The 57,671-nt window shown below is 73.2% G+C and carries 47 protein-coding genes and 1 tRNA gene (2 of these 48 cut by a window edge); 16 read left to right on the top strand and 32 right to left on the bottom strand.

Features of this window, described 5'->3' with window-relative positions:
• From ACX9I7_RS07185 to ACX9I7_RS07175, 3 genes are all read right to left on the bottom strand, one after another.
• A protein-coding gene (locus tag ACX9I7_RS07185; RefSeq protein WP_459386821.1) for an NADP-dependent isocitrate dehydrogenase crosses the window boundary here: on the bottom strand, positions 1-1,060 show its 5' portion. It extends 167 nt beyond the left edge of the window; the window shows 1,060 of its 1,227 coding nt (coding positions 1-1,060); it begins with the start codon at positions 1,058-1,060; its stop codon lies beyond the left edge, outside the window.
• A 103-nt stretch (positions 1,061-1,163) separates the two neighbouring features.
• Entirely contained in the window at positions 1,164-1,661 is a 498-nt protein-coding gene (locus tag ACX9I7_RS07180) for a DUF3017 domain-containing protein (RefSeq protein WP_459386820.1), read from the bottom strand.
• Positions 1,662-1,767: 106 nt separating this feature from the next.
• A complete protein-coding gene (locus ACX9I7_RS07175; protein WP_189453076.1) occupies positions 1,768-2,649 on the bottom strand; it encodes a bifunctional methylenetetrahydrofolate dehydrogenase/methenyltetrahydrofolate cyclohydrolase in 882 nt (293 codons plus the stop codon).
• A 159-nt stretch (positions 2,650-2,808) separates the two neighbouring features.
• Between ACX9I7_RS07175 and ACX9I7_RS07170 the strand changes: the two genes are divergently transcribed.
• The gene (locus ACX9I7_RS07170) at positions 2,809-3,468 is read left to right on the top strand and encodes an RDD family protein (protein ID WP_189453077.1); all 660 of its coding nucleotides are present in this window, start codon (positions 2,809-2,811) and stop codon (positions 3,466-3,468) included.
• A gap of 53 nt (positions 3,469-3,521) precedes the next feature.
• Here the strand turns inward: ACX9I7_RS07170 and purH are convergent, their stop codons facing one another.
• Positions 3,522-5,075, bottom strand: coding sequence for a bifunctional phosphoribosylaminoimidazolecarboxamide formyltransferase/IMP cyclohydrolase (gene purH / locus ACX9I7_RS07165; protein WP_189453566.1), 1,554 nt, complete (start codon positions 5,073-5,075; stop codon positions 3,522-3,524).
• 11 nt (positions 5,076-5,086) lie between these two features.
• Positions 5,087-5,713 (bottom strand): phosphoribosylglycinamide formyltransferase, encoded by a 627-nt coding sequence (gene purN / locus ACX9I7_RS07160; RefSeq protein WP_358627506.1) that lies wholly within the window; start codon positions 5,711-5,713, stop codon positions 5,087-5,089.
• Between the two features lie 280 nt (positions 5,714-5,993).
• On the opposite strand from purN, the gene ACX9I7_RS07155 reads away from it, so the two are divergent.
• Complete coding sequence (locus ACX9I7_RS07155; protein WP_459386819.1) at positions 5,994-6,779, top strand: hypothetical protein; 786 nt, start codon at positions 5,994-5,996, stop codon at positions 6,777-6,779.
• A 35-nt stretch (positions 6,780-6,814) separates the two neighbouring features.
• Here the strand turns inward: ACX9I7_RS07155 and ACX9I7_RS07150 are convergent, their stop codons facing one another.
• The 6 genes from ACX9I7_RS07150 to ACX9I7_RS07125 all read right to left on the bottom strand — a co-directional run bounded on the left by ACX9I7_RS07150 (position 6,815) and on the right by ACX9I7_RS07125 (position 16,258).
• On the bottom strand, positions 6,815-8,653 hold the full coding sequence (locus tag ACX9I7_RS07150; RefSeq protein ID WP_459386818.1) for a cell division protein PerM: 1,839 nt from the start codon (positions 8,651-8,653) through the stop codon (positions 6,815-6,817).
• Between the two features lie 198 nt (positions 8,654-8,851).
• Positions 8,852-9,736 carry a succinate--CoA ligase subunit alpha gene (gene sucD / locus ACX9I7_RS07145; protein ID WP_126915613.1) on the bottom strand — a complete coding sequence of 295 codons (885 nt, stop codon included), beginning with the start codon at positions 9,734-9,736 and terminating at the stop codon, positions 8,852-8,854.
• A gap of 22 nt (positions 9,737-9,758) precedes the next feature.
• Complete coding sequence (gene sucC / locus ACX9I7_RS07140) at positions 9,759-10,934, bottom strand: ADP-forming succinate--CoA ligase subunit beta (protein WP_387575246.1); 1,176 nt, start codon at positions 10,932-10,934, stop codon at positions 9,759-9,761.
• Positions 10,935-11,253: 319 nt separating this feature from the next.
• Positions 11,254-12,417, bottom strand: coding sequence for a VWA domain-containing protein (locus ACX9I7_RS07135; protein ID WP_459386817.1), 1,164 nt, complete (start codon positions 12,415-12,417; stop codon positions 11,254-11,256).
• A complete protein-coding gene (locus ACX9I7_RS07130) occupies positions 12,414-15,131 on the bottom strand; it encodes a DUF5682 family protein (RefSeq protein ID WP_459386874.1) in 2,718 nt (905 codons plus the stop codon). Before ACX9I7_RS07130 ends, ACX9I7_RS07135 begins: the two co-directional genes overlap by 4 nt.
• Before the next feature lie 26 nt (positions 15,132-15,157).
• The gene (locus ACX9I7_RS07125; RefSeq protein ID WP_459386816.1) at positions 15,158-16,258 is read right to left on the bottom strand and encodes an ATP-binding protein; all 1,101 of its coding nucleotides are present in this window, start codon (positions 16,256-16,258) and stop codon (positions 15,158-15,160) included.
• A gap of 128 nt (positions 16,259-16,386) precedes the next feature.
• On the opposite strand from ACX9I7_RS07125, the gene ACX9I7_RS07120 reads away from it, so the two are divergent.
• Entirely contained in the window at positions 16,387-17,742 is a 1,356-nt protein-coding gene (locus tag ACX9I7_RS07120; protein WP_459386815.1) for an SWIM zinc finger family protein, read from the top strand.
• Between the two features lie 86 nt (positions 17,743-17,828).
• A complete protein-coding gene (locus tag ACX9I7_RS07115; RefSeq protein ID WP_459386814.1) occupies positions 17,829-19,454 on the top strand; it encodes a DUF5691 domain-containing protein in 1,626 nt (541 codons plus the stop codon).
• Here ACX9I7_RS07115 and ACX9I7_RS07110 read toward each other — a convergent pair.
• Entirely contained in the window at positions 19,442-19,852 is a 411-nt protein-coding gene (locus ACX9I7_RS07110) for a cobalamin B12-binding domain-containing protein (protein ID WP_126915607.1), read from the bottom strand. The two genes, ACX9I7_RS07115 and ACX9I7_RS07110, sit on opposite strands and share 13 nt — an antisense overlap.
• Positions 19,853-20,257: 405 nt before the next feature.
• Between ACX9I7_RS07110 and ACX9I7_RS07105 the strand changes: the two genes are divergently transcribed.
• Together ACX9I7_RS07105 and ACX9I7_RS07100 are read left to right on the top strand one after the other, a co-directional pair.
• Complete coding sequence (locus ACX9I7_RS07105; protein WP_459386813.1) at positions 20,258-21,151, top strand: esterase/lipase family protein; 894 nt, start codon at positions 20,258-20,260, stop codon at positions 21,149-21,151.
• 183 nt (positions 21,152-21,334) lie between these two features.
• Positions 21,335-22,954, top strand: a complete 1,620-nt coding sequence (locus ACX9I7_RS07100; RefSeq protein WP_459386812.1) for a M23 family metallopeptidase — start codon at positions 21,335-21,337, stop codon at positions 22,952-22,954.
• Between the two features lie 70 nt (positions 22,955-23,024).
• Here the strand turns inward: ACX9I7_RS07100 and pcrA are convergent, their stop codons facing one another.
• Positions 23,025-25,496 (bottom strand): DNA helicase PcrA, encoded by a 2,472-nt coding sequence (pcrA, locus tag ACX9I7_RS07095; protein ID WP_459386811.1) that lies wholly within the window; start codon positions 25,494-25,496, stop codon positions 23,025-23,027.
• 130 nt (positions 25,497-25,626) lie between these two features.
• The gene (locus ACX9I7_RS07090; protein ID WP_126915603.1) at positions 25,627-25,980 is read right to left on the bottom strand and encodes a hypothetical protein; all 354 of its coding nucleotides are present in this window, start codon (positions 25,978-25,980) and stop codon (positions 25,627-25,629) included.
• Between the two features lie 275 nt (positions 25,981-26,255).
• Between ACX9I7_RS07090 and ACX9I7_RS07085 the strand changes: the two genes are divergently transcribed.
• Positions 26,256-27,332: a C40 family peptidase gene (locus ACX9I7_RS07085; RefSeq protein ID WP_387575267.1), complete on the top strand. Its 1,077-nt coding sequence runs from the start codon at positions 26,256-26,258 to the stop codon at positions 27,330-27,332.
• A 59-nt stretch (positions 27,333-27,391) separates the two neighbouring features.
• Here the strand turns inward: ACX9I7_RS07085 and ACX9I7_RS07080 are convergent, their stop codons facing one another.
• From ACX9I7_RS07080 to ACX9I7_RS07065, 4 genes are all read right to left on the bottom strand, one after another.
• Positions 27,392-28,507, bottom strand: coding sequence for an alpha/beta hydrolase (locus ACX9I7_RS07080; protein WP_459386810.1), 1,116 nt, complete (start codon positions 28,505-28,507; stop codon positions 27,392-27,394).
• A 102-nt stretch (positions 28,508-28,609) separates the two neighbouring features.
• Positions 28,610-29,305: a LuxR C-terminal-related transcriptional regulator gene (locus tag ACX9I7_RS07075; RefSeq protein WP_387575270.1), complete on the bottom strand. Its 696-nt coding sequence runs from the start codon at positions 29,303-29,305 to the stop codon at positions 28,610-28,612.
• Positions 29,302-30,576: a PspC domain-containing protein gene (locus tag ACX9I7_RS07070; protein WP_387575272.1), complete on the bottom strand. Its 1,275-nt coding sequence runs from the start codon at positions 30,574-30,576 to the stop codon at positions 29,302-29,304. The genes ACX9I7_RS07075 and ACX9I7_RS07070 overlap by 4 nt, the downstream gene beginning before the upstream one ends.
• Before the next feature lie 106 nt (positions 30,577-30,682).
• On the bottom strand, positions 30,683-32,380 hold the full coding sequence (locus ACX9I7_RS07065) for a serine/threonine-protein kinase (protein WP_387575274.1): 1,698 nt from the start codon (positions 32,378-32,380) through the stop codon (positions 30,683-30,685).
• 132 nt (positions 32,381-32,512) lie between these two features.
• Here ACX9I7_RS07065 and ACX9I7_RS07060 point away from each other — a divergent pair, with 132 nt between their 5' ends.
• Together ACX9I7_RS07060 and ACX9I7_RS07055 are read left to right on the top strand one after the other, a co-directional pair.
• The gene (locus ACX9I7_RS07060; RefSeq protein ID WP_459386809.1) at positions 32,513-33,997 is read left to right on the top strand and encodes a PspC domain-containing protein; all 1,485 of its coding nucleotides are present in this window, start codon (positions 32,513-32,515) and stop codon (positions 33,995-33,997) included.
• Entirely contained in the window at positions 33,984-34,220 is a 237-nt protein-coding gene (locus ACX9I7_RS07055; protein ID WP_387575280.1) for a hypothetical protein, read from the top strand. Before ACX9I7_RS07060 ends, ACX9I7_RS07055 begins: the two co-directional genes overlap by 14 nt.
• On the opposite strand, the gene ACX9I7_RS07050 is transcribed toward ACX9I7_RS07055, so the two are convergent.
• From ACX9I7_RS07050 to guaA, 6 genes are all read right to left on the bottom strand, one after another.
• Positions 34,183-34,707, bottom strand: coding sequence for a DoxX family membrane protein (locus ACX9I7_RS07050; protein WP_387575283.1), 525 nt, complete (start codon positions 34,705-34,707; stop codon positions 34,183-34,185). The genes ACX9I7_RS07055 and ACX9I7_RS07050 overlap by 38 nt on opposite strands.
• A gap of 181 nt (positions 34,708-34,888) precedes the next feature.
• Positions 34,889-35,917 carry a L,D-transpeptidase gene (locus ACX9I7_RS07045; RefSeq protein ID WP_459386808.1) on the bottom strand — a complete coding sequence of 343 codons (1,029 nt, stop codon included), beginning with the start codon at positions 35,915-35,917 and terminating at the stop codon, positions 34,889-34,891.
• Positions 35,918-36,130: 213 nt separating this feature from the next.
• A complete protein-coding gene (locus ACX9I7_RS07040; protein ID WP_459386807.1) occupies positions 36,131-36,937 on the bottom strand; it encodes a class II aldolase/adducin family protein in 807 nt (268 codons plus the stop codon).
• Between the two features lie 88 nt (positions 36,938-37,025).
• Positions 37,026-37,604, bottom strand: coding sequence for a Uma2 family endonuclease (locus ACX9I7_RS07035; RefSeq protein WP_459386806.1), 579 nt, complete (start codon positions 37,602-37,604; stop codon positions 37,026-37,028).
• Between the two features lie 217 nt (positions 37,605-37,821).
• Entirely contained in the window at positions 37,822-38,265 is a 444-nt protein-coding gene (locus ACX9I7_RS07030) for a carboxymuconolactone decarboxylase family protein (RefSeq protein ID WP_459386805.1), read from the bottom strand.
• A 153-nt stretch (positions 38,266-38,418) separates the two neighbouring features.
• Positions 38,419-40,023 (bottom strand): glutamine-hydrolyzing GMP synthase, encoded by a 1,605-nt coding sequence (gene guaA, locus ACX9I7_RS07025; protein WP_387575297.1) that lies wholly within the window; start codon positions 40,021-40,023, stop codon positions 38,419-38,421.
• 325 nt (positions 40,024-40,348) lie between these two features.
• Here guaA and ACX9I7_RS07020 point away from each other — a divergent pair, with 325 nt between their 5' ends.
• Positions 40,349-40,708: a chorismate mutase gene (locus ACX9I7_RS07020; RefSeq protein ID WP_459386804.1), complete on the top strand. Its 360-nt coding sequence runs from the start codon at positions 40,349-40,351 to the stop codon at positions 40,706-40,708.
• Between the two features lie 563 nt (positions 40,709-41,271).
• On the opposite strand, the gene ACX9I7_RS07015 is transcribed toward ACX9I7_RS07020, so the two are convergent.
• From ACX9I7_RS07015 to ACX9I7_RS07005, 3 genes are read right to left on the bottom strand one after another with little or no spacing between them, the layout of a single operon-like run.
• Positions 41,272-43,056, bottom strand: a complete 1,785-nt coding sequence (locus ACX9I7_RS07015; RefSeq protein ID WP_459386803.1) for a GMC oxidoreductase — start codon at positions 43,054-43,056, stop codon at positions 41,272-41,274.
• Between the two features lie 9 nt (positions 43,057-43,065).
• The gene (locus ACX9I7_RS07010; RefSeq protein WP_459386802.1) at positions 43,066-44,700 is read right to left on the bottom strand and encodes a succinic semialdehyde dehydrogenase; all 1,635 of its coding nucleotides are present in this window, start codon (positions 44,698-44,700) and stop codon (positions 43,066-43,068) included.
• A 59-nt stretch (positions 44,701-44,759) separates the two neighbouring features.
• A complete protein-coding gene (locus tag ACX9I7_RS07005; RefSeq protein ID WP_387575306.1) occupies positions 44,760-46,352 on the bottom strand; it encodes a serine/threonine-protein kinase in 1,593 nt (530 codons plus the stop codon).
• Positions 46,353-46,665: 313 nt separating this feature from the next.
• Between ACX9I7_RS07005 and ACX9I7_RS07000 the strand changes: the two genes are divergently transcribed.
• Positions 46,666-47,814, top strand: a complete 1,149-nt coding sequence (locus tag ACX9I7_RS07000; RefSeq protein ID WP_459386801.1) for a hypothetical protein — start codon at positions 46,666-46,668, stop codon at positions 47,812-47,814.
• Between the two features lie 106 nt (positions 47,815-47,920).
• A tRNA-Arg gene (locus tag ACX9I7_RS06995) sits at positions 47,921-47,993 on the top strand.
• On the opposite strand, the gene ACX9I7_RS06990 is transcribed toward ACX9I7_RS06995, so the two are convergent.
• The gene (locus tag ACX9I7_RS06990; RefSeq protein WP_386726745.1) at positions 47,959-48,462 is read right to left on the bottom strand and encodes a GNAT family N-acetyltransferase; all 504 of its coding nucleotides are present in this window, start codon (positions 48,460-48,462) and stop codon (positions 47,959-47,961) included. The two genes, ACX9I7_RS06995 and ACX9I7_RS06990, sit on opposite strands and share 35 nt — an antisense overlap.
• Positions 48,463-48,557: 95 nt before the next feature.
• Here ACX9I7_RS06990 and ACX9I7_RS06985 point away from each other — a divergent pair, with 95 nt between their 5' ends.
• Positions 48,558-49,724, top strand: coding sequence for a winged helix DNA-binding domain-containing protein (locus tag ACX9I7_RS06985; protein ID WP_459386800.1), 1,167 nt, complete (start codon positions 48,558-48,560; stop codon positions 49,722-49,724).
• Between the two features lie 58 nt (positions 49,725-49,782).
• Here the strand turns inward: ACX9I7_RS06985 and ACX9I7_RS06980 are convergent, their stop codons facing one another.
• Together ACX9I7_RS06980 and ACX9I7_RS06975 are read right to left on the bottom strand one after the other, a co-directional pair.
• Positions 49,783-50,214, bottom strand: a complete 432-nt coding sequence (locus tag ACX9I7_RS06980; protein ID WP_189453143.1) for a VOC family protein — start codon at positions 50,212-50,214, stop codon at positions 49,783-49,785.
• 28 nt (positions 50,215-50,242) lie between these two features.
• Positions 50,243-51,703 (bottom strand): MFS transporter, encoded by a 1,461-nt coding sequence (locus tag ACX9I7_RS06975; RefSeq protein WP_459386799.1) that lies wholly within the window; start codon positions 51,701-51,703, stop codon positions 50,243-50,245.
• A gap of 146 nt (positions 51,704-51,849) precedes the next feature.
• On the opposite strand from ACX9I7_RS06975, the gene ACX9I7_RS06970 reads away from it, so the two are divergent.
• Positions 51,850-52,530, top strand: coding sequence for a TetR/AcrR family transcriptional regulator (locus tag ACX9I7_RS06970; protein WP_387575318.1), 681 nt, complete (start codon positions 51,850-51,852; stop codon positions 52,528-52,530).
• Between the two features lie 10 nt (positions 52,531-52,540).
• Here the strand turns inward: ACX9I7_RS06970 and ACX9I7_RS06965 are convergent, their stop codons facing one another.
• Positions 52,541-53,860, bottom strand: coding sequence for a M64 family metallopeptidase (locus ACX9I7_RS06965; RefSeq protein ID WP_459386798.1), 1,320 nt, complete (start codon positions 53,858-53,860; stop codon positions 52,541-52,543).
• A 156-nt stretch (positions 53,861-54,016) separates the two neighbouring features.
• Positions 54,017-55,279 (bottom strand): alpha/beta fold hydrolase, encoded by a 1,263-nt coding sequence (locus ACX9I7_RS06960; RefSeq protein WP_459386873.1) that lies wholly within the window; start codon positions 55,277-55,279, stop codon positions 54,017-54,019.
• 186 nt (positions 55,280-55,465) lie between these two features.
• Between ACX9I7_RS06960 and ACX9I7_RS06955 the strand changes: the two genes are divergently transcribed.
• Positions 55,466-56,854, top strand: coding sequence for a helix-turn-helix domain-containing protein (locus ACX9I7_RS06955; protein WP_387575324.1), 1,389 nt, complete (start codon positions 55,466-55,468; stop codon positions 56,852-56,854).
• Between the two features lie 272 nt (positions 56,855-57,126).
• Positions 57,127-57,671, top strand: the 5' portion of a protein-coding gene (locus ACX9I7_RS06950) for a response regulator transcription factor (RefSeq protein ID WP_358627408.1). Its footprint extends 166 nt past the window's final position; 545 of the gene's 711 nt are visible here — the first part of the coding sequence; it begins with the start codon at positions 57,127-57,129; the stop codon falls past the right edge of the window.

The raw sequence follows: 57,671 nt of genomic DNA, 5'->3' as shown, positions 1-57,671 counted from the left end.
ACCGGACGACCTCGGGCGTGCCGTCCAGGCGGCCGCGGTGGGCCAGGGCCCGGGTCCAGGCGAAGATCGAGGCGATGGGGTTGGTGGAGGTGGCCTTGCCCGCCTGGTGCTGCCGGTAGTGACGGGTGACCGTGCCGTGGGCGGCCTCCGCCTCGACCGTTCGGCCGTCGGGGGACATCAGCACCGAGGTCATCAGGCCCAGCGAGCCGAAGCCCTGCGCGACGACGTCCGACTGGACGTCACCGTCGTAGTTCTTGCACGCCCACACGTAGCCGCCGTCCCACTTGAGGGCGGCGGCGACCATGTCGTCGATCAGCCGGTGCTCGTAGGTCAGGCCCGCCGCCTCGAAGCCCTCCCGGAACTCGGCGTCGAAGACGGCCTGGAAGAGGTCCTTGAAGCGGCCGTCGTACTTCTTGAGGATCGTGTTCTTGGTGGACATGTACACCGGGTAGCCGCGGTCGAGGCCGTAGCGGAACGAGGCGCGGGCGAAGTCGCGGATCGACTCGTCCAGGTTGTACATGGACAGCGCGACGCCGGCGCCCGGGAACTCGTAGACCTCCAGCTCGATCGGCTCGGAGCCGTCCTTCGGGGTGAAGGTCATGGTGAGCGTGCCCTCGCCGGGAACCTTGAGGTCCGTGGCGCGGTACTGGTCGCCGAAGGCGTGGCGGCCGACGACGATGGGCTTGGTCCAGCCGGGCACCAGCCGCGGCACATTGCTCATGATGATCGGCTCGCGGAAGATCACTCCGCCGAGGATGTTGCGGATGGTGCCGTTGGGCGAGCGGTACATCGCCTTGAGGTTGAACTCCTCGACGCGGGCCTCGTCCGGGGTGATGGTCGCGCACTTCACCCCGACGCCGTGTTCCTTGATGGCGTGGGCGGCGTCGACCGTCACCTGGTCACCCGTGGCGTCGCGGTTCTCGATGCCCAGGTCGTAGTACTTCAGCTCGATGTCGAGGTAGGGCAGGATCAGTTTTTCCTTGATGAACCGCCAGATGATGCGGGTCATCTCGTCGCCGTCGAGCTCGACGACGGGGTTGGCGACCTTGATCTTGGCCATGAGCCGGAACACCCCTTCTCACGCAACGTTCGTGGGGCCGACGCACCGGGCGGCCCCACGTCCACGCACCTTGCCGTACGCACTGCGCACTACGTCCTGCGCACTACTGCACGGTGAAGTGCAGCACGTCCTCCAGGAACGGGATCTTCAGCCACGCGTGCGGCTGGGCCATCAGGGCGAGCAGCACGATCGCCAGGCCCAGGCCGCCGTACAGGAAGAGGTCGGTGAACCGCGAACGGACGGCCAGCATGCCCACGGACGGCAGCGTCCAGCGCAGCACCGCGCCGCCGATCAGCGCGAGCCCGATGATCAGCGCGCCGATCCGGAAGGCGTCGAAGGCCACGATCAGCAGGCCCAGGCCCGTGGCCCCCAGGACCGCCAGCAGCGGCCACTGCCGCGCGGGCGCCGGCGCCCGCCCGGGCGCGGCGCGCCCACCGCCCTCGGGCCGCGCGGTGTCCCGGGTGACCTGCGGGGGGCGCCGGGACGGGCCGGATGCGGGTGCGGATGCCTTGCCGGCGGGCTCAGTGGACGGCTTGCCCGGCCCGGCCGAGTCGCCGGCTCCGTTGGGCGAACCGGGCGCCGCGTTGGCCGAACCGTTCACGCCGGAACCGTTCACGCCCGAGCTGTTCGAGGCCGAGCCGTTCGAAGCCGAACGGCTCTCGCCCGAACGGTTCGGGTCCGAGCCGTTCGCGCCCGGCCCGGTGGGCTCAGCCCTCATCGCCGGTTCCGTCGCGCCGCGAGGCGTCCCGCTCGGCGGCCTCCACCACGTTGGCCAGCAGCAGGGCGCGGGTCATCGGGCCGACGCCGCCGGGGTTCGGGGAGATCCAGGCCGCGACCTCGCGCACGCCCGGGTGGACATCGCCGACGATCTTGCCGTTCTCGTCGCGGCTGACGCCGACGTCGAGGACGGCCGCGCCCGGCTTGACGTCCTCGGGCTTGATCAGGTGCGGCACGCCCGCCGCGGCCACGATGATGTCGGCCCGCTTCAGGTGGGCCGCCAGGTCCCGGGTGCCGGTGTGGCACTGCGTGACCGTGGCGTTCTCGGAGCGGCGGGTCAGCAGCAGCGGCATCGGACGGCCGATGGTCACACCGCGCCCGACGACGACCACCTCGGCGCCGTTGATCTCCACGCCGTGCCGGCGCAGCAGGGTGATGATGCCGTTGGGGGTGCAGGGCAGCGGGGCGGGCTCGTTGAGGACGAGGTGGCCGAGGTTGGTCGGGTGGAGCCCGTCGGCGTCCTTGGCCGGGTCCATCAGGCCGAGGACGCGGTTCTCGTCGATGCCCTTGGGCAGCGGCAGCTGGACGATGTAGCCGGTGCAGGCCGGGTCCTCGTTGAGCTCCCGGACGACCGCCTCGATCTCCTCCTGGGTGGCGGTCGCGGGCAGCTCGCGCTGGATGGAGGCGATGCCGACCTCGGCGCAGTCCCGGTGCTTGCCGGCCACGTACTTCTGGCTGCCCGGGTCCTCCCCGACCAGGATCGTGCCCAGGCCGGGGGTGATGCCCCGGGCCTTCAGCGCCTGCACGCGGGTGGAGAGTTCTGACTTGATCGCGGCCGCGGTGGCCTTGCCATCGAGAATCTGGGCGGTCATGGTGCACATCCTCGCGGATCGGGTGGGGTTGGTTCCACTCAGGTCGGAGTCGCCCGCGCGACGTTGCGCGGTACGACCGTATGTCTACGATTGCGCGGCCGTGGCCCGGGCCACGGCCGTCCCGTACGAACCCAGCCACCGCTCGAAGGACACGTCCAGGTGACCCACCCGAACCCGCCCTACCCGCCGCCCCCGCCGGGCTACGGTCCGCCGCAGCAGCCGGGGCAGCCGTATCCGCAGCCGGGCCAGCCGTATCCGCAGTACCCGCCGTTCCCCCAGCAGCCCGGGGCGTACGGGGCCTACGGCCACGGCGGCTACCCGCAGGACCCGTACGCGATGCAGCAGCGCCCGCCGCTGGCGGGCTGGTGGGCCCGGGTGGGCGCGACGCTGCTGGACGGCCTGATCCTGGGGATTCCCACGCTGCTGCTGATCGCGGCCGGCGCCGGCATGTGGATCACCGGATACGAGGACTGCTCCACGTACGCGGCGAGCCAGGGCTACTGCGAGCAGTCGACCGGCCTGGTGACCGGCGGCCTGGTCGTGATGGGGCTCGCCTTCCTCCTCAGCGTCTTCCTCGGCTTCTGGGCCCTCTACCGCCAGGGCAGGACCGGTCAGACGCCGGGCAAGAAGGCCGTGGGCATCAGCGTGCTGCGCGAGCGCGACGGCATGCCCACCGGCTTCGGCATGGCGTTCGTCCGGAACCTGTGCCACATCGTCGACGGTTTCTTCTACCTCGGCTATCTCTGGCCGCTGTGGGACGAGAAGAAGCAGACCTTCGCCGACAAGATCGTCGGCACGGTCGTCGTCCGGACGCGCTGAGCGTCCCCGGAAGGCCGCGCTCCACGGAGCGCGGCCTTCCGCGTTCTCGGGGATCAGTGGAAGAAGTGGCGCGTACCCGTGAAGTACATCGTCACGCCCGCCGCCTTCGCGGCCTCCACCACCTGCTCGTCCCGGACCGAACCGCCCGGCTGGGCCACCGCCTTGATGCCGGCGGCGGTCAGCACCTCCAGCCCGTCCGGGAACGGGAAGAACGCGTCGGACGCGGCGTACGAGCCCTGGGCGCGCTCCTCGCCCGCCCGCTGGACGGCCAGCTTCGCGGAGTCCACCCGGTTGACCTGGCCCATGCCGACGCCGACGGTCGCGCCGTCCTTGGCCAGCAGGATGGCGTTGGACTTCACCGCGCGGCAGGCCTTCCACGCGAAGGCGAGCTCGGCCAGCTCCTCGGGGGACAGCGCCTCGCCCGTGGCGAGCGTCCAGTTGGCCGGGTCGTCGCCCTCGGCCTGGAGGCGGTCCTTCTCCTGCAGCAGGATGCCGCCCTCGATGGGCCGGGCCTCCAGGGCCTGCGCGGGCGCGTCGGGGCAGCGCAGCACGCGGATGTTCTTCTTCCGGGACAGCACCTCGACCGCGCCGGCCTCGTAGTACGGCGCCACGATGACCTCGGTGAAGATCTCCGCCACCTGCTCGGCCATCTCCAGCGTCACCGGCCGGTTGACGGCGATGACCCCGCCGAAGGCCGACAGCGGGTCACAGGCGTGCGCCTTGCGGTGGGCCTCGCCGACGTCCGCGCCGACCGCGATGCCGCAGGGGTTGGCGTGCTTGATGATCGCGACACAGGGCTCGTCGTGGTCGTACGCCGCCCGGCGCGCGGCCTCGGTGTCGACGTAGTTGTTGTACGACATCTCCTTGCCGTGCAGCTGCTCCGCGTTCGCGAGCCCCGCGCCCGTGGGGTCGAGGTAGAGCGCGGCGGGCTGGTGCGGGTTCTCGCCGTAGCGCAGGACGTTCTTGCGCTCGTAGGTGGCGCCCGCGAAGGCCGGGAAGCCGGCGCCCTCCTCGTCGGCGGCGTAGCCCTCCGCGAACCAGTTCGCCACGGCCACGTCGTACGCGGCCGTGTGCTGGAACGCCTCGGCGGCCAGCCGCTTGCGGGCGGCGAGGTCGAACCCGCCGTCGGCGACGGCCTTGAGCACGTCGTCGTAGCGCCCGGGGTTGACGATCACGGCGACGGAGGGGTGGTTCTTGGCCGCCGCGCGGACCATCGACGGACCGCCGATGTCGATCTGCTCGACGCACTCGTCGGGCGAGGCGCCCGAGGCGACGGTCTCCCGGAACGGGTAGAGGTTGACGATCACCAGCTCGAAGGGGCTGACGCCCAGCTCGTCGAGCTGCGCGCGGTGCGCCTCCAGGCGCTGGTCGGCGAGGATGCCCGCGTGGACGCGGGGGTGGAGGGTCTTCACCCGGCCGTCCAGGCACTCGGGGAAGCCGGTGAGCTCCTCGACCTTGGTGACGGGGACACCGGCGGCGGCGATCCGGCCGGCCGTGGAACCGGTGGAGACCAGCTCGACGCCCGCGTCGTGCAGCCCCCGGGCCAGCTCCTCCAGCCCCGTCTTGTCGTAGACGCTGACCAGTGCCCGGCGGATGGGCCGCTTCATGCTCTCGGCGGTCACGGGATCCTTACCTTTCGTCCCTCTATGCGGTAGCCGTCGCGGGCCAGACGCCCCACGACATCGACGAGCAGCGAACGCTCGACTTCCTTGATCCGCTCGTGCAGCGCGGACTCGTCGTCCTCGTCCCTGATCTCCACCACGCCCTGGGCGATGATCGGGCCGGTGTCGACGCCTTCGTCGACGAGGTGGACGGTGCACCCGGTGACCTTCACGCCGTACGCGAGCGCGTCGCGCACCCCGTGGGCACCGGGAAAGCTGGGGAGGAGGGCGGGGTGGGTATTGACGATCCGCCCGCCGAACCGGGCGAGGAACGCCCGCCCCACGATCTTCATAAAGCCGGCGGAGACGACGAGGTCCGGCTCGTACGCGGCCGTCGCCTCCGTCAGCGCCTCGTCCCACGCATCACGGGTTGCGTGGTCCTTCACCCGGCACACATACGTCGGCAGCCCGGCGCGCTCGGCGCGCTCCAGGCCCGCGATGCCGTCCCGGTCGGCGCCCACGGCCACGACGCGGACGCCGTAGCCGCCGGGATCGGCGGCGATGGCGTCCAGCAGGGCCTGAAGGTTCGTACCGGAGCCGGAGACGAGCACGACGACACGGGCGGGGCGGGCGGGGGCGGCCACGGTGGGGCCCTTTCTCGCGGGTGATGCGTGGGTGATGCGTTGACGCGGTTTGTATGGTCGTACGAGTCGGAAGGGTCGCCGATTACGGGGGACTCTACGAACCCGCCGACCGCCAGCAACGATACCGGCACACCGAACCGCCCCCACGGGACGGGGGCGGGCACGGGAGGTAGCGTCGGGACCGGACCGGACGGCGGCGCGGCAACGGCACGGGAAAAAGAGCGTGTCACCGTAGGCTCGAAGGTGCAGGACGACCACACCAGGGGAAGACACACTCCACATGCCGGACCGACGCCGCCACGCGGTTCACCGCCTCCCGCGCCTCGCGCTGCGCGAGAGCCAGCCGCAGCCTGCCTCCGCCGGGGAGGAGCGGGACAACCCCTTCGCCGCGCCGCCCGAGGGCAGCCCGGACCGCCCTTGGCAGCCGCGCACGCCGGCGTCGGGCAACCCGGGCGGTTCCGGCCACTCCGGCCACTCCGGTGACTCCGGTGACGGCGACGACGAGAACGGCCAGGGGTCGGGCTCGGGCTCGGGCCCCGGTGAGGAGCGTCCAGCGTGGGGCAGCCAGTGGAGCAGCCGGCAGCCGGGACGGCAGGGCGGCGGCTTCGGCGGCGGCCAGGGCCCGGGGGGCGGCCCCGGCGGCCCGGGCGGCCTCCGCTGGGACCCCACGGACCCGGCCCAGCGGCGCGCCCGCTACGCGCTGCTCGCGGGCATGTGGGGCTTCTTCTTCGCCCTCTTCAGCATTCCGCAGGTGGCCCTGCTGCTCGGTGCCCTCTCCGTCTACTGGGGCATCAGCTCCCTGCGCGCCAAGCCCAAGCCGCGCGACCCGGACACCCCGGCCCCGCCGCCCACCCCCGGCGGCTTCCGCCCCCAGACGACGGCGGCGGTCAGCGGCCTGGTCACGGGCGGGCTGGCGCTGGCCATCGTGGCGGCGACGTTCGCCTTCCACATCGTCTACCGCGACTACTACACGTGCGTCGACGACGCGCTCACGCAGACGTCGCGGGCGGCGTGCGAGAACCATCTCCCGAAGCAGTTCCGGCCGCTGCTGGGGACACAGGACTGACGTCGGGGGCTGATTTCAGCCCCTCCGGCGGGGGCCTATTCCCCCTCCCGCGGCTCGAAGTCCGGCATCAGCCCGCCCCCCGAATCCTTGAGCGCCTCCCACCGGTGCCGCCGGGCCGACGGCTCGTGCCAGTCGGACGCGGCGGCGGCCCCCCGCCGCCGCCCCCGCTTCTTCGGCGGCCGGTGCCGCCCCCGCTCGCGCGGCTCCGCCGCCTCGGCGGCGTCGTCCCGCAGATGCCGAGTCGGCGTCAGCGGCAACGTCTCCGGCTCGTACACGACCGCCTCCGGCTCGGGCGCGGGCCGCGCGCTCCCGGGCACCCGGAAGCCGAACCACCCCACCATCGCCGCCCACAACGACCGCGAGCCTTCCGACGCGGGCTCGGGGTCGACTTCGGGACCAGGGTCCGGCCCGGGGCCGGGTCCCGGTTCTGGTCCCGGTTCCGGTTCGACCACCTGAGCGGCGGGCTCCGGCCCCACCGCCACCGCCAGCCCCAACGCATACCCGACCCGCCGCCACCCCGTCAGCACTGCCTCCCCGCCCTCCGCCCGCCCGTCCCGCGCCCCCGGCGCGGCCCGTACAACCCCCCGCCGCCACCGCACCACCAGCGCCCCCGGCAAGCCAATGGCCGCCGTCCAGGCCGCCGCCGCGCCCCCGGTGCGCCAGCACGGCGGGCCGAAGCCGGCGAGCGCCTCGTTGCCGATCGCGCCCGACGACGCGTAAGCCAGCACCGTCATCAACACCCCGCACAGCAGCGCGCCCAGTACCGCTGTCACGGCGACCTCCCCATAGCCCACCCGCGGGGGGCGCCTCGGCACGGCGGTGTGCGCGATCGCGATGCCCGCGCCGGCCGCGAGCGCCGCCGCGCCCGCCAGGACGAGCGGGCTCGCCGCGCCGGGCTCGGGCAGCGCCGCGAGCAACGGGAAGCGCGGGAGTACGGGGCGGTCCGGCGCGGCGCTCAGCGGGGCGACCAGGCTGCCCGCGCCCACCGTGAAGCCGGGCCCGAGCCCGTACGCCACCGCCCAGACCATCGCGTTGGGCAGCAGCGCCACGCTCAGCAGCGCCAGCGCCACCCGGCCGGACCAGCGCGGGGCGAGCTGGATGGCGGCGTCCTGGGCCGTCCCGGCGTGGACGGCCAGCGAGACGCCCACCAGCAGCAGGCCGCCGCCGAGGAGGACGGCCGCCGCCGTCGCCCCGGTGCGGGCGATCGCGGTCAGCCGGGCCCGGGTGAACCACCTCCGCAGCCGCGTGGGCAGCACCCGCCGGACGAAGGGCGGCGCCGGGAAGCCCGGCCGCCCGTCGGCCGTCCACACCCCGGCGGCGATGAACGCCGCGGCGACGAGCGGCAGCTGGAGCAGCGTGCTCAGCGGCGCGGGCCGTACCGGGCTGGACCAGGCGTAGATGACGGCCGCCAGGGCCACCAGGAGGTAGCCGCCGAGCATGGCGGTGAACGCGGGGCGGGGCGCGGGGCCGGGGGTGTCCGGGGGCGCGTCCTCGGGGGGCTCGAGGGCGTGGCAGGCGGCGCGGTAGAGCAGGGTGCAGGGCACGAGCGCGCACAGCAGCGGGGTCAGCGCGATGGGCGCGGGCGGCCCGGCCAGCGTCTCGGTCCGTACGAGGCCGGCGCCGTGCGCGAGCAGCCACAGGTCGGCGGCGACGCGCAGCGCGCCGGCGGGGCCGCTGTCGGGGTACGGGGAGGTGATCCACATCGCCAGGACGACCATGGCGAAGGTGCCGAGACCCAGCCCGGCGGCGAGCACCCCGCCGATGAACGCCGTGCTCGCCGATCCGGGGAGCGCCGGTGCCCAGAGCACGGGGCCCGCCTCGGCGGGCCGGTGCTCCGTCGTCGGCGACGGGCCGTGACCGGCGTATTCACTCACAGGGCCATGCTGCCAAGAACGCGCCTTTCGGGCGGGTAGCTGGCATTTAACCGTCGTGTCGCTTGTATGGCAACGAATACGGTTATGAACCTTTTAGTCCAACCAGGTGCGGCAACCGTGGCGCGAGGCTCCGCGTACGGGTGTGGGCCCGCACCCCCTGCCGGGGTGCGGGCCCACGCCGCGGAACCTGTGGCGGCGTCAGCCGGCCAGCGCGGCGCGCGCGAGGCGAGCCGTCTCGGACGGGGTCTTGCCGACCTTCACGCCCGCGGCCTCGAGGGCCTCCTTCTTCGCCTGGGCGGTGCCGGACGAACCGGACACGATGGCGCCGGCGTGGCCCATCGTCTTGCCCTCGGGCGCGGTGAAGCCGGCCACGTAGCCGACGACCGGCTTGGTGACGTGCTCCTTGATGAAGTCGGCCGCCCGCTCCTCCGCGTCGCCGCCGATCTCGCCGATCATGACGATCAGGTCGGTCTCGGGGTCGTCCTGGAAGGCCTTCAGGGCGTCGATGTGGGTGGTGCCGATGATCGGGTCGCCACCGATGCCGACGCAGGAGCTGAAGCCGAGGTCGCGCAGCTCGTACATCATCTGGTAGGTCAGCGTGCCGGACTTGGACACGAGACCGATGCGGCCGGGCTTGGTGATGTCGGCCGGGATGATGCCCGCGTTGGACTGTCCGGGGCTGATCAGACCCGGGCAGTTGGGGCCGATGATGCGGGTCTTGTTGCCCTTGGCCTGGGCCAGCGCCCAGAACGAGGCGGTGTCGTGGACCGCGACGCCCTCGGTGATCACGACGGCGAGCTCGATCTCGGCCTCGATGGCCTCGACGACGGCGTCCTTGGTGAACTTCTCCGGGACGAAGATGACCGTGACGTCGGCGCCGGTCTTCTCCATGGCGTCCTTGACGGAGCCGAAGACGGGGACCTCGGTGCCGTCGAAGTCGACGGTCGTGCCGGCCTTGCGCGGGTTCACGCCACCGACGATGTTGGTACCGGAAGCCAGCATGCGCTTGGTGTGCTTCTGGCCCTCGGAGCCGGTCATGCCCTGGACGATGACCTTGCTGTCCTTGGTGAGGAAGATAGCCATGGTGTTCTAGTGACCTCGTTCCTTACTTCGCAGCCAGCTCGGCGGCGCGCTCGGCGGCGCCGTCCATGGTGTCCACCTGCTGCACCAGCGGGTGGTTGGCGTCGGTGAGGATCTTGCGACCCAGCTCCGCGTTGTTGCCGTCGAGACGCACGACCAGCGGCTTCTCGACCTTCTCGCCCTTGGACTCGAGCAGCGCCAGAGCCTGGACGATGCCGTTGGCGACCGCGTCACACGCGGTGATGCCACCGAAGACGTTGACGAAGACGGACTTGACGTCCGGGTCGCCCAGGATGATCTCAAGACCATTGGCCATGACCTCGGCGGAGGCGCCGCCACCGATGTCGAGGAAGTTGGCGGGCTTGACGCCACCGTGGTTCTCACCGGCGTAGGCGACGACGTCGAGGGTGCTCATGACGAGACCCGCGCCGTTGCCGATGATGCCGACCTGGCCCTCGAGCTTGACGTAGTTCAGGCCCTTGGCCTTCGCGGCCGCCTCGAGCGGGTCGGCGGCGGCCTTGTCCTCGAGCTCCTCGTGCGAGGGCTGACGGAACTCGGCGTTGGCGTCCAGGGAGACCTTGCCGTCGAGCGCGATGACGCGGCCGTCGGCGACCTTGGCGAGCGGGTTGACCTCGACGAGGAGCGCGTCCTCGGCGACGAAGGTCTTCCACAGGGTCACCATGACCTCGGCGACCTGCTCGGCGACCTCGGCCGGGAACTTCGCCTGGGCGACGATCTCGCGGGCCTTCTCGATGGTGACGCCGTCATTGGCGTCGACCGGCACCTTGGCGAGCTTCTCGGGGGTCGTCGCGGCGACCTCCTCGATGTCCATGCCACCGGCGACGGACGCCATGGCGAGGAAGGTGCGGTTGGTGCGGTCGAGGAGGTACGAGACGTAGTACTCCTCGGCGATCTCCGGAGCGGTCTCGGCGATCATGACCTTGTGGACCGTGTGGCCCTTGATGTCCATGCCGAGGATGTCCGTCGCGCGGGCGACGGCCTCGTCCGGGGTGGCGGCCAGCTTCACACCGCCGGCCTTGCCGCGGCCACCGACCTTCACCTGAGCCTTGACGACCGAACGGCCGCCCAGACGCTCAGTGGCCTCGCGCGCCGCCTCAGGCGTGTCGATGACTTCACCGGCCAGCACCGGTACACCGTGCTTGGCGAAGAGGTCCCTCGCCTGGTACTCGAACAGGTCCACGCGCGTCCGTCCCTTTTCCATGGATATCGCGGTTCGTTGTCTGCGCGGGCGTGCCGCGGGGCGGCGTGAGGGCGCGATCTCCGCAAAGGTCCGGGGGTTTGCGCCCCGGGATAGCACGGGCGAGGGCGGCACACGTTCACCGTTGACGCGGCATGTCCGTCTCGCAGGTTATCCCCGAGGGAGGGAGGTCCCTAAATCGCAGATCACACTCCGGCCGTGATTACGCTCACAGATCGCGACGACGCCCGCACGCGTTCGGCCGCGTTCGGCGTAGCCGGGCCCCTTCGGGCGGCTCGGACGGCCGGGTCGGACGGACGGCTCAGACGGCCGGGTCGGGTATCGGCAGCGGGCGCTTCTCCAGGGCGGCGGCCATCACCTCCGGGAAGAGGTCCGGCGTACAGGCGAAGGCGGGCGCGCCGAGCGCGGCCAGGGCCGCCGCGTGGTCGCGGTCGTAGGCGGGGGCGCCCTCGTCGGACAGGGCCAGCAGGGTGACGAACCGGACGCCGGACGCCCGCATCGCGGCGACCCTCTTGAGCATCTCGTCGCGGATGCCGCCCTCGTAGAGATCACTGATGAGGACGACGACCGTCTCGGCCGGGCGGGTGATCCGTGACTGACAGTAGGCGAGCGCGCGGTTGATGTCCGTGCCGCCGCCGAGCTGGGTGCCGAAGAGGACGTCCACCGGGTCGGCCAGCTGGTCGGTGAGGTCGACGACGGCCGTGTCGAAGACGACGAGGCGGGTGTCGAGGGCGCGCATGGAGGCGAGGACCGCGCCGAAGACGGACGCGTAGACGACGGAGGCGGCCATCGACCCCGACTGGTCGATGCAGAGGATCACCTCCTTCCGCACCGCCTGCGCGGCCCGGCCGTGGCCGATCAGGCGCTCGGGGACGACCGTGCGGTGGGCGGGCAGATAGTTCTTGAGGTTGGCCCGGATGGTGCGGTCCCAGTCGATGTCGCGGTGGCGGGGGCGGGCGGTCCGCGCGGAGCGGTCGAGGGCGCCGGTGAGCGTGGCGCGGGTCCTGCCGGAGAGGCGGGACTCCAGGTCCGCGACGACCTTGCGGACGACGGCCCGCGCGGTCTCCTTGGTGGCCTCGGGCATCGCCTTGTTGAGGGAGAGCAGGGTGCCGACGAGATGGACGTCGGCCTCGACGGCCTCCAGCATCTCCGGCTCGAGCAGCAGGGCGGACAGCCCGAGGCGGTCGACGGCGTCCCGCTGCATCACCTGAACGACGGACGCCGGAAAGTACGTCCGGATGTCCCCCAGCCAGCGGGCGACCCGTGGCGCGGACCCGCCGAGCCCGCCCCGGCGCGGGCCGCCGGCCTCGCCGCCGGCGCCGCCCCCGCCTCCGCCTCCGTAGAGCGCTTCCAGGGTCCGGTCCATGGCGGCGTCGGTGGCGGCGAGGGCCCCGCCGGTGTCCGCGCCGAGCACGAGCCGCCAGCGGCGCAGCCGCTCCGCGTCCGCGGTGGTTTCGATGGTCATACGGGTTCTCCTCCTGTCGTTACCGTCTCCGGGCCCGTTCCCAGCAGCAGCCGCATCGTCGGCAGGACGGCCGCGGCGCGTCGCGGGTCCAGGGCCGGGCCGAAGCCGGCGGGTGCGCCGTGGGGCGACGGGTCCGGGCCGGGGCCTGCGGTGCCGTGCCGTCGTATGCGGTCGCCGAGCGTCCGCCGTACGCCTGGTTCGAACGCCGAGAAGGTGCGGCGCAACAGCGGCAGTACGCCGGTGAAGGCGTCCGGCGGGACGGCGGTGAGCCAGCCGTCGACGAGGGCGAGGAGGCGCTCGTCGTGGACGAGCAGCATGCCGCCGGAGCCGCCGGTGCCGAGGAAGCCCTCGATCCAGGCGGCGGCCTCGGCGGGCGGCGTGCCGGCAGAGAGGACGAGGCCCATCAGCCGGGCCGCCCGCTCGTGCGGCAGGCGTCCGTCGTCGAGCAGCAGCCGCGTGGCCCGGCCGCGTATCCCGCCCGGAAGGGCGTCCCGCTCGGCGAGCACCTTCAGGACGGCGGCCCAGCGGTCCCGGAGGCCGGGGGTGGTCGCCGGGCTGGTGACGGCCTCCGGCTCGTCGGCGGTCCCGGCCAGCAGGGCGACGGCCTGGTGCACGGCGTCCACATGACCGCGCATCTCCGCCGCCGCGTCCGTGTCGAGGCCCGCGCAGGCGGCGGGCAGGCCGACGAAGACGCGCTCGGCGAGCCCTGCGGCCACTTCGGCGAGGGCGGCCGTGTCCGTGCGGCGTACGTCGCCGTAGCGCACGGAGCGGACGAGGGCGGGCAGGGCCTGGGCGAGGTGGCCGGCGTCCGGGTCGAGGGCGGCTCGGCCGGCGAGGGCGCGCATGACGACGGGGAGGGCGTCGGGCAGGCCCGCGAGCAGACACCGTTCGGCCAGGCCGGTGATCCCGGCGAGGGTGGTGGCCTCGCGCGCCAGGGACTCCGCCTTGGCGGTCGCCGCGCTCTCCACCGTCGTGCCCCACACGCCGGCTTCGGCGATCCGTACGGACAGTTCGGGCTCCCAGCACAGCCGCCAGCTCTCCCGGAAGGTGCCGAGACCGCCGCGCGAGGGCAGGGGCTCGCCCCAGTCGACGCCGAGCAGCCGCAGCCGGTGCAGGAGGCGGCTGCGTGCCGCGTCCGTGTCCTTGCGCAGGTCGAACTCGCAGTCGCGCGCGGCCGCTTCGGGTTTGAGCCGCAGCGTGCGCCGCTGCCGGTCGAGGTCGCGCTGGAGGGGCGAGGCGGGCGCGGCGTCGGGGACCTCGCCCAGCACGTCGCCGACGACCAGCCGGTCCCGGACGAGGGCGAGCGGCACGTCGGAGCCGTCGCACATCACGGCGCGGATCGCGTCGACGGTCTCGGCGAGCCCGGCGAGCGGGCGTCCGCGCATCGCGGCGAGGGTCTCGGCGAGCCGCACGGCCTCGATCACGTGCGCGGAGGAGACGGGGTGGCCTTCGGCGCGCAGCAGGCGGGCGACGTCGGTCATCCAGCGCTCGACCGGCCGGTCGGGGGACCGGAAGAGATGCCCGTACCAGCCGGGTGAGGCGATGCCGGCGCCGTAGCCGCTGTGGCGGGAGAGGCGCCGGTGGGTCCAGGGCACCCAGCCGATCTCGACCTTGGCCTTGGGGAGGCCCTTGAGCGCCTGCCGGTCGACGGCCACGGTCCGCCGCTCGGCGAGGGCGGGCACGTGCCAGGCGCCGCACACGACCGCGACGACACCCCCGAACTCCCGCCGCGCCTCGCGAAGCTTGAGCCGCATGTGGGCTTCCCGGATGGCGTCGGTGTCCCCCTCCTGGCCGAGGGCGGCCCGGAGTTCCCCCATGGCCTCGGCGACGACCTCGAACGGCGCGAGCGCGTCACCCTCCCCGCGCCGGTGCTCGACGACGTCCTCCCACCACACCTCGGGATCGTCATACCCGGCGGCCCCGGCGAGCACGGCGAGCGGATCGGTACGCGGATGCGCCATCCCGGCGGGGCCGAGGGCCCCCTCGGGCTCGGCGCCGGGGCCGGTTTCGGCCCCCGGGCCAGGGGCGATCCTCTCGCCGGAGTCGACTTCCGCCCCGGGATCGCTCCCCGAGCCGCGCCCGGATCCCGTTTTCGCACCAGGCTCGGCCCCCACGCCGAGGCCGGTCCTCCGGCCGGGGACGACTCCCGCGCCCGTACGGCCCTCCGGACCACACCCGGGTTCGGCGCCCCCGTCAGGGGTGCCCCCCACACCGGGGCCGGTCCCCAGACCGGCCACGACTCCCCCACCGGGGACCCTCTCCGTGCCCCTACCGCCCTCCGGGCCGCGCCCGGGTTCGGCGCCCACGCCGGGCTCGGTCTCCGCGCCGGGCCTGACCCCCGCACCGGGAGCCACCCCCGCACGGCGGCCGCCCTCCGGGCCGGGCCCGGAATCACCACCCGCGCCCAGCGCGAGCGTATGCGCCGCCGGCAAGTCGATGAACCGCACCGGCACCCCGTGCGCGAGCGCCCAGCGCAGGGCGACCCACTCCGGGGAGAATTCGGCGAAAGGCCAGAACGCGGCGCGGCCCGGCTCCCCGGCGACGTGGGCGAGGAGGGCCACGGGTGGGCGCATGTCCTGGTCGGCGGCGAGGGGGATGAGGGCGTCCGCCTCGGGTGGGCCCTCGATCAGGACGGCGGTGGGGCGGCAGCGGTCGAGGGCTGCGCGTACGGCACGGGCGGAGCCCGGGCCGTGGTGGCGCACGCCGAGCAGCACCGGCGCCGGGGCGGCGGCGGTCCCGTTCACGCGGCCACCTCGCGGCAGGCGCGGTAGAAGTCCTTCCAGCCGTCCCGTTCGCGGACGACGGTCTCCAGGTACTCCTGCCAGATCACCCGGTCGGCGGCGGGATCGCGGACGACCGCGCCGAGGATGCCGGCGGCCACGTCCCCGGCGCGCAGCACGCCGTCGCCGAAGTGGGCGGCGAGCGCGAGGCCGCCCGTGACGACGGAGATCGCCTCGGCCGTCGAGAGCGTCCCCGAGGGCGACTTGAGTCTGGTGCGGCCGTCGGCGGTGACGCCGTCGCGCAGCTCGCGGAAGACGGTGACGACGCGGCGGATCTCGTCGATGCCGTCGGGCGTGGCGGGCAGGTCCAGGGAGCGGCCGATCTGGTCGACGCGGCGGGCGACGATGCCGACCTCGTCCTCGGCGGTGGCGGGCAGCGGCAGGACGACCGTGTTGAACCGGCGGCGCAGCGCGCTGGAGAGCTCGTTGACCCCGCGATCGCGGTCGTTGGCCGTGGCGATGAGGTTGAACCCGCGCACGGCCTGGACCTCCTGGCCCAGTTCGGGGACGGGCAGGGTCTTCTCGGACAGGACGGTGATGAGGGTGTCCTGGACGTCGGCGGGGATGCGGGTGAGCTCCTCGACGCGCGCGGTCATGCCCTCGGCCATGGCCCGCATGACGGGGCTGGGCACGAGCGCGTCGCGGCTGGGGCCTTCGGCGAGCAGCCGGGCGTAGTTCCACCCGTAGCGGATGGCTTCCTCCGGGGTGCCGGCGGTGCCCTGGACGAGCAGGGTGGAGTCGCCGCTGACGGCGGCGACGAGGTGCTCCGACACCCAGGTCTTGGCGGTGCCGGGCACGCCGAGCAGCAGCAGGGCCCGGTCGGTGGCGAGCGTGGTGACGGCGACCTCGACGATCCTGCGCGGGCCCACGTACTTGGGTGTGATCACGGTGCCGTCGGGCAGCGTGCCGCCGAGCAGGTACATGGCGACGGCCCACGGCGAGAGCCGCCAACGCTCGGGCCTGGGGCGGTCGTCGGCCGCCGCGAGGGCCTTCAGCTCGTGGGCGAAAGCGTCCTCGGCGTGCGGGCGCAGGGCGTCGGTCTGGATTCCGGGCACGGTCACAAGTCCCCCTCGTCGTGCGGTTCCGGGTGGCGTGAACCACCCTGCACCACCCCACTGACAATCGCCCTGACCTGCGGTTTCGTTGGCGCCGAGGGCGATTGTCAGTGGGGTCCCCTACCGTCGGCGACATGAATCCGCAGGGGGAACGCTGGACGGCGGAACGCGTGCTGGAACTGGCACCTGACGCCGCGTCACGCACGGCGGGCGCGAAGCTCGCGACGCCCGGCCCGTGGTCGGGCGCGGGGGCGCGCACGGGCGCGGTATGGGGGGAGTGCGCGGGCAGCGGCGGCAAGCCGTACCGGACGGTCGTGGATCTGGCGGGGCCGGGTTTCCACTGCTCCTGCCCGAGCCGCAAGTTCCCGTGCAAGCACGCGCTGGGGCTGCTGTTGTCGTGGTCGGAGGGCCCGGGGGTCGTCCCGGAGGGGGCGCCGCCGGACTGGGCGGCCCAGTGGCTGGGCAAGCGGCGGGAGCGGGAGGCCACCGGATCCGGGGCGGCCGCTTCCGGCCCGGCCCGGGGCCCGGCCGACCCGGAGGCCGCGCGCCGCCGGGCGGAGCGCCGCGCGCGGCGGATCGCGGCGGGCGCCTCGGAGCTGGAGCGGCGCCTCACTGATCTGCTGCGGAGCGGTCTGGCGTCGGCCGACGCCGCCTCGTACGGGCGGTGGGAGGAGACGGCGGCCCGCATGGTCGACGCCCAGGCGCCGGGGCTGGCCGCGCGGGTGCGGGAGTTGGCGTCCGTGGCGGCCTCCGGCTCGCCGGCCCGGCGGACCGCCCGGCTCCTGGAGGAGTGCGCGCTCCTCCACACCCTCAACCAGGGGTTCCTCCGGCTGGCGGAGCTGCCGGAGCCCCTGGCGGCGACGGTACGGGCACGTGTGGGCGTCACACCGGACGCGGCGTCACTGCTGGCCTCCGGCCCGCTCGTGCGCGACCGCTGGCTCGTCCTGGCCCAGCGCGACGCCGACGACGGCCGGCTGGTCACACGCCGCGTCTGGCTGCGCGGCCGGGAGACGGGCCGGATGGCCCTGCTCCTCTCCTACGGCGCGGCGGGCCGCGCGCCCGAGCTGTCGCTCCCCGTCGGGCTCGCCCTGGACGCGGAGCTCGCCTTCCACCCCTCCGCCCGGCCGCTGCGCGCGGCGCTGGGCGCCCGGCACGCGGCCCCGGCGCCGGTCCCCGGCCCGCCGCCGGGCGGTGACGCGGAGGAGACGCTCCGGGCGTACGGAGAGGCGCTGCGCGACGACCCGTGGCTGGAAGGCTGGCCGGTGGTCCTCTCGGGGGTGGTCCCGGTCCCCGGCCAGGACGGCGGCGATTGGCAACTGGCGGACGCGGACGGCCGGTCGGCCCTCCCGGTGGCGCCCGGCGGGGACGAATCGGCCCTGTGGCGGCTGACGGCGATATCGGGCGGGCGCCCGGTGCGGGTGTTCGGCGAATGCGGGCACCGGGGCTTCACACCACTGCTCGCCTGGGCACCGGAGCCGGTGGCCCTGTGACAGAAGACAGCGCGGAGACGGAAGACAGCGCTGTGACGGAAGACAGCCCCGCGAAGGAAGACAGCGCTGTGACGAAAGGACCTGCCATGAACACCACCTGGGACGATCTCGTCACCACCGCCCTCCTCGGCACGGACCGCCGCCCCGCCTCCCCCGGCGCGCTGCTCGACGAGGCCGCGCTGCGGACCGTGCAGCGCCGGGCCGCACTCCTGCCGGCCGCGCCGCGACCGTTGCCCGAGGCAGCGCCCGAGGACGTCCGGCCGCCCCTGCCGGAGGCCGCCCGGCGGCGGCTGGCGCTGCTGCTCGCCGAGCGGGCGGCGGGCCCCAGCGGCTCGGGGCGCCGCGGCGGCGGCCCGGACCTCACCGAGCTGCTGCCCCAGTGGCTGGCGGCCGCCAACGACCACGGCTACCGCGCCCCGGCGGACCTGCTGCCCGGGCTGCTCGACGCCGCGCGCGCCCGCAGCGACCTGCGGCCCGGGGCGCTGGCCCTGGGCGGCCCCGGAGCCCTGTGGCTGGCGCGGCTCAACCCCCAGTGGAGATACGCGCTGCGCGACGCCCCCGCGTCGAGCGCGGCACCGGCCGCGACGGATACCGGGGAAGGCGCCGAGCAAGTCTGGCAGGAGGGCCTGTTCGCCGAGCGCGTGGCCCTGCTGACGTCGCTGCGGCGCCGCGATCCCGCCGCCGCCCGGGAGCTGCTGGCCACGACCTGGGACCGGGAGCGGGCCGAGGACCGGCTGATGTTCCTGGACTCGCTGCGCGACGGGCTCTCCCCCGCCGACGAGCCGTTCCTGGAGGGGGCCCTGACGGACCGGGGCCGCACCGTCCGGGCCGCGGCCGCCGAGCTGCTGTCGGCGCTCCCCGCGTCCGCGCTCGCGGGCCGGATGGCGGAACGGGCGAGGGCCTGCGTCGCCCTGGACCGCACCGGTGGGCGGCCCACCGTGGTCGTGGAGGCGCCGCACGAGTGCGACGCCGGGATGCGCCGCGACGGCGTCGTGGCCAAACCCCCGGCGGGCCGGGGCGAACGCTCGTGGTGGCTGGGCCAGCTCGTGGAGGCCGCCCCGCTGGGGATCTGGTGCGAGCGCCTCGGCGTGGCGGGCGCCGCCGAGGCCGTCGCCCTGCCGGTGGCGGACGGCTGGCGGCCCGACCTCCACGCGGCCTGGTGCCGGGCCGCCGTCCGGCAGGAGGACGCCGAGTGGTCACGGGCGCTGCTGGGCCCGGCGGCGTCCCCGCCCGAGCCCACGGGCGCCTCGTGGCTGGACCCGGCGAAGCTGCTGTCCGCGCTGCCGCCCGCCGAGCGGGCCGGGTGGGTGGCGGAGTTCATCGCCGCGCACGGCCTGTCGGAGGCGTTCCGGCTGCTCGGCGTGTGCGCGGTGCCCTGGGCGGAGCCCCTGGGCCGGGCGGTGGTGGACGCGCTGGACACCGCGCGGGAGGCGGGCGGCTACCCCTGGAGCTTCAGCGGGGTGATGGGCATGGCCGAACGCTGTCTGGACCCGGACCAGGCCGACCTGCTGGAGGCGCTCACCGTCCTCCCGGCCGGGCCGGGGGACGACGGCGCCGGCCATGGCGCGGCGGGCTACTGGGCGGAGGCGTACCAGCGCCTCATCGGCACGCTGCGCCTCCGCGCCACCATGCGGAGGGAGCTCGCGGACGGAAGCGGACCAAACGCGAAAGAGGGCCTCGGACAGCGCGAAAGGGGGCCTCAGACGGCCTGACGCCGGACGTTGGCGTTGACCCACTCCACGATCGAGGTCGTCGTCGCCCCCGGGGTGAAGATCTCCGCGACGCCCAGCTCCTTCAGCGGGGCGATGTCGGCCTCGGGGATGATGCCGCCGCCGAAGACCTGGATGTCCTCCGCGTCCCGCTCCTTCAGCAGCTCCATCACCTTGGCGAAGAGGGTGTTGTGCGCGCCGGAGAGGATGGAGAGGCCGATCGCGTCCGCGTCCTCCTGGATCGCCGTGTCGACGATCTGCTCGGGCGTCTGATGGAGCCCCGTGTAGATGACCTCCATGCCGGCGTCGCGCAGCGCCCGCGCGATGACCTTGGCGCCGCGGTCGTGGCCGTCGAGCCCCGGCTTGGCCACCACCACGCGGATCGGACCGGTCACTCCCATCACTGCCTCCCTGTACGTGCGTGTACGTGCCGTCGGCCGGCCGCGAGGTCTCTCCGCGCCCGAGGGCCCGGAGACGTGAACGAACGTCACGTCCAGCATCCCGCACCCGGCCGTTTCACGGTGGAGGCCGAGGGGGAAATCACACGTGGGACACCACGTTCGCTACGCACCGTTCCCGTAACCCCCGTCTCACGGGCCACACCGCCCGCTTCGACCACGAGACGCGCCGGGCCACGAGACGCCGGACCACGGGACGGCCGCGAGGGGAGCCGCGACGAGGCGGCCGCCCCTCTGTGCCGACAGCCGCACGGCACAGAAGGGTGGCCCGCCACGCGCACAGCTGCCCATGAGGGCACACGGGGGAGAGGGTCGCTCGCTGTGTGCTGTTCGGGAGGTCGGTCGGCCATGGGGGCCTTGCCCTTTCTCTGTACCCTCTTACGCTCCTTCGCCGCGGTGCGCCCGCGCCCGTCGGCCGCGCTCGTCCGGTCCACGCTGCTGGAACTGGCGATCCTCACCGCGCACGTGCTGCTCTACCCCACCGGATTCGTCCAGGAGCGCCGCCCGCCGCCCCTCCTCCCCCCGGCCGCAGGCCCCTCCCCCGCCGCTCCGGCGGAGCGGCCCGAACCACCCGACGCGCCCGGCGCGCCCACCGGCCCGGTGGCGGCGCGCCCGCCCGTCCTGCTCCTCCACGGCTTCATCGACAACCGCTCGGTGTTCGTGCTGCTGCGCCGCTCGCTGCGCCGGCACGGCTGGGACGAGGTGCTGTCCCTCAACTACTCGCTGCTGACGTGCGACATCCGCAAGGCGGCGGCGATGCTCGGCCGGCACGTGGAAGAGGTCTGCCTCAGCACGGGCCGGGACCACGTCGACATGGTGGGGCACAGCCTGGGCGGGCTGATCGCGCGCTACTACATCCAGCGGCTGGGCGGCGACGCCCGCGTCCGTACGCTCGTCACTCTCGGCACCCCGCACGGCGGCACCCGGGTGGCCCCCCTCATGACGGCCCATCCTTTGGTGCGGCAGATGCGGCCGGATTCGGACGTCATCACCGAACTGGCCGGGCCCGTTCCCCATTGCACAACGCAATTCATCGGTTTCTGGAGCGACCTGGATCAGATCATGGTTCCCGTCGAAACCGCCCGTATCGATCACCCCGACCTCCACGCGCGCAACGTGCGGGTGTGCGGCGTGGGGCATCTCGCCCTCCCCGTGCACGGGGAGGTGGCCGCGGGGATCAGGCAGGCGCTGACCACGGAAGAGCCGTCGGCGGGCGCGGCGGGGGCCGCCTCGGTCGCCTGAGTTCCACAAAAACTTCGAACGCATATCGAACGTCAAGTCGACTCATCATGGCTCAGTCCACCAAAAGGCGGCTAAATGCCCAGCGCTTCGGTGACCGAAACGTGGGGAAGATTGTCGTCGTCGCATACCGCCGGGTACAGTCGCCGCTAATTCTCCTGCTGCCAAGGCGAAATGGATGTGGTGGTGAACGACCGTCACCCGTCGGCGGGCCCGGCTCAGTCCGTTCCCGCTCCCGATGCCCTCTACGGGCACGGGTCGTACGCGGCGTACGAGCAGCCTTACGCCCAGCAGGGTTACGCCGAATACGGCGACCACGCCTCCGGCCACTGGGACACGAGCACCACCAACCAGTGGGGCACCAGCGGCCACACGCAGACCTGGGACTTCAGCGGCTACGACCTCGGCCACGACGGCACGGGCCAGACGGGCCAGTACGCCGCGCAGCAGTGGGACACCTCCGGTGGATCCGGCCAGTGGGACCTCACCGGCACGGCCGCCGCGGCCGCCCACCCCTCGCCGCATCCGACCGGGCAGTGGGACACGGGCGCCTGGAGCGCCGCCGGTTCCGCGGCGGGGTCCTATGACACGGGCCAGCACCACTCCGGCCAGTGGGACCAGTGGGACACCACCGGGCAGAACACCACTGGGCAGAATCAATACTTCACCCAGCCGGCCCAGTCCCCCGCCCAGTCCTGGGACACCTCCGGGCAGTGGGATTCCGGGCAGTGGGATTCCGGCCAGTGGGATCTGAGCGCCCAGGCGACTCAGACCTGGGACACGAGCGTGCACGCGACCCCCGAGGCGGGGCACACCCCCACCGTCATGGTCGACGTCTCCGGCATCCCCGGCCTCTCCGAGGCCGCCGGTGTCGGTGGTGGCGTCGGTGTCGGTGGCGGTGGCGTCGCCGACGCCGAGACCCGCGCGATGGTGATCCCGCCGCCCGAGGAGACCGAGGGCATCGGCAACGCCGGCGGCACCGGGGACGACGCCCCCGCGCCCGTACCGTCCCGGGCCCGGAGCCGGTCCGAGGTCCCGCAGCAGTCCCGGGGCAGTCGCCGCAAGGGCGCCCCCGCCCGCGCCGGTTACCGCCCCCGCCGCAAGGCGCTGCTCACCGTCGCCGTCCCCTCGGTCGCCGTCATGGGGGTGGCCGGGATCGCGGCCGCGTCCGTCATGACCGGCGGCGGGCAGAAGGACACCCAGCAGACCACCGCGGCCTCCGCCCCGGACAACTCCGTCAAGCTCTCCGCCGCCAACAGCAAGCTGGACACCCAGCTCGCCGGCCTCAGCCAGGGCGCCGACGACTTCGCCTCCCGCGCCAGCCGCACCCAGGAGCGGATCGACCTCAAGGTGCGCCAGGAGGAGGACCGCAAACGCCAGGCCGAGGAGGCCGCCCGCAAGGAGCGCGAACGCCCCAAGTTCGCCCTGCCCGTCTCCCAGCACGGGCTCAGCGCCTACTACGGCCAGGCGGGCGTCAACTGGATGTCGGTGCACACCGGCATCGACTTCCCCGTCGGCTACGGCACGCCCGTCATGGCCGCGACCGACGGCACGGTCAGCACCCAGTACAACGTGGCCTACGGCAACATGGCCAAGGTGACGTCGTCGGACGGCACCGAGACCTGGTACTGCCACCTCAGCAGCTACAAGCTCCGCTCGGGACCGGTCAAGGCCGGGGACGTCATCGCCTACTCCGGCAACTCCGGCAACTCCACGGGCCCGCACCTCCACTTCGAGGTGCACCCCGGCGGCTCGGCCATAGACCCCCTCCCCTGGCTCCGCAGCCACGACCTGGACCCGACGTAACCGGAGAGCCCCTTCAGGGGCGCGGGGAACTGCGCGCTCAGCCACAACCGGCGCGCAGCCGCCCGTAACGCTAAAGCTTCTCCACCGGCGCGTACCGCAAAAGCAACCGCTTCGGCTTCTCCCCACCGAAGTCGATCGACGCCTCCGCGTTGTCACCGCTGCCCTTGACCGCCACGACCGTGCCCAGCCCGAACGAGTCGTGCGTGACCCGGTCACCGATGGCCAGCGCCACGACGTCGCGCTCCTTGGCCCGCCGCGTCGCGAACCCGCTCGACGCCCCCTTGCCGCCGCGCGCCGAGCCGAAGCCGGACGAGATGCCGGAACCCGTCCGGGAGCCGGAAGAACCCGCGCCCAGCGAGGACGCCGACGGCGTCGCGGGCCCGGTGCGGCGCCACGTCAGATGCTGCTCCGGGATCTCCTCCAGGAACCGCGACGGCGGGTTGTACGCGGGCTGGCCCCAGGCGCTGCGCATGCTCGCCCGGGTCAGGTACAGCCGCTCGCGGGCGCGCGTGATGCCCACGTAGGCGAGCCGCCGCTCCTCCTCCAGCTCCTTGACCTGGCCGAGGGCCCGCAGGTGCGGGAAGACGCCGTCCTCCATGCCGGTGAGGAAGACGACCGGGAACTCCAGGCCCTTCGCGGTGTGCAGGGTCATCAGCGTGATGACGCCGGTGCCCTCCGTGTCCTCGTCGGGGATCTGGTCGGAGTCGGCGACGAGCGCGACCTTCTCCAGGAACTCGGCGAGCGTGCCCGGCTCGTCCTCCGTGCGCTCCTGCTCGAACTCCAGGGCGACGGCGGCGAGCTCCTGGAGGTTCTCCACGCGGGTCTCGTCCTGGGGGTCCGTGGACGCCTGGAGCTCGGCGAGGTAGCCCGTGCGCTCCAGGACCGCCTCCAGGACGGTCGCGGGGCCCGCCCCGGACTCGACGACCGTGCGGAGCTCCTCCAGCAGGACGTTGAAGCGCTTGACCGCGTTCGCCGAGCGGGCGGCCATGCCGTACGCCTCGTCGACGCGCCGCAGCGCCTGCGCGAAGCTGATCTTCTCGCGGAGCGCCAGCGCCTCGATCATGGCCTCGGCGCGCTCGCCGATGCCGCGCTTGGGCACGTTGAGGATGCGCCGCAGCGGCACGGTGTCCTCGGGGTTGGCCAGCACCCGCAGGTACGCCAGGACGTCACGGACCTCCTTGCGCTCGTAGAAGCGCACGCCGCCGACGACCTTGTAGGGCAGGCCGACGCGGATGAAGATCTCTTCGAAGACACGGGACTGGGCGTTGGTGCGGTAGAAGACGGCGACGTCGCCCGCCTTCGCGTCGCCCGCGTCCGTCAGCCGGTCGATCTCGTCGGCGACGAACTGCGCCTCGTCGTGCTCGGTGTCGGCGACGTAGCCGGTGATGGTGCTGCCCGCGCCGGCCTGCGTCCACAGGTTCTTGGGGCGGCGGTTCTGGTTGCGCTCGATGACCGCGTTGGCCGCGCTGAGGATCGTCTGCGTGGAGCGGTAGTTCTGCTCCAGCAGGATCGTGGTGGCGTCCGGGTAGTCCTCCTCGAACTGGAGGATGTTGCGGATGGTGGCACCGCGGAAGGCGTAGATCGACTGGTCGGCGTCACCGACGACGCACAGCTCGCCGACGCCCTCCTCGCCCGCCGTCTCGGGCGTGCCCACCAGCTCGCGCACCAGCGTGTACTGGGCGTGGTTGGTGTCCTGGTACTCGTCGACCAGGACGTGCCGGAAGCGGCGGCGGTAGTGCTCGGCCACGTCCGGGAACGCCTGGAGCAGGTGGACCGTGGTCATGATGATGTCGTCGAAGTCCAGCGCGTTGGCCTCGCGCAGCCGCGCCTGGTACATCGTGTACGCCTCGGCGAGCGTCTTCTCGAAGCCGTCCGCGGCCTTCGCCGCGAAGGCCTCCTCGTCGATGAGCTCGTTCTTGAGGTTGGAGATCTTCGCGCTGAAGGACTTCGGCGGGAACTTCTTCGGGTCGAGGTCGAGATCCCGGCAGACGAGCGCCATGAGGCGCTTGGAGTCGGCCGCGTCGTAGATCGAGAAGGAGGACGTGAAGCCCAGCTTCTTGCTCTCGCGGCGCAGGATCCGCACGCACGCGCTGTGGAAGGTCATCACCCACATGGCGTTGGCGCGGGGGCCGACGAGCTGCTCGACGCGCTCCTTCATCTCGCCGGCGGCCTTGTTGGTGAAGGTGATCGCGAGGATCTGCCCCGGGTGCACATGGCGGGCGCCCAGGAGGTGCGCGATGCGGTGGGTGAGCACCCGGGTCTTGCCCGAGCCGGCTCCCGCGACGATCAGCAGCGGGGAGCCCGTGTGCACGACGGCCTCGCGCTGCTGGTCGTTCATGCCCTCCAGCAGCGCGGCGGGGTCCACGACGGGGCGGGCGGCGCCGTCGCGGTAGAACGCCTCCCTGGGTACGGGCGCGTCGAAGGCACCGCCGAAGAGGTCGTCCGGCAGGGGCTCGGGAACCGTGTCCTCCGGGGGCGGAGGGGGCTCCTCCTCGGCAGGGGCCAGGTCCGCCAGGAAGCTGTCGTCAAAGAGGCTGCTCATCGCCTCCCGAGTCTAGGCCGCCCCACCGACAGCCGAGCCGGGATCCGGCCGACAGTGGCCGGGCCCACAGCTCCGGGCCCGAGCCGGGAGGGGCCGGAGGGCACGGCTCAGGCCCACAGCACCGCGCGGCTCAGACCCACAGCACCGCGATGAAGACGTTGGTCGCCGTCAACGCGCCCACCGTGCCGAACATGGGCGCCGGAACGTTCTCCTCGTCCCGCTTCACATAGACCAGGCCCAGGATCACGACGAGCAGGGCGAGCTTCACGCCGATCTTCACGGTGTTGATCGTGTCGCCCTGGCTCTGGTGGATACCGACCAGCGCGACACCCGTGACCAGCATCGTCAGCGCGCCGTGCAGCATCGCCGGCACCATGCGGGCCTCGCCCTTGCCCATGGCCTTCATCTGGGTCAGGAACCCGCCGAGCAGGGAGGCGATGCCGATGATGTGGAGGCCGACGACGGCGTGAATGAGAACGTCCATGGGCACCGACCCTAACCGGGGCCATAGCACCACTCCGCGCCCAGGTGGGGCAGGGACACCACCTCGGTCACTCCACGGCACCGTCCTTCCGAGTCGGCAGGAGCGGCCCGCCAGGTGCGATCACCAAACAGCCGATTCAGGGCAATACCGGTCATGGCCGTTCGCGGTGATCCCGAGGTTTAGCGTCCTGCTCCAGACGGCGGTGGCCCGCCCTCACCCCCCTCGTGCGGGCCGCCGCCGGTCCCCCCGCCGGACGGAAGGAAGTGACGGCCGCCGTGGCCACGCACCGAAAGCCCAAGCAGCACCCTCTCGTCGGCGGCACCGCCCGTACCGCGGCCACGCTCGCCCTGGCGGGCGCGGCCACCGCCACCGCGCTCGAGGGCACCGGCCACGCGGCCCCCGCGCCCACCCCCGCCCAGGCCAGGGCCCAGGTGGCCCGGTACTACCAGCAGGCCGAGGTCGCCACCGAGCGGTACAACGGGGTGAAGGAGCGCTCGGACAGCGCCCGCTCGGTGCTCGCCGGGCTCCAGGACGAGGCCGCCCGCAAGACCGAGCGCCTCAACGCCGCCCGCAACGCCCTCGGCTCCTTCGCCGCCGCCCAGTACCGGGACGGCTCGATGCCCACCAGCATGCGGCTGCTGCTGTCCACCCGCCCGGAGCACTTCCTGGAGAACGCCTCGCTCGCCGACCGCGCGGGCCAGGGGCAGGCCGCCGCGATCTCCCGGGTCCGCCGGGAGCTGCTGGACGTCCAGCGGGTGCGGACGACGGCGGAGGCGCGGCTCGCGGAGATCCGGCGCGAGGAGAGCGCGCTCGCCGCCCACAAGCGCACCATCGAGGCCAAGCTGGACCGGGCCCGGCAGCTGCTGAGCGAGCTGCCCGCCGAGGAGGCCACCGCGATCCGTACGGGAGACACCGGCGCGGGGGTGGCGCGGGCGGCGGACACCGCGAAGGCGTCCGTCGCGTCCGGGTCGGAGGCGGTCGGCGAGGTGGCCCGCGCGGTGTCGGGGCGGGCGGCGCGGGCGGTGGCCTTCGCGTACTCCGCGCTCGGCAAGCCGTACGAGTGGGGGGCGACCGGCCCGTCGTCCTTCGACTGCTCGGGGCTCACCCAGGCCGCGTGGCAGGCGGCGGGGGTGTCCCTGCCGCGCACCACCTACACCCAGATCAACGCCGGGCGGCGGGTCTCCCGGGACCGGCTCGCCCCGGGGGACCTGGTGTTCTTCTACTCCGGGATCAGCCACGTCGGCCTCTACGTCGGCGACGGCAAGATGATCCACGCCCCCCACCCGGGGGCCCCGGTGCGGGTCGCGCCGGTCGACGAGATGCCGTTCGCGGGGGCGACCCGCCCGGCGTGAGCCTATGGGCAGGGGCTTACGGGGTCCGCCGGGCGTACCGGGCCGGCGGGCGTACGGGCTTAGTGGGCCACCTGCTTCGTCAGCCACTTGAAGACGTCCGGGACCTGGCGCTTCCAGACGGCCGTGCCGTGGCCGCCCGCGCCCGGCGGGATCAGGACGGTCTGGACGGTCGTCGGCGGCTTGGCCGCCTGCTTGAGCGCCTGGCCGCCCTGGTAGCCGTCGGTCTCGGCACCGGAGACGAAGAGCGCCACCTTGGGCGGGGTCGCGGCGTGCTCGAGCATCTTCAGCGGGTTGTTGGCGTCGCGGAGTTCCGGGGTCTTCGCGGTGAGCGCGCCGGGCTCGCCGGCGGGGTCGTTGTAGCCAGACAGGCTCACGCCCGCGCGGTAGCGGTCGGGGTGCGCGACGGCCAGTCTGGCGGCGCAGTGGGCGCCCGCCGAGTAGCCGGCGACGGCCCAGCCGTCGGCCCGGTCGTCGGCGCGGAAGGTGTCGGTGACCATCTTGCGGACGTCGACGCTCAGCCAGGTGTCGGCGTTGACCTTGCCGGGGATGTTGGCGCAGCCGGTGTCGGTGTCGCCGAGGAGGGTGGTGCGCGGCGCCACGATAATGAAGGGGGCCACCTCGCCCCGCTGCATCATGGGCTTGAGCTGGGTGTTCACCTCAAGGGTGCCGAACCATGCCTTCGCCGAGCCGGGGAAGCCGGGCAGCACCTCGACCACGGGGAACTTCTTGTCCTTGTACGCGGGGTCGTCGTACTGCGGGGGCAGCCAGACGTAGACCTCGCCCTCCACGCCCGATATGTGGCCCTTGAGCTGGGTCTCCAGGACCCCGGGGCCCATGCGCTTGTCGGCGGTGGGCTTGAACTTGGCGACCGTCTTCGGCCCCTGGTCGGGGGTCTTGCCGCCGGTGCCGTCCGGGCCGAGGTCGGCGGCGGCCTTGACGTGGTTGCCGGTGCCGAGGAGGTCGGCCCAGGTGTCGAAGAGGCCGTTGGCGTTGTTGACGATCACGAAGACCATCACGATCGCCGTGGCCTGCGCGAACAGCAGCATGAGGACGCGCGTCGCGTGCCGGACGAGCCGGGGCCCGCCTATTCGGCCCCAGAGGCCGAGCGGCAGCCCGAGGGCCACCACGACCAGGGCGATCGTGATCAGGAGGAAGGGGGTCCCCGTCAGGCTCATCGGATCATCGTGCTCTCGTTTCCCGGTGCTGTTCCTGTCGCCTGTGACTAGATGGCGAGGAACTCCGGGAGGTTCCGCCGATGACCGCCCGACGGGCGAGCGTCACACCAGGCGGCGCGCCGTCGCCCAGCGTGTCAGCTCGTGCCGGTTGGACAGCTGGAGCTTGCGCAGCACCGCCGAGACATGCGATTCCACCGTCTTCACGGAGATGAAGAGCTGCTTGGCGATCTCCTTGTAGGCGTAGCCGCGCGCGATCAGCCGGAGCACCTCGCGCTCGCGCTGGGTCAGCCGGTCGAGGTCCTCGTCGACGGGCGGGGCGTCCGTGGAGGCGAAAGCGTCGAGGACGAAGCCGGCCAGGCGGGGCGAGAAGACCGCGTCGCCGTCCTTGATCCGGAAGATGGCGTCGACCAGATCGCCACCGGTGATCGTCTTGGTGACGTAGCCGCGGGCGCCGCCCCGGATGACACCGATGACGTCCTCGGCGGCGTCGGAGACGGACAGCGCGAGGAAGCGGACCGCGGACTCCTGCCCGCCCATCAGCGAGGCGCAGCGGCGCAGCACCTCGACCCCGCCGCCGCCGGGCAGGTGGACGTCGAGCAGCACCACCTCGGGGCGGGTCGCGGTGATCACCGTGACCGCCTGGTCGACGTCGGCCGCCTCGCCGACGACCTCGACGCCCGTACGGTCCGTGGCCCCGATCTCGGCCTGCACGCCCGTCCGGAACATCCGGTGGTCGTCGACCAGCACGACCCGGACGTGGCGCTCGGCCGTCTCCCCTGCCGTCTGCTCGGTCGTCATGCGTTCTCCGCCCTCTCCATCTCCAGCTCCCATTCCGTCCCCCCGCCGGGCGCGGGTCGCACGCGTGCGGTGCCGCCGTTGCGCTGCATCCGGCCGATGATGGACTCCCGGACGCCCATCCGGTCCTCCGGGACCGCGTCCAGGTCGAACCCGGGCCCCCGGTCGCGCACCGAGATGAAGACCGTACGCCCCTCGACCTCGGCGTACACCTGCACGGCTCCGCCTTCGCCACCGTACTTGGCCGCGTTGACCATGGCCTCACGGGCCGCCTGGAGCTGGGCATCGAGCCGGTCGTCGAGGGGACAGTCGCCGACCACGACGACCTCGATGGGCACCCCGTGGTGATCCTCGACGCGGGCGGCGGTGCTCCGGACGGCTTCGCCGAGGGTGCTGGGCTCCTCGGCCTCCTCCTTGCCGCGGCCCTCGGGGTCGTAGAGCCAGTTGCGCAGCTCGCGCTCCTGGGCGCGGGCGAGCCGGGCGACCTCGCGGGAGTCCTCGGCGTTGCGCTGGATCAGGGTGAGCGTGTGGAGGACGGAGTCGTGGACGTGGGCGGCGACCTCGGCGCGCTCCTGGGCCCGGATGCGCATGGTCCGCTCGGCGGAGAGGTCCTGGGCCATCCGGACGACCGAGGGCCCTGCCAGCAGCGCGATGCCGACCACCATGGCGAGCGACGCCTGGAGCACCGTCCCCAGGTGCTCGACGGAGCCCTGGAGGACGACGACGCCGGTGGCGCCGACGCCCACCAGCACCACGCCCGCGCCCGCCCGCGCGAGGGGCAGGACGCGCTTGCGGCGGCCGACCTCCACCCAGTGGGCACGACGGGCGTTGTCGGCCTGGCGCCAGACGAGGGCGACGCCCGCGCAGATCAGCACGAGCGGCACGAGGTAGGCGTTGGCGCGGCCGAGGTTGAGGCGGTCGAGGAAGACGAACGCGCTGACGACGAGCGCGACGAGAGCGGCGGCCTGCCCCCGGTCCGGCTTGCGGGCGAGCAGGCGGCGGCGCCCGTCGGCGGAGACGGTGACCTCCGCGAACGGCCGGCGCGGGCCGTCGACCCCGCCGACGCCCAGCGGCACGACGAACCAGAACACCGCGTAGAGCAGCGCGCCCATGCCCTGGGCCGTCATCAGCGCCACGAACACCAGCCGCACCCAGGACACGGGCACGCCCAGATGCCCCGCGAGCCCGCGCGCCACGCCGCCGAGCATCCGCCCTTCGTCGCTGCGGTAGAGCTTGCGCAGGGGCGGGCCGTCGGGGTGCGGAGCGGTGGTCATGCACTGATCGTCACACGGGCGGCCGCGCGCGGACATCAGGGTCGACCCTGACCGGACCCGGGGAATGCCCTGGGTGGCGGGAGGGGTGACGGCGGGTCAGCCCTGGTCAGGGCCGTTCGCCCGTGCGGAAGCCGTCGCGGACCACGTCGAACACGGGCCGGTGGCGCTCCCAGTCGGCCTTCGGGGCGGACAGGTAGATGGCGTACTCGGCGCCGCCCTCGCGGCCGAAGCCCAGGTCGACGGCCTGGAAGTCCCGGGCCCGGCCGGACCAGGTGAACTCCCAGATCGCCGCGGGCTCGTCACGGAAGGTCGTCTCCTGGAGCCGGCCCCGGTGGTAGTTCCGGATCTCCGGGGACGCCTTGAGCTGCTGCTCGACGTCCTTCCAGTGCTGGACGTGGTCGCGGCCCGCGAAGTCCAGGACGTTGATCTTGAGGCCGACGAGCCCGGTCCGGTCGATGTAGTCGACCTCGCGGGAGGACTTCTCCTGCCGGGTCCAGCCGTCGGGGACGGGGAAGGAGACGCCGAGCTGCTTCTCCTCGACCAGGTGGTAGCCCTTGGGGAGGGGCGGGTAGGTCGGCGGCGGCTTCGGCGCGGGGGTGGTGGAGCTGTGCACCGGGGCCGGGGTCGGGGTGGTGTCCGGCCGCTCGGCGCGGGCCTCCTCGCCGTCGTCCCGGGTGAGGAGGTAGGCGCCGGCCACGACGGCGCCCGCGACGACGGTCGCGGCGGCCGCCCACCACCACCGGGCCACCCGACGACGGGCCTTGGCGGGCGCGGCAGACGGAGCGGGTGGGGCGGATGGGGTGGGCGAGGGCGCGACGGTGGTCGCGGGGACGGTCTCCCCGGTCGCGGGGACGGCCGTCGGGGCAGTCGTCGTGGCGTCGGGCGCGGGGGTGGGGGTGGGGGTGGGAGCGGGTGGGGCCGGGCGGGGCTCCGGGGGTGTGGTGAGTCCCTGGGGCGTCCGGTGGGCCGCCGTGGCGGCCTCGGCCGCCGGCTCCCGGAGGATCTGCTCGACCAGTTCGGCCGGGGGCCGCAGGGCCGGGTCCTTGGCCAGCAGCGTCTCTATCAGCTTGGTCAGCGGCCCCGCCTGCCGCGGTGGCGCCAGCGGGTCCATGGCGATGGCGTACGCCGTCTCGACGGCGGTGTCCCGCCGGAACGGCGGCCGGCCCTCCAGGGCCTGATAGAGCGTGGCGCCGAGCGCCCACAGATCGGAGGCCGGTCCCGGCTTGCCACCCTTGACGCGCTCGGGGGCGATGTAGTCGATCGAGCCGACCATCTCGCCGGTCTTGGTGAGGGTCGAGGTACCCGTGGACTGGGCGATGCCGAAGTCGGTGAGGACGACCCGCCCGTCGTGCCCGAGAAGGACGTTGCCGGGCTTCACGTCGCGGTGCAGCACCCCGGCCGCGTGCGCGGCGCGCAGCGCGGCGGTCATGCCGCGCCCGATGCGCGCGGTCTCCTCGGGGCCGATCGGGCCGCGCTTGAGGACGTCGCCGAGCGTCGTGGACGGCACGTACTCCATCACGATGCAGGGCAGACCGTCGTCCTCGACCACGTCGTGGACGACGACCACATTGGGGTGGGCGATCCGGGCCGCGCTGCGCGCCTCGCGCCGGGTGCGCTCGTAGAGGGTGGCGAGCTCGTCCTCCTCCAGGCCGGGATTGACGTGCAGCCGCTTCACCGCGACCTGACGGGCGAGCAACTCGTCCTCGGCGCGCCAGACGGTGCCCATGCCGCCCCGGCCTATCCGCTCGGCCAGGCGATACCGGCCGGCGACCAGCCGACCCGCCTCAGGCGCTGCACCGTGCACCGCGCGACCTCCGGTTCCCCCGTCGTATGTTCGATGCGCCACCCTAACCGGATCGATCTCAGGGGCGATCTCAGGGAACGTCCAGGGTCGGCACGGGTGCCGTACATACATTCCGGTTGACACCATGTCCCCATGACCGACGCGCCACCCACCCCCGAGCCCGCCACACCGCCGCTGCGGCGCAGCCGTGAGCACAAGCTGATCGCCGGGGTCTGCGGTGGTCTAGGGCGCTTCTTCGACATGGATCCCGTCATCTTCCGGGTGGCCCTCGGGGTCCTGGGCGTCACCGGCGGCCTCGGCCTGATCGTCTACGGCTTCGCCTGGCTGCTGATCCCGCTGGAGGGCGAGGACGACAACGAAGCGCGCCGGATGCTCTCCGGGCGTGTCGAGGGCCCGGCGCTGACCGCCGTGCTGTGCGCGCTGGTGGGCTCCGGCCTCTTCCTCTCCATGCTCAACAACAGTGGCGTGATGTCCTTCGCGCTGATGCTCATCGTCGCCCTGAGCGGCGCCGCGTACTGGTCGCAGCACCGCCGGCTGGCCGAGGCCGGGCCGGAGGACGCGGCGATGGCGGAGGGCACGGCCGCCGGCTCGGCGCGCCCCCACAAGGCGCACAAGGCCATGGAGGCCCCGCCGGAGACCCAGGCCCCCCCGGCACCGGGCGCGCCCTCCTGGTGGCGCGACTCCATCCGTGACCCCGCCTCGGGCGCCCCCGGCACGGGCTACCTCTGGGGCCCGGACGACGACGTCCAGGACACGGCGGTCCCCCTCCGGGACCGCGTCACCAAGTGGGCCCACGGCTGGGCCGGAACAGTCACCGGCCCCGGCCCCTACTCGGGGGCCGCCCCGACCCACGGCGCCCGCCCCACCGCGGCCTACGAGCGCCCCACCGGGCCGACGCCCAGCGCCGGACCCGAGACCGCGTCCGGGGCAGGGGCCGGGACGGGGTCCGGGTCGGGGGCCGGTCAGGCTCCGTGGCTGGGCGGCTGGACGTTCCTGCTGGCCCTGGCCGCCCTCGGCCTCGGCACGGGCCTGACGTGGCATCACCGCCCGCTGGGCACCTCCCTGGAGTTCGGCCTGGCCGGTGCCCTGGTCGTCTTCGGCCTGGGCATCGCGATCAGCTCCCGGTACGGCCGCACGGGCGGCGGCACGGTCGTCGCGGCCGTGCTCACCGGCGCCCTGCTGGCCGGCGCCGCCGCGCTGCCGAAGTCCGTGACCCCCGACTGGTCCCGGACGACCTGGCGCCCGGCGAGCCAGGCCGAGATCCGCGAGCACTACGAACTCGGCACCGGCCTCGGCGTGCTCGACCTGACCGGCGTGCCCTGGTCCACGTCCGGGTCCACGTCCGGCGCCGCCGCGCCGTCCCTTGTGCGCGCGGAGGTCGGGGCGGGCAAGCTCCAGGTCGTCCTGCCGCAGGACGTCACGGCGGAGCTGAACATCCAGGTCGGCGTCGGCGACGTCCAGCTCCCGGGCGAAGGCTCCCGGGACGTCGACGTCCAGCCCGGCGGCCACCGCCGGACCACGCTGTCCCCCGTCGCCGGGCACCCCTCGCACGGCACCCTGCGTCTCGAGCTCAAGGCCGGCATCGGCCAGGTGGAGGTGGTCCGTGGCACGGCATGACTTCGAACCGGGCAGGTTGGTCATCGGCCTGGTGCTGCTGGGCGGCGGCCTGGCCTATCTGGCGGCGGCCGACGGCCGGTGGCACATCCCCTCCTATCTGCTGCTGCCCGTCCTGGTGGGCGGGTTCTGCCTGGCGGGCCTGGTCTCCTCCCTCACCTTCTCCGCACGCCGCCGCCGGGCGCGCCTCACCGACCGCGACGGGCGACCTGAGCGACTCGGCTGAGCGGCACCCCGCCCCGGGCACGCCCCCTCCGCCGGCCGGCCAGCGCCGCGTCCGCCGAGAGCAGGGGCGCGCCCGCGAGTATCAGCGGCAGCCAGGCCATCAGATAGACGAGGTCGTTGCCGTAGTAGTAGGGCGTGGCGGCCCAGCTGACGGTCAGCCAGAGGCTGAGCGATATCAGGGCGCCTCCGGCGGCCGCGAGCCGCGCGAAGAGCCCGAGGAGCGTGCCGAGGCCCACCGCGAGCTCGCCGAACGCGATCGCGTAGCCGAAACCGACAGGGCTCTTCAGCGCGAGATCCACCAGCCCCGGGAGCGCGGCCGTGTCGCGCACCGACTCCATCAGGGCACCGATGGAGCCCTGCCCGCCGCTCGCCAGGAAGGCGGGGTCGGTGAGCTTGTCGAGGCCCGCGTAGACGAAGGTGATCCCGAGGAAGAGGCGCAGCGGGAGCAGCGCGTAACGCCCCATGTCCTCCCGCGCCCTGTGTGACATGCCGCCGGCCATCGCCGCCCTCACCTTCGCTCTCGCCGCCCCGACCGCTTTCCGACCGCCTCCCGACCGTCGTACTCCGACCATACGTACGGAACACGAAACGCGTTCAGCCCTGTGGATAACCCCCGCCGGTGGCCGACGGAGTTGTCCACAGGGCTTGCGCACCATGGGGATGATGAGGTCAGGCTCCGGAGCGGACGCCCAGCGCGCTGCCCTCCAGCCACTGCTCCCAGGTCAGGTTCCAGTCGCCGTAGCCGTTGCCGAAGAGGTCCATGGGCTTGGGCTTGGTGCTGCCGGTGACCTGGACGACGTCGCCCTTGAGGGTCAGCTCGTACAGCCACTTGGCGTCGGTGGTGGACATGCCGATACAGCCGTGGCTGACGTTCTCCTTGCCGAAGGACTCGGCGTTGTCGGGCGCCGCGTGGACGTACTCGCCGCTGATCGTCTCGCGCATGCTGTAGTCGTACGAGCCGTAGAAGCCGTCGGGGTGGTTGCGCGGGATGCCGATGGAGAGCGAGTCCATGACGACGCGGCCCTCCTTGGCGAGGATGGTCTTGACGCCCTCGCGGGTGCCGAAGCCCTTGGACTCGTCGCCACCGCTGACCGAGATGACGCGCAGGGTCTTGCCGTTGCGGACGACGGTCATCTTGTGGGTCTTGAGGTCCACGGTGTTGACCATCGAGTCACCGATGGTGAAGGAGATCGTCCGGTCCCGGTCGGCCGCGGTGCCCTCGGCGAGCTTCACGCCCGCGAGCCGCGCGTCGAGGGTGACCTTGGTGCCGGCGGGCCAGTACTTCTCGGGACGGAAGTGGACGCGCGTGTCGCCCTTGGACTCGTTCCAGTGCCAGGCGCCGGGGACCTGCGGGGAGGTGGAGACCTTCAGCCGTCCCTCGATGCCGGCGCGCAGCTCCTTGGCGACCTTCTGCTGCTTGAAGACGATCGCGACGGGCTGGCCCACGCCGACCTTCTCGCCGTTGGCGGGTGCGATCTCGGGTCGTACGACCTTGGCGGCGCCCTTGAGCAGCGCGGCCTCCGGGGCGGGCTGCTCCGTGACGGGCGCGGGGCTCGAGGGGGTGGCAGCGGACGAGGCCGGCGCGGAGGACTTCGCGGGCCGCTCCTCGGCCTCGGCGCCACCGCCGCACGCCGTGGCGGCCAGCCCGGTCAGGGCGACGACGGCGGACAGCCCGACGGCACGGGTGAGGCGGCGCATGGTTCTCCTACCGGTTGACTCTGTTCGATCGGTTGAACCGGCTCGATCGGTTCGATCGGTCCGATGGCATGACAGAGCCGAGGCGAGGGCGCCTCGGCTTCCGGCCATCGTAAACAAGGTAAAAGGACCGCAAAAACGCCCGAAAGAACGAGCCACCCCCGCCGCTCGGCGGGGGTGGTCGGGGTGGCCGACCAGCCGGACACCTCGTGGGGGTCAGTCCAGCAGCTCCGGCTCACTGCGGGTGATCTGCTGGTACAGCGGCTGGTAGTTGATCCACGCCACCAGGTCGTTGCCGAGCTGGTCACGGGTGTGCTCGGCGCTCTTCGGGTCGATGAGCACGGGTTTCCCGGCGGCCTTCGCCGCCAGCTGCACCTGGCAGGACCGTTCCATCGTGATGAACCACCACGCGGCCGCGTCCACCGAGTCGCCGACGGTCAGCAGTCCGTGATTGCGGAGGATCATCGCCTTGTGCGGCCCGAGGGCGGAGGCGATGCGGCGTCCCTCCTCCTCGTCCACCACGACGCCCGTGTAGTCGTCGAAGAGCGCGTGGTCCTGGTAGAACGCGCAGACGTCCTGGGTGATCGGCTCCAGCAGCTCCCCCAGCGTGGACAGCGCGCGCCCGTAGGTGGAGTGGCTGTGCGCCGCCGCGACGACGTCGGGCCGGGCGCGGTGGATCTGCGAGTGGATCGCGAAGGCCGCCTGGTTGACGTGGTGGCGGCCCTGGACGACCTGGCCCTTGTGGTTCACCAGGATCAGATCGCCGACGGTGATGTGCTTGAACGACATGCCGAACGGATTGACCCAGAAGTGATCGGTGAACTCCGGGTCCCGCGCGGTGATGTGCCCCGCGACGCCCTCCTCGAACCCGAACCGCCCGAAGAGACGGAGCGCGGCGGCCAGCCGTTCCTTGCGGTACCGCCGCTCGTCCTCGACGGAGGCGTGCTTGGGGGGCATGGCGAAGTGGAGCTGGTCGGTGGGTACGGGCTCGGGGGGCGATGCGCTGGCGCCGGCCTCGGGCATGGTGCGGCCTCCTCCGTGATCCATGGCTGGTGGCAGGGAAGCTACCGCCGGGTACGGGAGGAGGCCAGGGTTTGAGCGACAGCCCGCGCTAGAACTGGTCGATCTCCGTCAGGTCGATGTCGATGTCGAACGGGACGGTGAGCTTGAGGGCGTCCCGGTAGATGCCCGTGGGCACGTATGCGCGGGCCTCCTTGTCGAGCTCGAAGACGTGGACGACCGGCAGCTCACCGGCCATCTCGACTCGCCAGAAGTGCGGGATGCCCGCAGCCGCGTACTTGTGCGGCTTGGTGTCACGATCGCGAGACTCGGAGCTCGGGGAAACCACCTCGACGGCCAACAACACGTCCCTGGACTGGTACCAGGTCTGGTTCCCACTCCGCACCGCCGCAGCCCGGAGAACGGACACGTCTGGCTCTGGCCCGTTGCGATTGTCGATCACCACCACCATTTCGCGACGGACCTTGAACTCGGGCGGCACAGTACGTCGCAGCCCGCTCGCGAGCAGATCGATCACGGTGCTGTGAAATGCTCGCTGCGGACTCACGAAAACCAAGCTCCCGTCGATCAACTCCGTGTGCGGCGGGAGGTCGGGCAGCGTCAGCAGGTCGTCCACGGTGTACCCGTCCTGCGGCGGCACCGGCCAGTGGTGCACGGGCTCAGCGGTCATGGTTCCTCCCATGGACGGGATTCTCGGCCGTACGGCCAGCGTACCCACCCCAAACACCGCTGCCGCCGCCCAAACGAATGAGCGACGGCACCGGCGTGCGACCGGATCAAGCGCGCCGCGCCCCCGGTCCGTTCGCGTAGCCGTGGGCGACGACGCGGTCCGCCATCTGCGCGAAGGACGACGGGTCCGTCGGCGATGAAGCCCCCAGGCCGTCCACCTAGCGGTTGTACATGCAGAACGCGGCGGCGATCAGCACCGTGTCGTGGATCTCCACGTCCGTGGCCCCCGCCTTGCGCGCGGCCGCCACGGACTCCTCGGTGACCTCCTTGCCGCCCTCGCGGACAAGACCGGCGATGGTGAGCAACGCGCCGATCTTCTCCGGGAAACCGGAGAAGTCGTGGTCGTCCAGGACGCGGCGGACGGCCGGCATGCCGCCCGCCAGTTCGCGGGCGGCGACCTCGGAGTGGCCGCCCGTGCAGAAGGCGCAGCCGTTGCCGTGCGAGACATAGGAGGCGATCAGTTCGCGCTCGCCCCGGGAGAGCGGGCCGGGGGCGCGGAGCAGGGCGTCGGCCAGGTCGTTCAGCGGGCCGGCGGTCTCCGGGCGGAACCGCATCAGGCCGATGATTCCAGGCGCGTCGTTCCCCACCTCTATGTGCGGCACAACGTCTCCTCTCATTGGCATGGGTTCACAGCTCACTGGCATGGGTTCACAGCATTCCGCACCACGAGCAGGTCGCATAGACAGGGAAACGGCCGTGCCGCCCGCTCCACACGAGGCGGAGGGGCGGCACGGCCGTTTGTCATCGCTGGGGAATTACTCCCACTCGATCGTGCCCGGCGGCTTGCTGGTCACGTCCAGCACCACGCGGTTGACGTCGCGCACCTCGTTCGTGATGCGGGTGGAGATCCGCGCCAGCACGTCGTACGGCATGCGCGTCCAGTCCGCCGTCATGGCGTCCTCGGACGAGACCGGGCGCAGCACGATCGGGTGGCCGTACGTGCGGCCGTCGCCCTGCACGCCCACGCTGCGGACGTCGGCGAGCAGCACGACCGGGCACTGCCAGATCTCGGCGTCCAGGCCGGCGGCGGTGAGCTCCTCGCGGGCGATGGCGTCGGCCTCGCGCAGCAGGTCCAGGCGCTCCTGGGTGACCTCGCCGACGATGCGGATGCCGAGGCCCGGGCCCGGGAAGGGCTGGCGCTGGACGATCTCGGCGGGCAGGCCGAGCTCCTGGCCGACCATGCGGACCTCGTCCTTGAAGAGCTGGCGGAGCGGCTCGACGAGCTCGAACTCCAGGTCCTCGGGGAGGCCGCCCACGTTGTGGTGGGACTTGATGTTGGCGGTGCCGGTGCCGCCGCCGGACTCGACGATGTCCGGGTAGAGCGTGCCCTGGACGAGGAACGCGACGTCCTCGCCGTCGGCCGCGCCCTCGGCGACGATCTCGGCCTGCGCCTGCTCGAAGACGCGGATGAACTCCCGGCCGATGATCTTCCGCTTGGTCTCCGGGTCGGAGACACCGGCGAGCGCGCCGAGGAATCGCTCCTGCGCGTCGACGACCTTCAGCTGGACGCCCGTGGCGGCCACGAAGTCCTTCTCGACCTGCTCGGTCTCGCCCTTGCGCATCAGGCCGTGGTCGACGTAGACGCAGGTCAGCTGGGAGCCGATGGCCTTCTGCACCAGGGCGGCGGCCACGGCGGAGTCCACGCCGCCGGACAGGCCGCAGATCGCGCGCTTGGTGCCGACCTGCGCGCGGATGGCCTCGACCTGCTCCTCGATCACGTTGCCCGTGGTCCAGGACGGCTCGATGCCGGCGCCGCGGTAGAGGAAGTGCTCCAGGACCAGCTGGCCGTGCGTGGAGTGCATCACCTCGGGGTGGTACTGCACGCCGTAGAGCTTCTTCTCGTCGTTCTCGAAGGCGGCGACCGGCACCAGGTCCGTGGAGGCGGTGACGGCGAAGCCCTCGGGCGCGGCCGAGCAGGCGTCGCCGTGCGACATCCACACGGACTGCTCGGCGGGGGTGCCCTCGAAGAGCGTGGAGCCGGTCTTGCCGACGTGCAGCGCGGTGCGGCCGTACTCACGGGCACCGTTGTTGTCGACCGTGCCGCCCAGCGTCGTGGCCATCAGCTGGAAGCCGTAGCACATGCCGAAGACGGGGACACCGGCCTGGAAGAGGGCGAGGGCGTCGTCGAGGCGCGGAGCGCCTTCCTCGTACACGGAGGAGGGGCCGCCGGAGAGGATGATCGCCTTGGGGTTCTTGGCGAGCATCTCCGCGACGGGCATCGTGCTGGGGACGATCTCGCTGTAGACCCGGGCCTCACGCACGCGGCGGGCGATGAGCTGGGCGTACTGTGCGCCGAAGTCGACAACGAGCACCGGTTCCGCGGTGTTGTCGTGGACGGCGGCGGGGGGTGCTGCTGACACGGGAGCGGCCTTCCGGCGGTCGGGAGGGGGTCTGTATTTGTCGATTCTACCGGGGAGCGGGGGGTTCCTTTTGTCTCACCATCCGAATACCGGACCGGCCCGCGTTGGCCACGGCGTCGTTCCCGGGCCATACTGGGCGCCATGCGCAAGCACCTGACCTTCGTCTTTACCTATGGCACCCGGCCCGTCCGGCTGCCATGGTCGTGCTGCTTGAGCAACTGACAAGCGACTTCCCAGGCGCCCCGGGCCGACAAGGCCCGGGGCGCCTGTCGTTTTCCCGGACCTGTCCGCCTCCGGGGGCCCCGGCCCTTTTGGAGAAACAGACATGACCATGAACGCGCACGGCGCCATCGCCACCACCGCGGAGACCACCACCACGGAGACCACCACCGTGGAGACCGCCCCCTCCCCCGCCGCCGACACCGGCGCCCGCACCCCCGAGGCCGCCGGAGTGATCACCGGCGCCCGGGAGCGGATCGACGACCTCGACGGCCGCATCATCGGCCTCGTGCAGGAGCGGATGGCCGTCTCGGCGGTGATCCAGCGCGAGCGCATCGCCTCCGGGGGCCGGCGCGTCAATCTCTCGCGCGAGATGGAGATCCTCGGCCACTACCGCGAGCAGCTCGGCCGGCCGGGCACCGCGCTGGCCATGACCTTGCTGGAGCTGTGCCGGGGCCGCGTCTGACGGGCGAATGCCGACCGGGGCCGTCACCCGTACGGCGCCGTGACCGGCGGCTGATCATCTTCGTTAATACCGGTGACCGCACCAGCCAGGAGCGGTCCTCTCGAAATCCACGCGTGGCTTCCGTCCCTGTTCAACTGGGCGCCCGGCATCGACAGGGCGGATCCGCCGGAGTGGGAGACGCGCGAGCACGCGTGTCGTGGGACCCCCCTCCGGTGGCACGGCGACCGGTCAGCAGGGGACAGCAGCCCGGCCGCCATCCAAGGGACGGTCGGTTCCGGGGACGCCTGGAACCGACCGTATCCGGTCGAAACGGTTGCGCCCGGGAGGCGCATCCCCCACGATGCCAAGGGGAACCGAAAGTCCGCACCAATCCCCTCGCGTCCCACCGCCATTGGTTCAACCATCCGTTCGGACCAAGCTCATCCCCCAGCCCGCGGCGCTCCCCCCGGCGCCGCTCCGCGGCACCGACCTGCCCTGATCTCGGTGCCGGCAGTCAAGGGCCCCGTGGCCGCCCGCAGCCCCCGCGTCGGCGGCCCGGGGCCCTTCGCCGTGCCCCGGTGCGGTCAGGACTCCCGCGGCACCCTCGGCACCGGAAGCAGCGGCAGGCGCAGCGCCGCGAAGGCGTCCTTGGGCACGGCCGGGTGCCGGGGTTCGACGGCGGCCGTGCGCTCGTACGCCCGGCCCTGCTCGGGGCGGGGGTCGGTCTCGCCCTTGTTCGGCCAGAAGGACATCGCGCGCTCGGCCTGCGCCGTGATCGTCAAGGCGGGGTTGACGCCGAGGTTCGCGGAGACGGCCGCGCCGTCGACGACGGAGATGCCCGGGTGGCCGTGGAGCCGGTGGTACGGGTCGATCACGCCCCGGGAGGCGTCGGCGCCGATCGGGCAGCCGCCGATGAAGTGCGCGGTGAGCGGCGTGCCGATGAGCTCGCCGACGTTGCTGCCCGGGAAGCCGTTGATCTCCTCCGCGACGAGGGACGCCGCCCGGGTCGCCTGTGGGAGCTGTACGGGGTTGGGCTCGCCGTGGCCCTGCCGGGCGGTGAGCAGCCCCTTGCCGGGACCCCTCGGCCGCCGGTAGGTGGTGAGGGAGTTGTCCAGCGACTGCATCACCAGGCCGATGATCGTGCGCTCGGACCAGCGGCGGTTGGACAGCGACCGCAGCAGCAGGACGGGGTGACGGACGCACCGCCCCGCGAAGGCCACCGCCCGGGGCGCGCGCGTCCCCACCGGCACCTGGAGGACGGACAGGAAGCCCATCGCGTTGGAGCCCTTGCCGTAGCGGACGGGCTCGATGTGCGTGTCGGCGTCCGGGTGGATGGACGAGGTGATCGCGACGCCCCGGGTGAAGTCCGGCCGCTCGCCGTGGCGTTCGCGGTAGCGCCGGTCGGTGGTCTGGGAGCCGACCACCGCCTCGGAGTTCGTCCTGGTCAGCATGCCGAGCCGGGGGGAGATCCCGGGCAGCAGGCCCTTGTCCCGCATCGTGTGCAGCAGCGTCTGCGTGCCGTACGTGCCGGCGGCGAGCACGACGTACCGGGCGCGCAGCGTCCTCGGGCGCGCCCGGTGGCGTCCGCGCCGCCGGTCCGTGGGGACGGTGACGACGCGGTAGCCGCCGTCGCGGTGCTCGGCGACGGCCAGCACCGTCGTCATCGAGTGGATCACCGCTCCGGCGCGTTCGGCGAGGTGGAGGTAGTTCTCGCAGAGGGTGTTCTTCGCCCCGTGCCGGCAGCCCGTCATGCACTCGCCGCACTCGACGCAGGCCCGCCGGTCCGGCCCGGCGCCCCCGAAGTAGGGGTCGGGCGCCTCCTCGCCGGGCCGGGCGCGGCGTTCGCCGTCGCCGTCCCGCCCGTCCCCGAAGAACACCCCGACCGGCGCCATGTGGAAGGTGTCCCCCACGCCCATCTTGTCGGCGGCCGCCTTGAGATGGACGTCGGACGGCGTGGTGGTCGGGTTGATCCGCACCCCGAGCATCCGCCGCGCCTGCTCGTAGTACGGCCGCAGCTCGCCCTCCCAGTCGGTGATCCCGGCCCACTGCGGGTCGTCGAAGAACGCCTTCGGCGGTACGTAGAGGGTGTTGGCGTAGTTGAGCGATCCGCCGCCCACGCCGGCGCCCGCCAGCACCATGACGTTGCCGAGCAGGTGGATGCGCTGGAGGCCGTAGAGTCCGAGGGCCGGGGCCCAGAGGTAGTTCCGCAGGTCCCAGGAGTTCCTGGGCAGGGTGTCGCGGGTGAAGCGGCGGCCGGCCTCCAGCACGCCCACCCGGTAGCCCTTCTCCGTCAGGCGCAGGGCGGAGACGGAACCACCGAATCCCGACCCCACGACGAGCACGTCGTAGTCGTACGTTCCCTTCACCACTGCCCCTCCTCAGCGCAGCCGGAGCGCCTTCAGGGCGCGCAGCCCGCCCGTCATCAGCCGTGCGTACGCCTCGTCGTCCAGGCCGAACGCGGGTCCCATCGGCACCAGCCGCTGCTGGGCGATCGTCTGCGCCTCCGTGTACTTGAGGATGCCCTCGGCGCCGTGCCGCCGGCCCAGGCCGGAGTCGCCCATGCCGCCCATCGGCGCGCGGGCGCTGCCGTAGGCCGCCGCGTACGCCTCGTTGACGTTGACCGTGCCGGCCCGCAGCCGGGCCGCGACCGCCCGGCCCCGGCGCCCGTCGGCCGTCCACACGCTCGCGTTGAGGCCGTACGGGGTCTCGTTGGCGAGCCGCACCGCCTCGTCCTCGTCGTCGAAGCGGTAGACGGAGACCACCGGGCCGAATGTCTCCTCGGCACAGACGGCCATGGGCGGCTCCACCCCGTCCAGGATGGTCGGCTCGTAGAACAGCGGTCCGACGTCCGGCCGGGGGCGGCCGCCCGCGAGGACCGTGGCGCCCTTGGCCACGGCCTCGTCCACGTGCCGGGTGACGTTCTCCAGCTGCCGCTCCGACACCAGCGACCCCATGTCGGCACCGTAGGCGAGGCCCGTCCCCAGGCGCAGGGCCTTCGTGCGCGCGGCGAAGCGCTCCAGGAAGACGTTTGCCACGGAGGAGTGGACATACAGTCGCTCGATGGAGACGCACAGCTGTCCGGCGGAGGAGAAGCAGCCGCGGACCGCGCCCGCCGCCGCCTTCTCGACGTCCGCGTCGCGCAGCACCAGCATGGCGTTCTTGCCGCCCAGTTCGAGCGAGCAGCCGACGAGCCGGTCCGCCGCGCTCCGGGCGACCTCGCGGCCGGTGCGGGTGGAGCCGGTGAAGGAGACGAAGTCGGCGTGGGCGACCACGGCGGGACCGACGACCGGGCCCTCCCCGAGCACCACCTGCCACACGCCCTCCGGGAGCCCGGCCTCCACCAGCAGTTCGCGGGCCCACAGGGCGGTCAGCGCGGTCTGGGTGTCGGGCTTCATCACCACGGCGTTGCCCGCGGCGAAGGCGGGCAGCGCGTCCCCGACGGACAGCTCGAACGGGTAGTTCCACGGCGCTATCTGCCCCACCACACCGCGCGGCACGCGCAGTTCGGTGACGCGCGTGAGGGTGGGGAGGACGCCCAGGTGTGCCTTGGGCCGCAGATAGGAGGGGGCCCACCGGCCGTAGTGCCGGGCGGCGACGGCGACGGCCTGCACCTCCTCGTGGGCGTGCAGCCGGGCCTTGCCCGTCTCCAGCTGGACGAGGTCCAGGATCTCGGACTGGCGGGCGAGCACGAGGTCGTGGAAGCGCAGCAGCACCGCCGCCCGGCGCCGTACGGGCGTCTCCGCCCAGGCGCGCCGCGCCTCGCGGGCCCGGGCGAAGGCCTCCGCCACGTCCTCGGGCGAGGACTCGGGCAGGTCGGCCAGCTTCCGTCCGGTGAAGGGGGCGTGGCTCGCCGTGCGGCCGCCGGAGCTCACCACCGCGCGCGTGAGCCGGGCGACGAGCTCCGGCGTGACGACGTCGGCGGCGGTACGAGCGCCCGCCGGGGCGACAGGGTTGCCCGCCGGGGCGACGGGATCGCCATCGGCGACTGTTCCAGTGTCCTGCGTGTCCGTCATGCGGGTGAGCGTATGCGGGGCGGGACGCTTTGAATACCCGGCGGTAATCAACTCTCTTGTCAGGGCGAGGAGACGGGCCTGGTCCGGACGAAGGTGGACAGCGCCGTGTCGAAGTACCGCTTGCCCTCGTCCTCCCTCCCGGCCGGGGAGGACACCCACACGTCATACATCTTGTCCCCCTCGTCCCACGCGAGGTCGTAGGTGTGCCGGGGGCCCGCCGGGGCCTTCTCCTTCTCGTCGAAGCCGTCCCACGTGAACTCCCAGGTCGCCGCCCGGTGGCCGCGCAGCTCGGTCCGCTCGACCTTGCCGTCCCGGTAGCCGGGGTAGCGGTCGGGGGCGAGGGCGGCGGAGGAGCGCATGACCGTGATCGGGCCGCCCTCCTGCATGTCCTGGATGAGGACGCCGATACGGAAGTCCTTGCCGGGCGAGTAGTAGAAGACGCGCGGCGGCTCGAGGGAACGGGTGAATCCGTCGGGCACGGCGAAAGCGAAGCCCGCCGGGTCCTGGACGGAGCGATAGCCGGCGGGCGCGGTGACGGAGGCGGTGGCGGGTGGTGGTGGCGCGGGTGCGGACGGCGACACGGACACCGCCGTGGCACCGGGGGTCAAGGGCGCGGAGAAGGGCGGCCGCCCGTCGGCGAGCCCGTTCTTCGCACTGTCCTCGTTCATCAGCAGCGCCGCCGCGCCGGCGCCCATGCCGGCCAGCGCGACGACGGTGAGCGCCACCAGCAGGGCCGTACGGGAGCGGCCACCTGCCTGCGACGCGGGGCAGGGCAGGAGCGGGAGGGCGGGCCGGGTGGGCAGCCGGTCCGGGGGCAGCCGGCCGCCGTCGAGGAACGCCCTCAGCGTCGCCTCCGCCTCGTCCGCGCCCATCCGCCGCGCCGGATCCCGCTCCAGCAGGCCGCGGACGACCGGGAGCAGCGGACCGGCCGCCGTGGGCGGCCGGATCTCGTCGTAGACGACGGCGTGCAGGATGCCGCCCAGCGAGTCGCGGTGGAAGGGCGACTCTCCGCTGAGCGCGGTGCACAACAGCACGCCCAGCGACCACAGATCGGACTCCGGGCCCGCGCGCCCGCCGGACATCCGCTCCGGCGCGGTGTACTCGGGCGAGCCGACGAACGCGCCCGTCTCCGTGATCGTCGTGACGCCCGAGACCTGGGCGATACCGAAGTCGGTGAGGACGACGCGACCGGTGCCCTCCTCCAGCAGGACGTTGGGGGGCTTGATGTCCCGGTGCAGCACGCCCCGCGCGTGCGCCGCGCGCAACGCGCCCAGCAGCGCGACCCCGATCCGCGCCGCCTCCTGGACGCCGACCGGCCCCTCCGCCGACAACAGGCCCGACAGGGAACGGCCGTCGATCAGCTCCATGACGATCCAGGGCCGGCCGTCCTGCTCGACGATGTCGTGCATCACGATCACGTTCGGATGCCTGATCAGCGCGACCGCGCGCGCCTCGCGCAGCATCCGCCCGTACTGCGCCCGGGTCTCCCGCTCGGACGGCTGCTCGTCCACGTGCAGTTCCTTGACCGCGACCTCGCGCGCCAACAGCTCGTCCGTGGCACGCCATACGGTCCCCATACCGCCGCGCCCGATCTTCCGGCCCAGCCGGTACCGCCCGGCGATGAGACCGCCGTGTGCAGCGAAGGTGCCCATGAGCCCATATTGCCCCACACCCACCCGCCCGACCGGGCCCGTACCGGACGCTTCACTCTCCGGCTCGCACGCCCGCGCTCGTTGAGTGACCGAAGCGCCGGGCGTTCCTGGCGTTCCGGCAGCGGTTCCCGCCATGCGAGAACACCGAGGGTGGGGAATTCCGCGGCCTTGTCCGTGGCCTTGCCTGCGGCCTTGTCCGTGACCGCGTCCTGCCGACATCCTGAACGCCCGTACGTCCCGCACTCCGTGGCCCCGTCCCCCCGACCCCGGACCGTCACGCCGACCGGGCGTCAGCCCGAGCGAGGAGCGCCCCGTGCCCAGGACCCCTGCCCGGCGGACGGCCACCGCGTCACGGAGGGCCGGCGGGACCGCGGCGACCGTCGCCGCCGCCTCGCCCGCACCCGGTGGGCTCGTCGCCACGATGACGGCCCTGCACCGGACGGCGGGCGGAACGGCGGTCGCGGCCCTGGTCGCACGTTCGAGCCCCTCGGGTGCTTCGGGCGCCTCGGGAGCAACCGCGACCGCTGGGCGGCGGTTCGCACCCTTCCGTCGGGCGGCGACGCCGCAGGACGTGTCCGTCGCCTCCCTGGCCCCGTTGGACACGCTCGGCTTCCGGGGGCTCACCTACCCCGAGGGATGCACCACGGGCAACGACGTACGGCTCGAGCAGCTGTTCCGGCAGACCGGCGGCGGGTCCGAGCCGGGCTACCCGAAAGGCTTCGAGGAGATCCGGCTCATCGACCAGTACCTGCTGCACGAGAACCGGCCGCAGGTGGCCACGGCCATGCACGCGATCAACGGCGACTTCGTGGCCGGCGCCAACAACACGGATCAGAACATCTTCATGGGCACCGCGAAGGCCAACAAGACCCACCTCAACGAGGTGGAGGCCCCGCTCCGCCAGGCCCTGCAGGGCCGTACCGCCTCCGGCCGCGCCGCCCGCTACGAGGCCGCCCTGGCCGCCCACCCGCCCGTGGCGCTCGCGGCCGACCCCGCGATCATCGCCTGGGACGCCCCGGGCGCGGACATCCCCGGTGCCACCGAGGTCTCCGGCACCGCCCGCTGGGCTCCCGCGCCGCTGACGCGGATCACGCACTACGTCGACACGGCCCGGCTCGCCGCGGCGCCCACCGAATTCCCGCGGATCGTCGACTACAGCGTCGTACCGGAATACAAGCCCGACAGGCTGCCCGCCCACATCGACCGGAACATCGCCGAGGCGGAGGTCAAGATCACCGAAGCGGAGGCGGAGCTCGCCGGTCTCACGGACCCCGCCGAGCGCGACGAACTGGCGGAGAAGATCAAGAACGAGCGGTGGGCGGTGGAGCGGCTGCGGCTCAACGGGCCGCGGCTCTTCCCCACGGCCTTCACCGCGGAGGCCACCTACTATCTGGCCTCCTACGCCCCGGACCGGCGCTGGCTCGTCGGCCGGGACGCCGGGACCTTCGACGCCCAGGAGTGACGAGGGCGGCAGGAGCGGACGCGGGCGTCAAGAGCAGGGGAAAAATTCATGTACAGTTGTTCCCGCAACGCCGACCGGCCAGCGGAAACGCCGACCGGGACGCCGAGCGCTCGTAGCTTAACGGATAGAGCACTTGACTACGGATCAAGAGGTTGCAGGTTCGAATCCTGCCGAGCGCACTCTCTTCGACGGGAGCCAGACGTATCGAACGTCCGGCTCCCGTTCTTCGTTTCCGCTACCGTCCGTGCGCTCCGCCGCCGTGAAGCCGTGGCGTTCGTAGAAGCGGTGGGCCGGGGTGTTGACCTGGAAGGTCCACAGCTCCAGGCCCTCGGGGCGGCGCTCCTTGGCCAGGGCGACGAAGCGGTCGCCCAGGCCCTCGCCCCGGCGCTCGGGGGAGAGGTAGAGCTGGTCGAGATGGCCGCCCTGGAGGACCATCACCCCCACGATCGTCCCGCCCGCCCCTTCCGCCACCCACGTCTCGCGCTCGGGCACGACGACGTAGCGGAACCACGCCCGCACCTCGTCGTCCGTGTGCGCCCGGCGGACGGCCGGGAGGGCGGCGGTGTACGAGCGCAGCCACACCTCGGCGGCTCCGGCCGCGTCGGCGGGCTCGGCGCGGCGGATGATCACAGTGTTCGTGTCGGTCATACGGCGCACCGTCTCAGCCCCGCACGCGTTCACGCACCCGCATTTCCCGCGCCCTAGGACAGGGCCTGTCCTAGATCCCGTCTACCTTCACCCTCATGAGCAGCAGTGCCCTCCCCCGCATCAGCGATGACGCGCGGCGTGCCCGGCTCGGCAGCCGGCACCTTCTCGCGCCCGCGCACCGGGCCACCAGCGTCGAGGACGTGGCGGACGCGCTCGTCGGGCTGCACGCCTCCGACGCGGCGACCGTCTATCTGTCCGCCTGCGCGCGGCTCGCCGAGCCGGACCCGGCCGAGGTGGAACGGGGGCTGTACGACGACGTGACGCTGATCAAGCTGCTGTCGATGCGGCGCACGATCTTCGCCGTGAGCACCGAGGTGGCCCCCGCCGTGGAGTTCTCCACCGCGCGCGGCATCGCCAGGCGCGAGCGGGCCGGGCTGCTGAAGGCCCTCGGGGAGGCGTGGGACGAGCGGCGGCTCGCGGAGGCCGAGGAGGCGGCGCTGGCGGCGCTCGCCGCGCGCGGTGAGGCGACGACGGCCGAGCTGGCCGAGGACGTGCCCGCGCTCCGGGAGAAGATCACGACGTCGCCGGGCAAGCCGTACGAGTCGCGGCAGAGCGTGGGGAGCCGGGTGCTGCGGCTGCTGGCCTCGGACGGGCACGTACGACGGTCCCGGCCGCGCGGGTCCTGGACGAGCAGCCTCTATTCGTGGGCGCCCGCGCCCCGCATCCCCGAGCTGCCCGAGCGGGAGGCGCGGGCGGAGCTGGTGCGGCGCTGGCTCGCGTCGTACGGGCCGTCGACCGAGGCGGACCTGAAGTGGTGGACGGGCTGGTCGCTGCGGGACACCAGGGCCGCCCTGGCCGACACGGGCGCCGTGGGCGTGCGGCTCGACCGGGGGCCGGGGCTCGCGCTGCCGGACGATCTCGAGCCCGTCGAACCCGCCGGCGACTGGGCGGCGCTGCTGCCCGGGCTGGACCCGACGGCCATGGGCTGGCGGGAGCGCGACTGGTATCTGGACCCGGAGCACATCCCCTTCCTCTTCGACCGCGCGGGGAACATCGGGCCCACGGTGTGGTGGAACGGCCGGATCGTCGGCGGCTGGGCCCAGCGGGCGAACGGCGAGATCGTCTGGCGCGCCCTGGCGGACCCGGGGCGTGACGCGGCCGCCGCCGTCGAGGCCGAGGCCGGGCGGCTGGCCGCGTGGCTGGGGGACGTGCGCGTCACGCCCCGGTTCCGGACGCCGCTGGAGCGGGAGCTGGTGCGGTGACTCGGCCGGGCGCTCGGACGCCCGGCACTCGGACGCCCGGCACTCAGACGTCCGGCCCTCAGACGTCCGACCGGCGCGTCGGGCGCTTGGTCGGCTCGTCCCCGTACGGCGTGGTCATGAACTCCAGCGCGACCGTGCCGCCCGGGTCGCGGAGGTAGAGGCCCCGGCCGCCGTACTCGTGGTTGATCGTGCCCGCGGATTCGGCCCTCATCAGGGGGTCGGGGTAGTAGGGCAGCCCGCGTTCGGTGATCCGGCCGAGGATCGCGTCGAACTCCCCGTCGGTGACGAGGAAGGCGAGGTGGCTGGGGTTGAGGTCGGCCGGTGCCACCAGGTCGTCGCAGAAGTCGATGCCGACGCCGTTGGAGCTGGTGATCTGGGTGAAGTGGCCCCAGTCCCGGGGGGCCTCGGCGGCCATGAGCTCCGCGACGAAGGCCGCGCTCTGCCGACGGTCCTTGACGTGGACGATGATGTGGTTCAACTCGTTTGCCATGACGGGTCCTTCCGTTTGAGGAACGGTGTCAGGAGGTCTGTCGTGCCGGTCTGCCCGGCAGGGCGAGGCCGCCGAGCGCCGCGCACGCGGCGAACAGGGCGGCGACCAGCAGCCCCCTGCCGTAGCCGGCGGTCAGCGCGGCGGCGACGTCGTACGTGCCGGAGGCGAGGCGGTCCGCCGTGACGTGCGCGGCCACGGTGCCGACGACGGCGAGGCCGACGGCCCCGCCGACCTGCCGGGAGGTGTTGACGAGGCCCGAGGCGAGCCCGGCCTCGGCGCGGTCGGCGCCGGCGGTCGCGGCCACCGTGGCGGGCATGGTGGCGAGGCCCGTGCCGAAGGTGGCCAGCACGAACGGCACCAGGACGTCGGTGGTGTAGCCGCCGGTCGCGTCGACGCGCGAGAGCCAGAGGAAGCCGACCGTGCTCAGCGCCATGCCGCCGACGAGCAGCGGGCGCGGCCCGGTGCGGCCTATGAAGCGGGTGGCTATCCGGGCGCCCAGGATGATCGCGAGGGAGCCGGGCGCGAAGGACAGGCCGGCGCGGATCGGGCTGTAGTGGAGGCCGCGCTGGAAGTACAGGGAGAGCACGAACCACATCGAGAACATGGCCGCGCCGATGACGACCACGACCGGGTTCGCGGTCGCGACGGACCGGCGGCGCAGTACGCGCAGCGGTACGAGCGGGTGGGCGACGCGGGCCTCGACGGCGACGAAGGCGGCCAGCAGCGCGGCCGCGGCCACCAGCGGCCCCCACACCCACGGCGAGCCCCAGGCGTGGGTCTCGCTGGCGACGATGCCGTAGACGAGGGCGGTCAGCCCGGCCGTCACGGTGACCGCGCCGGGCAGGTCGAGACGGCGCAGCCCGCCCCTGCCGGAGGTGGCGGCCGGGACGTAGACGAGCGCGGCGGCCAGCAGGGCGATGCCTATGGGCACGTTGACGAACAGTACCCAGCGCCAGCCCGCGTACTCGGTGAGGACGCCGCCGATCACGGCACCCACGGCGCCGCCGGCGGCCATGACGGCGCTCCAGGCGCCCATGGCCCGGGTGCGGGCGGCGGGCTCGGTGAAGGTCGTCATGATCAGGGTGAGGGTGGCGGGTGCGAGGACGGCGCCGCCGACGCCCTGCACCGCGCGGGCGGCGATCAACAGGCCGCCGTCGGTGGCGAAGCCGCCCGCGAGGGAGGCGCCGGTGAAGGCTGCGACGCCGGTGAGGAACGCCTTCTTGGTGCCGACGAGGTCGGCCAGCCGGCCGCCGAGCAGCAGCAGCCCGGCGAAGCCGAGGGTGTAGGCGTTGACGATCCACTGCTGGCCCGCGCCGTCGAGGTGGAGCTCGGACCCCATGGACGGCAGCGCCACGTTAACGATCGACACATCGAGGATGACCATGAACTGGGCGACGCAGGCGATGGCCAGGATCGCGGCGGTGGAGCGCGGGCCGGGGGCGGCCGCCGGGCCGTCCTCCGTCCGCCGGGGAGCGGCGGCGGTGTGCATGGAGGTGTCCTCACCACATCGGAAGCGAGACAGCGGAGCGAGACGTCGAAGCGAGACAGCGGAAGCGGGCGGGAAGCCCGAAACTAGAGACGCTATAAAAATATAGCACCTCTACTTCCGCCGGTCAGGTGGTTATTCTTGGCGTCATGACCAAGGCCACGCCGACTGCCGCCACGGGGACGACCGCCACCACGGGGATGCGCGGTCGCAAACGGGAGCGGACCCGCCGCGCCATCGCCGACGCGGCCTTCCGGCTCTTCGCCGAGCAGGGCTTCGAGGCGGTGACGCTCACGCGGATCGCGGCGGAGGCCGATGTGGCGCCGGCGACGGTCTTCACGCACTTCGCGTCGAAGGAGGACATCTTCTTCAGCCGCCGCGAGGAGTTCCGGGCGGGCCTGCCGGACGCCGTCGCCCCGGCCCGGACCGGCGCCGAGCTCCTCGCGGCCGTACGGGACTTCTACGCCCACGGCGTCGAGCTGGTCCTCGACCCGGACCGCATCGACACCGGGCGGGTCTTCGCCCGGGTGCTGCGCGGCAGCCCCACGCTGATGAGCGGCTATCTGCCGATGAGCAGGGAACGGCAGCGGCTGCTCACCGAGTCGCTGGCGGAACGGGCTCCGCGGGCCAGCCGGGCCGAGCTGGAGCTGTTCGCCGCGCTGGCCGTCGCCGCCGGGGAGCGGGCCTACGAGGTGCTGCACACCGCCCTGGTGGCGGACGAGCCCGTCGAGCGGGTGCGCGCCGTCGCCACCGAGGCCCTCGACCTGGGCTTCTCCCGGCTCGCCCACGCCTATGAGGGCTCGGACGTCCTCGACGCCGAGCCCTCCTGAGCGCCGAAGGTCAGCCCTCGACCTTCCACGACAGCTCGCCGCGCAGCCGCTTGGCCAGCTCCGGGTCGCGCACCGCGTCCGTGCGGTCGACCGCACGGGCCGTCAGCGTGTGCGTACGGCCGTCGCGCGGCACGCCCACGGCACCCGGCACGACCGTCGTCTTCCCCCGGAACCAGACGACCTCGTGGCCGTCGACGTACCAGTGGACGGTGCTCGTCGCGGCGGGCAGCCGGACGCCGACGCGCGCGCCACGTCCGACCGTCGCACCGGCGGCCGCCGTTCCGTCGGCGGCGGTCAGCACGCTCGCGTGCCGGTAGAAGCCCGCGATCATGGCCTCACGGCCGACGAGGTTGAACTCCCGCCCCAGCGACCGCATGATCGAGTTCTCGGTGGGGCGGAAAAGGCCCTTGGGGTAGTAACCGCCGCCCTCGAAGGACCCGACCGTGCCGCCGTCCGGTGACTGCTGGCCGAGCCAGCGGTACCACTTGGTCCGCTGCGCGCCCATCCGGCCCGCGTCGAGCGTGCTGGTGTTGACGTCGCGGGGCTCTGCGCCGGTGTAGGTGCCGTACTCGTCGTACTGGTACTCGTCGGCGAGCTTGCCCAGCGAGTGACCGGTCTCGTGGACGGCGATCTGGTCGGAGCGGTCGTTGTCGGAGGAGGCGGTGGCGATGCCGTCGTAACCGACCTTGGAGACGACGTCGTTGTAGCCCGCCCCGCCGTACTTGGTGGAGTTGGCGAGCACCACGACCAGATCGGCGGCGGGCGCCTTGGCGGCGTACGACTCGACCTTGCCGGTGTCGACGCAGAGCAGCCGCTCGACCCCGTCGCAGAAGAAGCCCGAGCCGAGGGCGGTGTCCCGCTTCACGCCCTGCGCCGGGTCGCCGGAGACGCCCGAGTCGCGCGAAACGGCGTCCACGGCCCAGATGTTGAAGAGGTTCCGGTACGAGGCGTAGGGCTCGACCGCCGACATCTTCGCCCACTTGGCGCGCACGGCCGTATGGAAGGCCTCCTGCTGGGAGGCGGTGTAGCCGTCGCCGATGAAGACGACGTCGAGCTTGGTGCCGACGGGGCCGTTGTTGACGACCGAGGTCACGGCGCCGTCGCCCTTGACGGACGGGGCGGACGGGGCGAGGGAGCGGGGCGAGGTGGGGGACGCCGGGACGGTCCTGTGGTGGGGGTGACCGCCGGGCTCGGTGAAGTACTCCACCCGCTGGGTGGGTTTGGGCGCCGGAGTGGCACCAACGGCGGAAGCGTGCGGGGCCGCCGTGGCGGCGAGCGCGGCCGTTAAGGCGGCGCCCGCCACTATGGATATTCGTCTGTACGTGCGCATGGGGGGTTCCTCCCGAACCGAAACCCGCCGGTTAAGTGGCGAGTTAAGTCGCGTTAAGGCGCCGCTCAACGTAGAGGCTCAGGAGGTTCATGACAATGGATGTGACGGGAAACGAAGGGGACCGCTACTGAGGGCTAGTCAGGCGCACAGGGCCGATCACACCTCGTCCCGGACGAGCCCCAGCAGCCGGTCCAGCACCACGCGGCCGCCCGCGCGCACGCCGTCGTGCTCGTACTCGTCGGTGACCCAGGTCCGCAGCCCGGCGATCGACCGGGCCGTGCGCAGGGAGTGCTCGGTGTCCACGTAGAGGTCGTCGTGGTAGACGGCCGCCGCGACCGGCACCGTGTTGCGGGCGAGCCTGTCCGCGTCGTAGAGCGGGGTCCAGCCCTCGCGCTCCGCGAGGAGTTCGGCGGTGCGCCGCAGAGGGCGCAGGGCCGGCTGGGTCTCCAGCATCCAGGGGTGGACGGTCTCACCCGTGAAGAGGAAGCGACCCTCGGGCTCGAAGTGGCGTTCGAACTGCGGGAATTCCGCGCGGACGCGCTCGGCGGACCAGTGCGTCGCACGCCCGTCCTGGGCATAAATGGCCTCATGGAGGAGGGTGTAGAGCGGGCTGGCGGTGCGCGAGAGCACCGCCGCGACCTGCTCGCCGAAGGCGTCCGACAGCCGCGGTCCGGCGGCCGTCGGCACGAAGACGTCCTCCAGCAGGTAGTGCAGCCGGTGGGAGCCGTCGCCGGTGCCCAGCAGGATGCCGAGCTGCTGGAACGCCGCCACGGTCAGCACGGAGCCGTCCGGGAGCGTCTCCTCCGTCTCCGCCAGGTGCTCCGCCACGCGCCGGGCCACCGCCTCGTCGTCCGGATAACGGGCGTAGTGGGCCAGCGTCTTGCGCTCCATGCGCGGGTACGCGGCGCGGTAGACGGCGTCCGCGTCGCCGTCCAGCGAGGGCAGCCCACCGGTGATCATCACCTCGGCCAGGCCCTCCGGCGCGTACGACAGGTAGCTGACCGCGCAGAAGCCGCCGAAGCTCTGCCCGAGGACGCTCCAGGGCCGGCCGCCGGTCAGCAGCGGCCGGATGTACTCGCAGTCGCGGACGATGGAGTCGGCCCGGAAGTGGGCGAGATACTCCGCCTGCCGCTCGGGGGTGCCGCGCAGGGGCAGCGTCTGCCGGTTGGCGGGGGTGGAGCGGCCGGTGCCGCGCTGGTCGAGCAGGAGGACGCGGTACTCCTCCAGCGCGCGGTCCAGCCAGTTCTCCCGGCCCACGGGCCGGCCGGCGGGGAAGCCCGGCCCGCCCTGGAGGAAGACCAGCCAGGGCAGGTCCTCCCGGGCCCGGCCCGCGGCGACGACCTCACGGGCGTAGAGCCGGATGCGCTCCCCGCCGGGACGGGCGTGGTCGAGCGGTACGTCGAAGAAGTGATCGGTCATGGCGAGACCGGGCTGGCGGACCGTGCCCGCCGCGGAGGCCCCGATGGGCCCGGTGTTCGTGGTGTCACCGTTTCCGGTGGTCTTCGGTATGGGCGGCACGGACGGCACAGGCGGCACGATTACATCCTCACGTAAGCAGATTTAACGTACGGCTTGAATCACGGCGCAATGTACCGAGGGGCGGAAGTGGCCGAGAACAGCACCCACGGCATACGGGCGGACGAGCCCTCCGACATCGGCCGCCGCGTCCTGCGGCTGCGGACCGAGAAGGGACTCACCCAGAAACAACTGGCCGAGCCCGCCTACACGGCGGCCTACATCTCCACCCTGGAGGCCGGCCGGGTCCGGCCCTCCGAGACCGCCCTGCGCCATCTCGCCGGGCGGCTCGGCACCACCGTCGAGGAGCTCACCACCGGCCGCCCGCCCCACCTGGCCACCGAGCTGCGGATGCGGCTGACGGACGCCCGGCGCACCCTGGCCACCGGCGACGCCGAGGACGCCGCCACGCTCTTCCGCGCCCTGCGCGCCGAGGCGGCGGCGCTCTCGCTCGTGAACGAGGAGTCCGCAGCCGTCCTCGGGCTCGGCGACTGCGCGCTGGAGAGCGGCGACCTCACCACCGCGCGCGACCTCTTCGCCGACGCCGAGGCCCTCCTCGCCGACCAGCCGCTGCCGCGCCGCGTGCCCGCCCTGCGCGGCCGCGCCACCGCCCACCTCCTCGCGGGCGAACTGCGCTACGCCTGCTACCTCCTGGAGGCCGCCCTCGACGAGCTCAACGCCTCCGGGATGCACGACCCCGACGCCCTGCTCCTCCTCTACACCGCCTCCATCGCGCCCTACATGGACATGGGAGCGCACGCCCGCGCCGCGCACGCCGCCGAGCTCGCGCTGGCGCTCGCGCCCCAGGTGGACGACCCGGCGCTCGTCGCCGCCATGCACCGGGGCGTGGCCCGCAGCCTCATCGCCGAGGGCCGCATCGCCGACGCCGACGCCTCCCTCGCCAAGGCCCAGGAGCTCTACCAGCAGCTGCGCATACGGACCGAACTCGCCCACTGCCACTGGATGCGCGGCTACGTGCACGCGCAGGACGGCAACCTGCGCAAGGCCGAGAGCGAACTGCGCACCGCCCGCGACATGCTGGCCTCCAAGCGCGCCCCGCTGTTCACCGTGCAGGTGGAGGTGGAGCTCGCGGACGTGCTGCGGCGCCGGGGGAAGGCGCCGGAGGCGGAGGAGCTGCTGCGCCCCCTGCTCGCGCCCACGGCGCTCGGCGCCGAGCGGGGCGCCGTCCACGCCGGCGGGGCGCACCGGCTGCTGGGGCTCATCGCCGAGGACCGGGGCGACACGGACGCCGCCGAGGAGCACTACTGCGCCGCGCTGTCCCTGCTGGAGCGCACCGGCGCGGCGGGCGACCTCGCGGACCTGTGCCGGCTGCTGGGCGATCTGCTGCGGCGCACGGGGCGGACGGAGGCGGCGCTGGACGCCTACCGGACGGGGCTGGGGCACCGGGCGGCGCCGGGCACGACCACGCTGGGGCCGGCGCCGAAGGCACCGCCGCAGTGGCCTGTCGGGCGGATCTGAGAACGGTGCGGCCCGACCGGCCCCGGACAGGCCGCCGCCGGGGGGTGCGGCGGCCTGCGACCGTGGGCCGCATGGTGCAGCATGGACTGCACTCTGCCGCCCGGGTGCCGGAACGTCCATCCGCCCCGGGTCCCGGTTCACCCCCCGCCGGTCGGCGGGGGTCGTCCGGCCCGCGGGCGGAGCCCCGGGCTCCGGCGGCCGCCGAGGGTGCGGCAGGCTGGAGGGGCGGGGCCGCCGACGGCCCCGGTGGACGAGGGAAGAGGTAGCGGACCGTGATCCGTGTGGCGGTGGTGGACGACGAACAGCTCGTCCGGTCCGGGCTGCGCATGATCCTGGGCACGGCCCCGGACATCGAGGTGGTCGCGGACTGCGGTGGTGGCGAGGCCGTGGCCACCGTCGCCGCGCACGCCCCCGACGTCGTGCTCCTCGACATCCGGATGCCGGACGTCGACGGCCTGACGGTGCTGCGCGCGCTGCGGGCCGCCCCCGACCCGCCGCGCGTCGCCATGCTCACCACCTTCGACGCCGAGGAGTACCTCGCCGCCGCGCTGCGCGCCGGCGCGGCCGGCTTCCTGCTCAAGGACACCGACCCCGAGCAGCTGGTGCGGGCCGTGCGCACGCTCGCCGGCGGCGGCAGCGTCCTGGACCCGGGCGTGACCCACGCCGTCATCGGCGGCTATCTCGCCGCCGAAGCGGAGAACACGGCCGCCGAGGCGGTGCGGGGGCTGACCCCGCGCGAGCTCGAGGTGCTGGGGCTGCTCGGCGCGGGGCTGGCCAATCCGCAGATCGCCGAACGGATGGGGCTGGCGCCCAGCAC

Source organism: Streptomyces sp. L500, from assembly GCF_054551825.1.
Note: the sequence above shows the minus strand (reverse complement) of the source record. Positions and strands in the feature narration are given on the sequence as shown.

Excerpts from the sequence above, each read along its gene's own strand:
- ACX9I7_RS07175 (WP_189453076.1), bottom strand. The coding sequence starts at position 2,649 with ATGACCGCCCAGATTCTCGATGGCAAGGCCACCGCGGCCGCGATCAAG.
- purH (WP_189453566.1), bottom strand. The coding sequence starts at position 5,075 with ATGAAGCGGCCCATCCGCCGGGCACTGGTCAGCGTCTACGACAAGACG.
- ACX9I7_RS07155 (WP_459386819.1), top strand. The coding sequence starts at position 5,994 with ATGCCGGACCGACGCCGCCACGCGGTTCACCGCCTCCCGCGCCTCGCG.
- sucD (WP_126915613.1), bottom strand. The coding sequence starts at position 9,736 with ATGGCTATCTTCCTCACCAAGGACAGCAAGGTCATCGTCCAGGGCATG.
- ACX9I7_RS07135 (WP_459386817.1), bottom strand. The coding sequence starts at position 12,417 with ATGACCATCGAAACCACCGCGGACGCGGAGCGGCTGCGCCGCTGGCGG.
- ACX9I7_RS07120 (WP_459386815.1), top strand. The coding sequence starts at position 16,387 with ATGAATCCGCAGGGGGAACGCTGGACGGCGGAACGCGTGCTGGAACTG.
- ACX9I7_RS07115 (WP_459386814.1), top strand. The coding sequence starts at position 17,829 with ATGAACACCACCTGGGACGATCTCGTCACCACCGCCCTCCTCGGCACG.
- ACX9I7_RS07110 (WP_126915607.1), bottom strand. The coding sequence starts at position 19,852 with ATGGGAGTGACCGGTCCGATCCGCGTGGTGGTGGCCAAGCCGGGGCTC.
- ACX9I7_RS07105 (WP_459386813.1), top strand. The coding sequence starts at position 20,258 with ATGGGGGCCTTGCCCTTTCTCTGTACCCTCTTACGCTCCTTCGCCGCG.
- pcrA (WP_459386811.1), bottom strand. The coding sequence starts at position 25,496 with ATGAGCAGCCTCTTTGACGACAGCTTCCTGGCGGACCTGGCCCCTGCC.
- ACX9I7_RS07090 (WP_126915603.1), bottom strand. The coding sequence starts at position 25,980 with ATGGACGTTCTCATTCACGCCGTCGTCGGCCTCCACATCATCGGCATC.
- ACX9I7_RS07080 (WP_459386810.1), bottom strand. The coding sequence starts at position 28,507 with ATGAGCCTGACGGGGACCCCCTTCCTCCTGATCACGATCGCCCTGGTC.
- ACX9I7_RS07075 (WP_387575270.1), bottom strand. The coding sequence starts at position 29,305 with ATGACGACCGAGCAGACGGCAGGGGAGACGGCCGAGCGCCACGTCCGG.
- ACX9I7_RS07070 (WP_387575272.1), bottom strand. The coding sequence starts at position 30,576 with ATGACCACCGCTCCGCACCCCGACGGCCCGCCCCTGCGCAAGCTCTAC.
- ACX9I7_RS07060 (WP_459386809.1), top strand. The coding sequence starts at position 32,513 with ATGACCGACGCGCCACCCACCCCCGAGCCCGCCACACCGCCGCTGCGG.
- ACX9I7_RS07050 (WP_387575283.1), bottom strand. The coding sequence starts at position 34,707 with ATGTCACACAGGGCGCGGGAGGACATGGGGCGTTACGCGCTGCTCCCG.
- ACX9I7_RS07045 (WP_459386808.1), bottom strand. The coding sequence starts at position 35,917 with ATGCGCCGCCTCACCCGTGCCGTCGGGCTGTCCGCCGTCGTCGCCCTG.
- ACX9I7_RS07040 (WP_459386807.1), bottom strand. The coding sequence starts at position 36,937 with ATGCCCGAGGCCGGCGCCAGCGCATCGCCCCCCGAGCCCGTACCCACC.
- ACX9I7_RS07035 (WP_459386806.1), bottom strand. The coding sequence starts at position 37,604 with ATGACCGCTGAGCCCGTGCACCACTGGCCGGTGCCGCCGCAGGACGGG.
- ACX9I7_RS07020 (WP_459386804.1), top strand. The coding sequence starts at position 40,349 with ATGACCATGAACGCGCACGGCGCCATCGCCACCACCGCGGAGACCACC.
- ACX9I7_RS07010 (WP_459386802.1), bottom strand. The coding sequence starts at position 44,700 with ATGACGGACACGCAGGACACTGGAACAGTCGCCGATGGCGATCCCGTC.
- ACX9I7_RS07005 (WP_387575306.1), bottom strand. The coding sequence starts at position 46,352 with ATGGGCACCTTCGCTGCACACGGCGGTCTCATCGCCGGGCGGTACCGG.
- ACX9I7_RS06990 (WP_386726745.1), bottom strand. The coding sequence starts at position 48,462 with ATGACCGACACGAACACTGTGATCATCCGCCGCGCCGAGCCCGCCGAC.
- ACX9I7_RS06985 (WP_459386800.1), top strand. The coding sequence starts at position 48,558 with ATGAGCAGCAGTGCCCTCCCCCGCATCAGCGATGACGCGCGGCGTGCC.
- ACX9I7_RS06980 (WP_189453143.1), bottom strand. The coding sequence starts at position 50,214 with ATGGCAAACGAGTTGAACCACATCATCGTCCACGTCAAGGACCGTCGG.
- ACX9I7_RS06975 (WP_459386799.1), bottom strand. The coding sequence starts at position 51,703 with ATGCACACCGCCGCCGCTCCCCGGCGGACGGAGGACGGCCCGGCGGCC.
- ACX9I7_RS06970 (WP_387575318.1), top strand. The coding sequence starts at position 51,850 with ATGACCAAGGCCACGCCGACTGCCGCCACGGGGACGACCGCCACCACG.
- ACX9I7_RS06965 (WP_459386798.1), bottom strand. The coding sequence starts at position 53,860 with ATGCGCACGTACAGACGAATATCCATAGTGGCGGGCGCCGCCTTAACG.
- ACX9I7_RS06960 (WP_459386873.1), bottom strand. The coding sequence starts at position 55,279 with ATGACCGATCACTTCTTCGACGTACCGCTCGACCACGCCCGTCCCGGC.